This is a genomic window from Streptomyces sp. NPDC057137 (assembly GCF_042670825.1).
Taxonomy (GTDB): Bacteria; Actinomycetota; Actinomycetes; order Streptomycetales; family Streptomycetaceae; genus Streptomyces.
In genome coordinates this window covers 514,756-567,336 of record NZ_JBHUUW010000001.1, presented here as the reverse complement: position 1 = coordinate 567,336, position 52,581 = coordinate 514,756, and the positions used below count along the sequence as shown (strand labels likewise).

Below are 52,581 nucleotides of genomic sequence, written 5' to 3'. Positions count from 1 at the left end.
GCACCGGTCGTTCCCCGGAGGCCGCGCGGCTGGCCGACACCGAGGTGCCGTACCGGTCGATGGCCTCCTTCGCGGCCGTGGTGACCACGGGGTCCTGGGCCAGCCCCAGGTAGTCGTAGCCGGAGAAGTTGGTCAGCCGGACCCCGTCGACGACCGTGGTGGCTCCGTCGAGTTCGTCGTGCACGGCGAAGTAGGGGCTCGGCAGGCCGAGCGAGGCCAACCGGTCCGCGATCCCCGCCGCTTCGTCGCTCTCGACGGGCGGCGGCGGGGCGGGGCGCGGTACAGACAGGGGTACGGGCAGGGGTACGGACAGAGGTACGGAGCGAGGGGTGGCAGCCGTGATCCAGTCCGCGATCTCCCGCACCGTGGTGCCGTCGCGCAGGGATTCGTTGCTGAGGGGTGGCAGGCCGGGCCAGATCTCGGACAGTCGCTCGGCGAGTTCTTCGACGAGGAGGGAGTCGAATCCGAGGTCACCGACGAGCGTCTGGTCCGGTCCGAGGACATCCGGCGGGAAGTCCGACACATGGGCGATGGCCGCCAGCAGACGTGTTGTCACGGAACCGTCCGGCGCCGTGATGTGCTCGGTCTCGCCGAGCGCCCAGTGCGTGGTGGTCTCGACCGGACTGGGCGGCAGATTCACCAGGCGTCCGGCGGCCGGGGCCGGCGGCCGTCGCGCGCCGAGCAGGCGCGCGGCCTCCGGGGGTGGTGATCCGCCGAGTTCACGCGCCCCGGAGCCATGGCACCGGACCCACACGCCCGGCGGCACGGCGGCGCGGTCGCGCAGCGCCGTCGCCAACTCGGTGAGCAGCCTGGCCAGTTGGGTACGAGTCGTGGCGGCCACCACGGCTCGGGCCCGCAGCGGGGTCCGGGAGGCCAGGGTGTACGCGACATCGGTGAGGGCCGGCGGGGTCGGCCCGTCCAGCACACCGCCGAGCCGTTCGGCGTACTGGGCGAGCAGGGTGTCCGAGCCCGCCGTCAGGAGAAACAGCGATTCGTCCCCCTGCCGGGACACCGCCGTCGGCTCCGGTGCCGGCACCGAGGCTCGTTCCGGTACCCGCTCCGGTGCCTGCTCCAGCACCACATGCACGTTCGTCCCACCGAATCCGAAGGCGCTGACACCCGCCCTGCGCGGTGCGCCCCGCTCGGACCGCCATGCGTACGGTTCACGCGCGACCGCGAACGCGCCCCCGTCCGGGAGCATCGCGGGATCGGCCTGCTCACAGCCCACCTGCGGCGGGATGACACCGTGGTGGACGGCGAGGGCCGCCTTCAGCAGACCGGCGATGCCCGCGGCGGAGAGAGTGTGCCCGATGTTCGCCTTGACCGAGGAGACATGGCACTGCGCCCCGGCGGGGGATTCCGACCGCAGGTCACGCAGAGCGGCCATCTCCACCGCGTCACCGGTGGGCGTGGCCGTGCCATGGCACTCGACGAGGTCGACGCTGCCCGGCGGGACGCCCGCGTCGTCGTAGGCCCGTTCCAGACAGGCGGCCTGCCCTTCCTGACGGGGCGTCATGGGACCGGTGGAGCGCCCGTCGTTGGTACAGGCGCTGCCACGGATGACCGCGTACACCCGGTCGCCGTCGCGCCGGGCGTCGGCGAGCCGTTTGAGGACCACCATTCCGGCGCCCTCGCCGAGTACGAACCCGTCGGCGCGCCGGTCGAAGGGACGGCAGACGCCGACGCGCGAGACGACGCCGATACGGGAGAACCCGATGAGGTTGTCCGGCACCAGGTTGAGGTAGACCCCACCGGCCAGGGCCACTTCGCACTGCCCGGAGCGCAGATGGGTGACCGCCTCGTGCACGGCGGCGAGGGAGGCGGAGCACGCGGCGTCCACCACGAAGCTGGGGCCGCCCAGGTCGAAGACCGAACTGACCGACGAGGCCGCCATGTTCAGCAGGATGCCGGGCACCGTGTACGCGTTCATCGGCGCGACCGCGTCGGCGGCGGCCGCCAGGCGTTCCGCGTCCGCCGCGTCCACCGCCCCGTACTGCCCCTGGGCGAGCTGGCGGGCCCGGACGCGGGTGGTCAGCATGTCCTTGTACTCGGACACCGAGGCACCGACGTAGACCCCCGTACGGTCCCGGGGGAACGGGCCGCGCTCCAGGCCCGCGTCCTGGAGGGCGACGCGGGTCAGCTCGATCAGCAGCCGGTGCTGGGGATCGGCGACCTCGACGCGTCGTGGTGGGAGTCCGTAGTGCAGGGCGGCGAAGGAGCGTACGTCGTCGAGGTGGGCCACCCGGTCGGTGTAGGCGCCGTCGGGGTCGCGGGGATCTCCCGGGCGGTGGAACGGCTCGTGGTGCCAACGCCCGCCGACGGGGCCGCTGACCACCACGCCGTCGTGGATCAGCCGCCAGTAGTCATGGATGTCGGAGGCGCCGGGGAAACGGCAGGCCATACCGGTGATCGCGACGGAGTCCATGGCTCAGCCCTCCGTGGGAACGGTGGCACCGGCCTGAGCGGGCACCACGGCGCCGGTCTGAGCGGGCAGCACGGCGCGGGCCGACGCGGGGCCGACCGGCACGGGCCCGACCGGCACGGAGAACAGGTCACCGCGGGTGAGGCCCAGCGCTGCCAGCAGGGGCAGCACCACTTCGGTGAAGAACACGCGTGCGTCCACTCCCGCCGTACGCATGACAGTGATCCGTTCGTCGTAGTCGGGCAGCAGATCCTCGGCCGGCATACGGAAGGTGCGTACGACGTGGGCGAGATCGGCGAGCGTGCCCGCGCGGTCGTCGTCCAGGTGCACGGCGAGCATGCGCTGGTAGAAGCGGGAGTGGGCCATCTCGTCCCGTGCGACGAACCGGTACACCTCGGCCAGCACGGGATCGCCCGTCCGGCGGGCGAGTTCGCGCTGTTTCCGGTAGATCACGAAGGTCGTCAGCTCCTGCACCGCGAGGTAGCAGGTCATCCGCCGGGGATCGTCGTGCGGTGCCCGCCAGCGGCGGGCGAGGACCTGCTCGGCGTAGTCGTGCAGCTGCTCCTCGGTGCGCTGCCCGGTGCGGCGCAGATACTCGCGTAGTACGAGGGAGTGTTTGGCCTCCTCGTAGCCCCAGTTCGCCGCGAACCACGCCTGGCCGTAGTCGCCGGCCAGCAGAGACAGATGCTCGCGCAGATAGTCGGGGAGGAACATCTCGACACCGCAGAACGTCTCGGCGCAGAGCGCGAGCCGGTCGTCGCGGGGGACCTCGTCGAGCCGGTCCCAGGGCACGTCCTCGAAGAGGTTCCAGCGACGGGTGCGTTCCGCCCGTTCGAAGAACGTCATGTACTCGCGGTGGAACGCCTCACGCAGCGCACGGGAGGTCATCGGGCGCCCGCTTGCCGCTCCGGGGCCGCGGCCATCAGCACCTCGCACAGCTCACCGACCGTACGTACGCGTCCGAATGCCTCGTCCGGCAGCCGCTGGCCGATGGCGTGTTCGGCCACCGCGATCATCTCGATCAGCTGTACGGAGTCGAGCCCGAGGGCTTGCAGCTCCGTCTCCGTCGTCAGGCGCCCCAACTCGCGATGACTGACTTGCGCACCGGCGCTCTGCAACAACGCAAGTGCCTCGGCAAGGTTCATGCCACTCTCCTGATCACGTCACATGGTCGGTCGATACGCGGACTTGGCCGCACTTTGTCGATCGCTCAGTCGATCGCTCAGTCGATCGCTCAGTCGATCACTCAGTCGATACGCCGCAACGACCACTGAGCCAGGGAGTGGTACCGCTGCTCGAAGGCCCGCATACAGAAGGTGAGATAGCGGTCGTAGTCGGCGAACAACTCGTCGCCCCAGGTGGCGCGGATCAGCTTCTCGTTCCGCCGGAGGCGTTCGCGCCAGTGGCCGAGGGTGCGCGTGTAGTCCGTACGCCGGGTGCGGAGACGGACGATCTCCCAGTACGGGCCGACCGCGTGCACGATGTCCTCCATGCGTGGGGCGGCGCCGCCGGGGAAGATGCGGTCGGTGAGCCAGCCCATCTCACGGATGTCCGCCGACTCGCGCGGAACGCGGTCGTACAGGACGTGTTGGAGGCCGAAGGAAGCGCCCGGGACCGTCCACTCCCAGGCCCTTCGGAAGAAGCCCCGGAGGATGCCCAACGCCTCGCCGGTGCGCACCTGTTCCGGTCGGCACGCATGCTCGATCATGCAGATCGACGTCAGCGCGTCGAATCTCTCCACCGGCTCGTAGTCGCGGTAGTCCACACAGTGGACGGTCACACCGGGCAGGTTCAGCCGCTCGATCTCGGCGTGCTGGGCGCGGGACAGGGTGATGCCGTGCGCGTCCTTCACCTGACGTTCGGTCGCCAGATACGCCAGGTTGCCGCCCCAGCCGCACCCGATGTCCAGCACCCTGGTGTCCGGCCGGATCCCGGCGTACTCATGGATCAGGGCCAGCTTGGCGCGCTGCGCCTCATCCAGGTCGTCGGTGTCGTCGAACACCGCGCAGGTGTAGTGCAACGCGTCGCCGAGCCACAGTCGGAAGAAGTCAGGGCTCACTCCGTAGCTGATCTCGATCTCAGCCGCTGTGGACATCATGTGCCTCCGTGCGAGGGTGCGGGACGGTCGGTGGTGCGGGGAGGTGCGCGGCGAGCTGTGCGGAGAGATATCTGCGGCGTGTCTCCTGGCGCCGTGGTTTCCCCGATGTGGTCCTCGGGATCGTCCCGGGTCCGACCGTGACGACATCGCGGACGTCCAGCGCCAGGTGTTCCGCCACGACGCGCCGGACCGACCCGTCCAGGGCGGGTGCCGCGTCGGCGCGACACTCCACGACCACGACGACCTCTTCGGTGTGCGACGAGGGTGCGAAGAGTGACGACGGGGACGCGGGCCGGGTGAAGGCCACCACGCCTCCGGCGCGGACCCCGGGCAACGCCTCCACCAGCCATTCGAGCCGAGTCGGGTCGGTGTTGCGGCCGTTGACGACGAGTACGTCCTTCAGGCGCCCGGTGACGCGCAGTTCACCGTCGGCGAGATAACCGCGGTCCCCGGTGCGCAGCCAGCCGTCCTCCCGGAAGGTCTCGGCGTCGGCGTCGTCACCGATGTACCCGGCGGCGACCGAGGGACCGCGAACCCAGATCTCCCCGATCGAGCGATCGGGGCGGATCGCACCCCGGCCGTCGACCACGGTGACCTCGTGCCCGGGGAACGGCCGTCCGCAGTTCACCACCTCCAGCGGTTCCTCTCCGCCGCCGGCCGGAACCGCCCGGTCCGTGTCCCGCAGGGCGGCGGGCGAGACGGCATCGGCCCGTGCGCCGCGTCCCCGCGCGCCGAAGGTCACCGCGAGTGTCGACTCGGCCAGCCCGAAGCACGGGAGCAGCGCGGCCGGATCGAGTCCGGCGCCGGCGTACGCCTCGGTGAACCCGTGGAGCGTACGGGTGTTGACGGGCTCTCCTCCGCAGCCGAGTACGCGTACCGATGACAGATCGAGTCCGGCGACGTCCTCGGCCCGTACCCGTCGAGCGGCGAGTCCGAAGGCGAAGTTCGGGGCGAAGGTGATGGTGCCCCTCACCTGGGACATCGTGCGCATCCACACCCCGGGGTCACGGACGAACGTCCGGGCGGGCAGCAGGGTCACGGGCAGTCCCGCCACCAGCGGGGCGAGTACGAATCCGACCAGGCCCATGTCGTGGTGGAGCGGCAGCCAGCTCACCGCGTGATCACGGTCGGGGTCGACGGCCAGACCGTGCCGCATGATGGCGTGCGCGTTGGCGGTCACCGCACCGGCGGTCGCGGCCACCGCGCGGGGACGACCGGTGCTGCCGCTGCTGAACTGGAGGTAGACGGTCCGGTCGGCGCGGAAAGGGACGGGTTCCTGCGGGCCGACCGCGTCGACGGTGTCCAGGAATTCGTACGAGTACGAGTACGAGTACGCGTACGCATGCGAATTCGGGTACGCGGAAAGATGCGTACGCGCGGACGAATTCGGCTCCTTGGATGAAAGAGGGTGCGTACGAATGCCGGACAGCAGTGGGAGGGTTGTTTCCGGCGCGACGAGGGCGTGCGGCTCGGCGATCCTCAGGGCTTCACCGAGCGCCTCACACCAGACGTCCCGGCGCCCGAGCGGAGGCGGCGGAGGGACCGGCACCGGCACCAGACCGGCCCATACGGCGCCGAGGAACGCGCGCACGAAAGGACCGGGATCGGCGGCGACCAGGGCGACCCGGTCCCCGGTACGCAACCCCGTGGCGAGGAGTCGACCGGCTGACTCTCTTACAGAGGTGAGCAGTTGGGCGCGGGACAGAGTGACCGTCTCCCCGTCCGCGCCGACATAGGCATGAGCGGGGCGCGGGTCCCCCTCGTACATCTGGAGCGTCGATGTGATCCATCGGTCACGCACCGGGCATGCACACCTTTCGGCCCTTCACGGAATTGAGGTGCCCGATAATAGCCAGGTGATTCCATTCCAAGAAATGGGACCGCTTTTACCGATAATCTTTTCAATCTCAAGCCCTGGCGACGGCCCATGGCCGAAGCGCCGAAGGACACCCCGCCCCAGCCACCCCGCCACCGGCTCCCGGGTGGCCCGGAACGAGTGCAGACCCGCATCCGGCCCGCCCGCCGGGGTGGGCCCCCCACCAGCAGGGGAAATCCCTGCGCCCCGCAGTTGTCGTACTCGCAGCCTCGGGCGGCATGGGCCGCGCCATCGCGGCCAGCCGGAAGGCATTCGCCGTCGCCACCGGCCTCGGCCCGGTCGACGCGCTCGTCCGCCTGCGTCCTCATCGGCTCCATCCAGGCAGGATTCGGCGAACCCAGCATGGCTCCGCCCAGGTCGAATACATCAACGGTGAGACCATCCCCTGCTCCGCTGACCGAGGCCGAGCGAACCAGGCTGCCGGCGCCGCTCAGGTCCTCACCGGCCCTCCCCGCAGGGGCACCCATCACCGGTTGCTCGGCGACGTACAGCGCGTCAACGCTTCCGTAGCGGTCATCACCGGCGCCGCGCAGACAATGGTCCTGCTTCTCGCGGCCTGGTGGGCCTGGACCTCCACGGCCTGGTTCACCAACTTCTTCGACCCCGAGCGGCCGCCCGTACGCCTGGTGCTCATCGCCCTCACGCCGGCCGACCACCGCCCGGCCCCGGAGTTCGGTTCACCGGGCCCCGGACCACTTCCGGGCAGAACATCTCGGTCGAGTCGGCAGTGGGTAGGCATCGCGGCGTTCAGCGCCGTCGACAAGGCCGGACGGATCCTGCTGCGGCGGCGCCTCCGCACCGGCCAGTAGGTGCTGCCGATGGGCAGGACGGACCTCGGCGAGGCCCCCGGCCATTGCTGGTCGCGGGCGCCGCGCCGCGCGCTCTGCGCGCCCTGGCCGGCACCGCCCCCGACCTCACCCAGCTCGTCGGCGAACTACTCCTGAAAAGACCCGACTTCGCCGGGTTGTGGGAGCGCTACGAGGTCACCGGCCGCAAGTACACCACCAAGACCTTCCAGCACCCCCAGGTCGGCACGGTCACATTCGCCTTCCAGGCCATGGCCCTCGAAGGCACCCCCGGCTCAAAACGCATGATCAGCTCAGAAAATATGCCTGCCTTGCCGCCGGCGCACCCGCAGCCTTTCGTTCGAATGGCGCCTACCGGCGTGTGCCTGGACTGCGCTGAGAGGAGGCGGCGCAGCCGGCCGGGGTAAGCACGGACTGCTCCACCGTGGTCATCGGGCGTGAGCGAGTTCCAGGAACTCGTGCAGATCGTGAGCGGCTTCCAGCGCGCACACGCTGCTCACCGCAACGAGTACGCCTGCGGTCAGGAGGAGGTGGGCCGGGCTGCGCGGGGCGGGTTTGAGCAAGGCGGCGACCCGCCGGGGGACGACACCTTGCCCTGGGCGCCGGCCGAGGACACCCAGTGCGGCGCCAGGCAGGTTTCGGGCGCGGGTGCGCTTCGTGGCCACGGCGGCTCTGGCCACGGTTTCGGCGACGGCGCGCCGGTCGCCGGTGGTGTGGGCGGCTTCCTCGTCGGCCCAGCGCTCGACGGTGAACTCGACCGCCGTGGCCAACGGCCGTAGCAGCGGGTTGGCGGCGGCCGTCAACTGCGCGAGCGTGACGAACGCGTAGTGGTGGTGGTCCAGGTGCGCTTTCTCGTGGGCCAGGATGATGTCGTGGCCGACGGAGTCGAGGGCGTCGAGCATGCCGTTCGAGATGACGATGCGGCCAGGAAGGCCGGGCACCGTGTAGGCGTCGGCGTGCCGGTCGTCGGTGACGACGACGGCGTCCGGCCCAGGGAGACAGGCCGCGTCCAGTGCCGCTGACCACAGTGCTCCGGCACGGCGTGCGGTGAAGCGGATGGTGGTCGTCGCCGCGAGAAGGAGCAGAATCGCTCCCGCGGCGGCCGCCGGCCAGGCTGCTGGATCCTCGCGGGCGATCACCTCCGGCGAGTACCCCTCAAGTCCGGAGATCAGCGGGATGCGCACCAGTCCTGCCAGGGCGAGCAGACCCAGAACAACGGTGCTGGACGCGGCGAGGACCAGTCCGGCGACGGTCAGCAGCCAGGTCGCCAGCCGCGGTTCCAGGCGGCGGGCCAGCGGGCCCGCACTCACACCGGCCAGTACGGGAAGCAGCAACGGCAGGTAGACGGCCAGACGCATCGGTACGCGTCCCCGCTACTCGTCGCTGCCCAGCAGGCGGCGCAGCAACTCTTCGTCCGTGTCGGACAGTTCATCGACGAAACGGGTCAGGACCGAGGCGCGGTCGCTGCCGCCTTCCATGACCTGGTGCATGTGCTTGGCGGTCAGTCCCGACTCGTCGGTGACGGGCGTGTAGGCGTAGCCGCGGCCCTGTGGTGTGCGGTGCAGGACACCACGGCTGTGCAGGCGGGCGAGCGTGGTGGAGACGGTGGTGTGCGCGAGCGGCGTGGTCAGGCGTTCGGCCACGTCGCCAGGTGTCAGAGCACCACCCGCGGAGTGCAGCAGAGCGAGGATCTCGGCCTCCAGCGCACCGTTGGCCCGGCGTCCGCCGCCCGCTCCCGGTGCCTGTTCCTGAGCGCCCAACGCCCGCCTCCTGCCTTCGTGGTCTACAGTCTCCAGTAGCTTCTATTCGCGAATAGAAGCTACCGTTCCCGTCCGGTCTCCGCCGCCATGTGTCTGCCTGCGGCGGCCTCTGCTCACAGGATGCCTGATGTACTCCTCGCCTGACCACAGCCCTCGAAGTGCGGGCTCGCCGTGGTGGTCGGCGGCGATCGTCTGGATGGGCAGCGCCGTTCTGCTCGGAGCCCTGGTCGCCGCCGTTTCGGCGCACCCGGGGCCGTTCGCCTTGGACGCCGACCTGCACCGGTGGGTTCTGGGCCACCGTCCGGAGTGGGCGCGGCAGGTGGCCGTCGCCGTCACCACGACCGGCAGCGGAGTCCCCGCCTACGCTCTCGCGGCGCTGGCCGGAGCCCTCGCCCGACGCACTTCGGCCTGGCGCGGTGCCCTCGCGGGGCTGATCGCTCTTGCCTCGGCGCAACTGGTGCGCATCACCTTGGCCAGGGCGCTGGCACGGCCCCGCCCGTCGGCCGAGGACTGGGCCACGGAGGCCAGTGGCTGGGCGATGCCGTCCGGGCACACGACGACGTCCATGGTGGTCGCCGTCCTGCTCACCCTGGCCGTGCATCGCCGGGTCCGTGGCCGGGGGCGTCCGCTCCTGCTCGGGCTCCCGGTGCTCTGGGCCGTCGCCGTGGGCCTGAGCCGCGTCTACCTCGGCGTGCACTGGCCGACCGATGTCGCGGCGGGCTGGCTGCTCGCCGCGTTCTGGGCGGCATCGGCCGCACTCCTCGTTCTCCTGTGGCGTCGCCGACCAGCTACTCGCGCCGTTTACGTGTCCTCTGAGGAAAGGCAGCGCCCGTGAGCGCCATCAGTGTCGGACAGGCCGTGATCCTCGGCGTGGTGGAGGGAGTGACGGAGTTCCTGCCCGTCTCCTCCACCGGCCACCTCAAGATCACCGAAGGGCTGATGGACATCCCCGTGGACGACCCGTCCGTCGTCGCGTTCACCGCCGTGATCCAGGTCGGCGCCATCGCCGCCGTCCTCCTCTACTTCTTCAAGGACATCGCCCGCATCACGGGCGCCTGGGGACGCGGGCTGCGCCAGCGCGACCAGCGTCGTAACCACGACTACAAGTTCGCCTGGTGGGTCATCTACGCCACCATCCCCGTCGTCATCGTCGGGCTGGCCGCCAAGCCCCTGATCGACGGCCCGCTGGGCTCGCTGTGGGTCGTGGCCGGTTCGCTCATCGTCGGCAGCGGCCTGATGTGGGCCGCCGACCGGATGGGCCGACACACACGCGGCGAGGACGACACCACCCTCAAGGACGCCATGCTCGTGGGCTCCTCCCAGATCCTGGCCCTCCTCTTCCCCGGCTTCTCACGGTCCGGCGCCACCATGTCCACCGGGCTCATCCTCGACCTGGACCGCGTCGCCGCTACCCGGCTGTCCTTCTTCCTCGGCATTCCCGCCCTGACCGGCGCGGGTGTGTACGAGCTCAAGGACGCCGTCGGAGCCGGAGCGGCCACCGCTCCGCTGATCGTGGGCACCCTGGTCTCGTTCGTGGTCGCGTACGCCTCCATCGCCTGGCTGTTGAAGTTCATCGCCCGGCACAGCTTCAACGTCTTCGTCGTCTACCGAATCGCCATCGGGGTACTCCTGTTCGCACTCCTGGCGACCGGCACCCTCAGCGCCTGACCCGATACCCGGAGCCCGACCATGACCCTGGCCCTCGGCCCGCAGTGGCTCGACCCCGACCACCTGATCTCCACGTTCGGCCTGATCGGCATCCTCGTCATCGTCTTCGCGGAGTCCGGCCTTCTCATCGGCTTCTTCCTGCCCGGTGACTCCCTGCTGTTCACCACCGGACTCCTCGTCGCCGGGCACAAGTACCTCAGCCAACCCCTCTGGCTGGTCTGCCTGCTCATCGTTCTGGCCGCCGTCCTGGGGGACCAGACCGGCTACCTCATCGGCCGCAAAGCGGGGCCCGCCCTCTTCCGGCGCCCTGATTCCCGTCTGTTCAAACAGGAGAACGTCGAGAAGGCCAACGCCTTCTTCGAGAAGTACGGCCCTCGCTCGATCGTCCTGGCCCGCTTCGTTCCCATCGTGCGCACCTTCACACCGGTCATCGCCGGAGTCAGCGCCATGCACTACCGCACGTTCGTCACCTTCAACGTCATCGGCGGAACGCTCTGGGGAATCGGCGTCACCGTGCTGGGCTACTTCCTCGGCCAGATCGACTTCGTCAAGGCGAACATCGAACTCATCCTGATCGCAATCGTCGTGGTGTCGCTGCTGCCGATCGTCTTCGAGTACGTCCGTGCCCGGCGCCGGAGCCGCCGACCGTAGGATCCCGTCCATACCGCGCGCCGACCCGCTCGTACTTCTGGGTGGTCAAAGTGCTGTGCACGACGGTCGGCGAGACCGCCGCCGATCCACTGAACGTGGGCCTGGGACTGGGACTGGGCCGGGTCACCACCCCGTACCTCATGGCCGATCTGCCGGCCGTCGCTCTCGCTTCGGCGACGTAACGGGTTACGACGGCACGCGACTGCCGGCTTCGGCACTCCGGTTCGCTCCACCCGCTGCCGACGGACGCGGACCTGCAACGGTGGGAGTACGACCCGGACACGGCGGACGACCTGCTGGGGCAGACCGCCATCACCGGCGGAGAGAGGTCGGGAAGGGCGAGAAGACCCGCTCGTTCACGGTGACGGCGGCCAATGACGGGCAGCGGCCCGTCGTGGTCGACCGACGATCCCGACGGGCGGTCCGGCCGGCATCGAGTGCGGCCGGCCCGGGACCATCCGATGCTCGCTTTCACTGGCCGAATGTGTGGCAAAAGGCCCGGTCAGCAAAGGTGTTGGCATCGTGCCGAAGCCACGGTGTTACGTCCACAGCCGGCACCAGGCGGCCGTCCGCAGACCTCGGCAGCGGCATCCCGACGAGGGCGCGACGCAGCCGGGTCGACCAACGTCCGCGCCGGGCCGTCCGTGCGCAACTGTGCGTCGCACAACTCGAACAACGCGTCGCCCCGCGCGGTCGGACACGCGTACAACTCCGGCCGGAAGCGCGACACTTCCGCGAACGCATCCCGTAGAACGCCCCGATGCACCCGACTCACGAGACCTTGTTCAGTTCGCATTCCGGGGACAAGGCCAAGTGAGACTGTCCATGTTTGGCACGGACTCCTGTCCCCAGCCGCGTGGCGCCTTGCCCGGCCGAACGAGTGAGGCCGGGGGGTTCAGTTACTCGTCGAAGGCGCTGGGGCGTCCGCCGGCCCTGCCGCATCCACGGGTTCCAGCACGAAGACGGGGATCACACGGTCAGTTTTCTCCTGGTACTCGGCGTACGGCGGAAACGCGGCGACCGCCCGCTCCCACCACTCGGCCTTCTCGGCCCCGGTGATCTGACGGGCCGTCATGTCATGGCGTACGGCCCCGTCCTGGAGTAAAACGTGCGGGTCGGACTTGACGTTGAAGTACCAGACCGGGTGACGCGGGAAGCCACCGTTCGAGGCCACGGCTGCGTACCGCCCCGCGTGCTCCACACGCATCAGCGGGATCTTGCGGATCTTGCCGCTTTTCGCGCCGCGCGTCGTGACAATGACGACGGGCAGGCCCGTGTCCCAGAGCGTCGCCCCCTGCGTGCCGCCCGAACTCTCGTACTGTTCGACCTGTTCGCGCACCCACTGCACCGGACTCGGCTCGTACTCGCCCTCAAGAGACATCGTGGCCCCCTCGTCGTCGCTCACGGATGATGTTGCGCAGTCCAGCACAAGCCTGGCGCGGAGGCGAGACCGCGGTCCCGCTGTCAGATGGCTGGACTACTGTGCCGGAGCATGAAGCCGGACAGCTGGTTGGCGGACACCCGCACCTCGTACGACACGGTCGCAGTCAGCTACGCGGACCAACTGCGCGAGGCCCTGGGCGGGTTGCCGTACCTCCGGGCGGCGCTGGGCCTGTTCGCCGACGCCGTCGCTGAGGCTGGTGGCGGGCCGGTGGCGGACGTGGGATGCGGGCCGGGACACATCACCGCCCACCTGCACAGCCTGGGCGTCGACGCCTTCGGCATCGACGTCTCCCCGGGGATGGTCGGCGTGGCTCGAAGCGATCACCCTGAACTCCGTTTCGAGGTGGGCTCGATGACGGATCTCGACCTCGCTGACGAGTCGATCGCCGGTGCGCTCGCCTTCTGGTCGTTGATTCATGTCCCCGACGACGAGGTCCCCACGGTCCTCGACGGCCTCAGGCGGGCACTGCGCCCCGACGCACCACTGCTGATCGGCTTTCACGTGGGCAACGAATCGCGGCTGAAGACGCAGGGCTACGGCGGCCACCCGATGAGGGTCCATGTCCACCGGCGCCGACCCGCCCAGGTGAGCGCCTGGCTGCGCGGGTCCGGGTTCACGGTCGAGGCCGAGATGCTGCTTGACCCCGAGGACAGCGTCCCCGGAGCGATCCTCTTCGCGCGCCGTCGCTCGTAGAGGTCAGGTCAGGGCGCTGCGGAATCGCCTCGTCCCGTACGAGGGCCCGCAGAACGTTGAGGCGGCGCCTGGCGAGGGCGAGGACGGCCTGCTTGTGTCCCTTGCCCTCGCCGCGTTCGCGGTCGTAGAGCTTCTTGGAGATGGGGCAGCAGCGCGCTGCGATCTGGGCGGAGAGATGGAAGACCCGCAGGAGCCGCCGGCGGTCTTCCCGTCGCCTCGGTAGGCGGCAGACGCGTGGTCGATCGTGCGGCCGGGTCCTTGCGCAGCGATGCTCTTCGCCTATCCCAACCAGCGGTTCAGACGAAGGCCGCCTTCACGGAATCCGCCGATCTGGTAATCCAGTCCCGCCTGAAACGTCAAGCGGGGGACGACTGCCCGCATCGCGTCGTACAGCGCGGGCGCCACCTAGTAGACGGCCGTCGCGAGCAACTCGTCCTCACCACGCGGGAAAAGATCCCTGACACTCAGCACTTCGTCCCGCGTGAGGTCCGTGACATGGACGGCGCGATCGTCGCTGTCCCAGCCAGTAAGTTCCCACGCGAAACGCTCGATACCAGCACCGACCATGCCACTACCGTACGGCTGATCAATAGGGCTGGTTGAACGACGAGCCAAGGATGCGAGGGAGGAACCCGGTCTTCCCGCGACGCCGGGTCGGCGGCGTGCTGTTTCCGCCCCGCCCCCAGCGGGCGACGACGGCCTTTCTCGCCGACATTTCACCCGAGGGTCTGCCTACTTGATCAGGGCATTCGCGATAATGATCACCAGGCCGATCAGCATGTCCAGGGCCCCCGCACGGCACGAGGACGGCCATCCGTGCCCAGCGGTGCGGGCGGCCCAGGCGCCCCAGCCGAACAGGGCGACCGTGTTGAACAGCAGGGCTGCGTCGGCAGCCGTGGCTTCTGCCCACCACCCCGCTTCCGCGGCAAGCAGTATCGCCACCGAGGGCAGCACGGCGGCGACCAATGGCCACTCGGCGAGCACCAACCGAAGTCTGCTCATGGTGGCTGCCCCGTCGACGGTCGCACGCTGGGCGATGACGTGCGCGTACCCATGGGCGGCGCCCGACGCCAGCGCGGTGAGCAGTACCCACAGCGCGTCCGGACCGGGATCGGCCTTCTCGCCCGGTGCGTCCAGCGCGGCCACCAGGGCGCTGGCCAGTACCAGGCCGTAGATGCCGCTGAACAGCGACCGCTCCAGCTGCCGGTGGCGCGAGGCCACCCTTGGTGCGACGCCCCTTCGGCGGACATGGTCGGCGCGCTCGGGCATCGCATCGCCTCGGTGGGGGAGGAGGGTTGGGTCCGCACATACTCACCCGCGTGACGTCGGAGAACACGACGCCACGCGCAAGATGGGCCGCGTCCACCCCCTCAGTGAGGCCGGCCGCACCGTCGCCTCGGGAGCGTCGGCAAGAGCCTGTTCGAAGACCGTGCGGGAGAAGTCCACTGCGGCCTGGCGCAGACGCAGTGCGGCCGTTGACGACCAGCGGGTCCGCCGGCATTCCGGGCGACGCGCGGCGAACGAGAGGGGCGCATGGCCGCTGAACAGGTCCCGCAACTGGTCGGTGTCCAGGCGGCCGTGGTCGAGCGCGCCGTACAGCGAGCCGTAGCCACGACGACCGGCACCAGCACATTCGTCCCACGGCCTCCCTCGTGAACTGTCCGAAGCTGTAGCTGAGTTCAGGATCACGGGCACGAGTGCCTTCACGGCGACACGCCGGGCTGCCGCTACCTCAACGAGCTCGACCCGCACTTCAGGTCCCGCTGACGCCTCTGGTCGTGCCGGCTTGACAGGTTCGGGGACGACGCAGAACACTAACGGCGTTAGATGTTCTAACGTCGCTAGGGGTTTGTGGTGGGGAAGCGGGAAGAGGTCCGTCGGCGGACGTTCGCCGAGATCCTGGAGACAGCCGGCCGGATGGCCGAGACCGAGGGCTGGCGGGCGGTGACCATCCGGCGGATCGCCGCCGAGATCGGTTACAGCGCGCCGGTGATCTACCAGCACTTCTCAAGCAAGGAGGCCGTACTGCACACGCTGCTGGAGCGGGCCAACAGTGAGTTGGCGGAGCGGATGCGGGCCGCGGTTGCCGGCGAACCGGCGTCACGGGGACCGCACTTGGCGGCGGCCGCGTACCTGGAGTTCGCCCGGTCACGGCCCAGCCTGTACCAACTCATGTCGGGCGCACCCGGCACGGACGTCGACGCCTCCACCCGCCGCGCCGCCGCCTCCGACGTGATCGCCTTCACCGGGCAGCTGATCGGCGCGTGGGCGGCCGAGACCGCGGCCGAGCCCGCCAGTGTCGAGGACGCCTGCGACCTGCTGTGGGGCACGCTGCACGGCCTCGCGAGTATCGGGTCGATCGAGGACGTCGGCTTCGACCGCGCCCTGCGCCTGGCCGACCAGGCGGTGACGGCGCTGCTCGGCTACTGGTCAGCCTCGACCGTGAACCCCGAAGGCCGCCCGCAGACCATCAAGGGAGAGAAATGATCTATCACCACAACCGCTTCACCTTCAAGACGACTCCACCCAGCGCGAGCAGTTCGGCAAGCCGATCGCCTCGCACCAACTGGTGCAGGAGATGCTCGCCGACATCAAGGCCGAGCTGGACGCGGCCCGGCTGCTGGTGTGGCGGGTCGCCGACCTGATCGAGCGCGGGCTGCCGTTCGCCACCGAGTCGTCGGTCGCCAAGCTCTACGCCTCCGAGGCCGCCGTCAAGGCCTCCAACACCGCGCTGCAGCTCTTCGGTGGCTACGGCTTCATCGACGAATACCCGGTCGGCAAGTACGTCCGCGACGCCCGGGTGATGACCCTGTACGAAGGCACCAGCCAGATCCAGAAGCTGCTCATCGGCCGCGCGCTGACCGGCATCAACGCCTTCTGACCAGCGCCCAGCAGCCCTGACCCGGCAGTCACCAGTGAAGGAGCCCGAAGAGGCGCCCCGTCCACTTCGCCGGACTTGAGGCCGTCAGCACGGCGGCGCGGGCCATCGCCTCCGGCGAGGCGGACATCGTGCTGGCGGGCGGCTCCGAGCCGATGAGCCGCGCCCCCTTCGTCCTGCCGCGCGCCGAGACCGCACTGCCGCACAACATCGAGATCTTCGACACCAAGCTCGGCCGGCGGATGACCAATCCGAGGATGCGCGAACTGCACGGCGTGCTGTCCATGGGCGAGACCGCCGAGGAGGTCGCCGCCCGATACGGCGTCAGCCGCGAGCAGCAGGACGCCTTCGCCCTGAGCAGCCGTCAGAAGGCTGCGGCAGCACGCGAGGACGGCCTGTTCGACGCGGAGATCGCGCCGGTGACCCTGGCCGAGCTCGGACTGGAGCCGCTGGGACGCTGTGCGGCGGGCGCCAGCGCGGTGTGGACCCCGATGAGCTGGGCTTCGACCCGGCGCCGGTCAACCCGGAGGGCGGGGCGATCGCGCCGGTCAACCCGCAGGGCGGCTCGGGTGCGCGGGGCCTGGCCACGATGTGCGTGGGCGTCGGGCAGGGCACGCACCGCCGTGCTCGTTGACCGACGTCACCCGCGGTGGCGTCGGCGGATCAAGCGCACCATCCCGGAACCGGGGAGCCGCGTGCCAACCGTCAGCGGCGGTGGGAGCGAGGGCGGCGGGCCCGCAGGCTTCGATGCTGCAACCTTCAACCTGCAAGCGCGAGAACGAAGTTGAGCGGACGATCTAGAGCATGCTGAGCGCCTGCATCGCATCGCGTTCGACGCGCGACAGCTCATGGAGGATGGAGCCGGCCCGTATGAGGTCGTTCGAGTCACCGGTTTCGCCCGCTGTCGCGACGAGCGCGGCCACCTGTGTCCAGAGCGTGGCGGCCTCGGCGTACAGGCTGTGGCCGGTGCGCAGGTGGCTGCTGTCGATCAGCTGGGCACTCTCCGCGAGGAAGTCCCGGTAGAGATTGCGGAACAGGGCGCCGCCGGTGCCGGCCCTCTCCATGAGCACGGCGGCCCGTGGCAGGTCCTCCTGCGGATTGTCGCTGCGCTGAAGCCACTTCGGCACTTGCTTGGCGGTCTTCTCGATGCCCCGGTGGCCCAGATTCGCGATGGGCGGGTTGAGGAAGGCGTCGGCGCAGGTCTTGATCGCGGGGATGATCCGGTCCTGCGGTGACGTCGGGCCGTTGGGCACCGTGATGGTGAAGGAGCGGTGCTTCGCGGTCATCGGGCCGCGCTCGGCCCTTGCCCTGGCCAGGCCGGCGAGGCTGGTCGAGACGGCTCCGCCCTGCGGAGCGGTGTCCACCAGGTAGGCGTCCTGTTCGTCGTAGCCGTACATCGCCACGACGTGCCCGCCGAAGTGCACCTTGGTGCTGAAGTAGTCCAGGTGGTAGCTGTCGAGCTGAAGGCCGACCGGCCGACCGGCGTCGATGGGCGCCGCCACGTTCTGCCATGCCTTGCGCGGGGAGGTGGTCTCCCCGACCAGCAGCTCAAGCCCGAGCGCGGCGGCCAGGTTCCTGGTCAGCTCGAAAGGCCTGACCCGGCCTCCCAGGAAGGGGAAGCCCATGGCTTTGCTGTCCCAGTAGATGAAGGACAGCCCGGAGCCAAGCCCGAACAACATGGGCTCGGACAGGTCCAGTCCCTCATGCCGCAGCAGCACGCCCAGCGCCGTCGTCTCACAGTGCTGCATACCGCGGACATCGAGGTCTCTCACCATGGCCATGCCGCTGATTCTTCCTCCTTCCGCCTTGACCGAACTCGCCTCAGTCGTTCAGATCACGAACAGAACCGGGTCGGCCTCGGCCGCCTCGGGCTGGGGATTGGGCAGGTCGAACAGAGGCTGTTCGCCGGGCATCGGCATATCCACGATGCCGAGGGATCCGGGGCAGGACACCAACGAGCCGTCCGAGTCGCGGCGCGCGCCCGGGGCGTCGTGCCGCCAGACGCGGCCTCGCCGAATCTGGCCGGCGACCGGCCCGGCAGCGATCGCACGATCGCAGACGGCGCAGTTCACGCGGGGAAGTTTCACACGGACCAGTGTGACGCAGCCCGACGGACGACGGTGCGCCGGACCGCACCGCTCCCGGCTTCACCGCAAGGCCTGCCCGGTGCGACAACACCACGATCAGCGCCCGCCGATCCACCACGCTCATCCGCAGCCGGCCGCGTACCTCCACCGACTCAGCAAGACGCCTCGGCGGATAGTCCGGGTGATGCTCCGCGTCCGTACGAACTCCAGAACCGCGGATCACCCGTCGTAAGGCGGGCACTACTCGGCACTACCAGGCATGCCGGGAGACGACGAAGCCCTCGACCCGAAGTGGAGGGCCTCCGCGCGGGACTACGCCCGGAAGAGGTCCGTACACACCAGACATATCAGCGAGCCTGCCCACACCTCTCGCGCCGCCTCCGCATCCTCGGCCAGCCGGTGCCCCGCCACACCCCACAGACCGGCGCCCAACAGAAGCAGCAGACCGAACATGGCACCCGACCCGACCACCACAAGACCCACAACCCCCAACGCAGCCGCGCCGGCCACCTTCGCATCGACCGCGTCCGGCTGCGCGTACGACTTCTTCAGCGGCGAATCCGACGGCAACGACTTCCAGTAGTGCGGCAGATTCTGCACATTCGACGATCCGCACTTCGCGCTCGGACAGTTCACGGCAACCCCAGTCCCTCGATGAGAAGCAGCACACTGCCGCTACCGCCGAAGTCCCGCACCGTTACCCGTCGGTCTGTGAGCGGGACCACAAACCAGCGGCAACGACAGCCACCACAGCACCAGGTGGGACACGCCTGTAGTGCGGTAATCACTCGCAGGGAAACAAAGGCCAAAGGTCCGGCAAGGCCCGGCCGGGAGTCAGAAGCCAGCACATCACGCGCCGCGTACACGACGGCTCGCGCATGATGCGTGGCTGATACACGGCCGAGGTACGGTCACAAGGCCCGGTCGGCCGTACGGCCCCGGGCGCCGGCACGGCAGCGTTGAATGAGCACGCGCGACAGGTGGAAAGAAATGTCCGTCTCCATTCTTCTCGTCGAGGACGACGAGGTCATCCGGAAATCCGTCGCGATGGCACTGGAGCGATACGGCTACCACGTGGCCGTGGCGGGAGACGGTCTGACGGGCCTGGAACTCTTCCGGGAGCGGCGGCACGACCTGCTGCTGCTCGACGTGATGCTGCCGGGGCTGGACGGTATCGGGCTGTGCCGCCGGATCCGGGAGTCCAGCACGGACCCGATCCTCATGATGTCGGCGCGGGGCGACGCGCTGGACGTCGTGTCGGGGCTGGAGGCCGGCGCCGACGACTACGTCGTCAAGCCGGTGGACACCTCCGTCCTGGTGGCGAGGATCCGCTCGTTGCTGCGCCGCGCGACATTCACGCCGGCCACGGCCGGGGGCGAGGCGCCGCCACCCGAACCGAACGGGCCAGGGGAGCCGAACGGCCCGGCCGTCGCCGAGCGCCGCCTGCTCGTCTTCGGCGACCTGAGCATCGACACCGGCGGCCTGGAGGTGTTCCGGGCCGGTGAACCGGTCGCGCTGGCGCCCACCGAGCTACGCCTGCTGCTGGAGTTCGCGGCCCACCCCGGGATCGTGCTGGAGCGGCAGACACTGTTGCGCAACGTCTGGGACTACGGCTGGGACGGGGACAGCCGCGTGGTCGATCTCTGCGTACAGCGGCTGCGCAGAAAGATCGGGGCCGAGCGGATCGAGACGGTCCGCGGCTTCGGCTACAAGCTGCGGCGCTGACATGGGCGGCTCCCCTCCGACCCTCCTCAACTGGCGCTCCTTGCGCTGGAAGATCGCCCTGCTGGTGGCCGTCGCGTGCTGCTCCATCGCGTTCATCGTCGGCCTGCTGGTGCACGGCAGCACGTACGAGCGGTCCATGAACGACGGCGCGGCCAGGGCGTACACCGCCCTGGACAACGCTCTCGCGTCGAGCCCCGACAGCCCTGACAGCACCGAGAGTGGCAACGACATCGTCGCCGATGTCGTGTACAGCCCCGAGGAGATGCCGGCCGAGCTGGTGCGGAAGGCCCGGGAACACGGGCAGGCCGACCTGTACGACGAGAGCAGGACGTACAGCCCGCGAATGTGGGCCGCGGAGCGGCAGGCCGACGGCGGTGTCGCGGCGGTCGTGATCGACATGACTCCCGACCAGCTCAGCCGCCGCGCCCTGGACCGGAACATGTGGAAGTACTCGCTGGCGGCGCTGGCCGTCATCGTCCCTCTCTCCGCCGTCGCCGCCGAACTCCCCAACCGGCGGCTGCGCCGGGTGGCGCGGACCGCACGGCGCATCGCCTCCGGTGACCTCGCCGCCAGGACCGAGGTGGGCGGCCGTGCGGGCGACGAGATCACCGAGATCTCGGCCACCGTCGACGCCATGGCCGACAGCCTCCAGGACCGGTTGTCGAGCGAACAGCGCTTCACCGCCGACGTCGCCCACGAACTGCGCACCCCGTTGATGGGTCTGGTCACCTCCAGCGGGCTCCTCCCGGGGGGCGAGGCGACCGAGCTGGTCAGGGACCGGGTGCGGGTGCTGCGGACGCTGGTCGAGGACCTGCTGGAGATCTCACGCCTGGACGCGGACGCGGAACGGGCCGACGTCCGGCCGGTGCCGCTGGGCGAAGTCGTCGCCGAATCCCTGGCCAGGACGGGGCTCGTGGCGCGTCTGACGGTCTCGGGCAAGCCGGTGGCCGAGACGGACCCGCGCCGTCTGGACCGTATCGTCGCCAATCTCGTGACGAACGCGCACCGGCACGGGCGGGCGCAGGAGCAGGCGGCGGTCGAGGTCATGGTCGGCGACGGGGTTGTCGTCGTACGCGATCACGGCCCCGGCTTCCCCGAGTCGCTGCTGGCGAACGGACCGCGGCGCTTCCGCACGGGCGCGGCCGAACGCGGCCGGGGCCACGGCCTGGGCCTCACCATCGCGCTGGGCCAGGCGCGCGTCATCGGTGCCACGCTGACGTTCGCCAACGCGGCGGACGACGGGGGAGCGGTGGCGACGCTCCGACTGCCGACGCACCACGCCGGCACGCACCACGCCGGCACGGACCACGCCAGGACGGACCGCGCCAGGACGGGCTGATGTAAGACCGGCTGATGTGCGACCGGCTGATACAAGACGGATGGGCAGCGGAGCGGCTACGGACAGACGCTTCGGACAGTACGGAAACCAGCGCCTCCCAGGGTGGCTCACATGCGCGAACGACGCGCGTTCCGACGACACGTCGGAGCCCCTGGAGGTACCCGCCCATGCGCCCTGCCCCGCACCCTCGCGTCGCCCGCCCGTTCCGTCGGCGCCTGATCGTTTTCATGACGGCCGCGGTCACCATGGTCGTCGTCTGCCTGGTGGGCGGCACATGGGGATTCACCGATCACGGCGGAGCGGACGACCTGAGCCCCGGGGCGCGCTCCCTTCCGTGGCCGAAGGACGGCCAGGCGAGCGTGTGGGTCGAGGGCGTCGGGAGCCTCGGGACGAAGGGTGAGCAGAGGCCGGTGCCGATCGCGAGCGTCACGAAGGTCATGACGGCGTACGTGATCCTCAGGGAACACCCCCTCCCGACAACGGACCCCGGTCCGGTCATCACGGTCGACAGGACAGCGGCACAGGAGTCCGGCTCGATCGACGAGTCGACCGTCCGGGTCGACGAGGGGCAGCAGCTCACCCAACGGCGGCTGCTCGAACTGACGTTGATCCCCTCGGGCAACAACATCGCCCGCCTGCTGGCCCGTTGGGACGCCGGGAGTCAGGAAGCCTTCGTCACGAAGATGAACCGCGCCGCCGCGAAGCTGGGCATGCGCCACACCACGTACACCGGCGCCAGCGGCTACGAGTCCACGAGCCGGAGCACCGCCGTCGACCAGTTGAAACTGGCCCGCGAGGCCATGCGCGACGAGGTGCTTCGCGAGATCGTCGCCATGCCCGGCACGGTGGACCCCGCCACCGGCGCCACGCTCCCCAACACCAACACCCTGCTGGGCCAGGCCGGCGTCATCGGCCTCAAGACGGGCTCCAGCACGCCGGCCGGAGGCGCCCTGATGTGGGTGGCCACGGCGCGGACGCACTCCTCGGAACGGCTGATCCTGGGCGTCGTCCTCCACCAACGCGCGGACACCAGCCCGCAGGAGGGGCTTCAGGCGGCGCTCGACAGCAGCGGGAAGCTGATCGAGGCGGCGCGGAAGTCACTGGGGACGGCGGTGAGGGCGCAGGCCTCAATCCCGGACGCGTCATGAAACAACCTGCGCGAACCGAAGAGCCAGGACACTACGACCCGTCGAGGCGCACGGCTGTCCGTACGCCGGCGGCGTACCGGAGCGGCTGCTCCCAGGCCGCGAAGTGACCACCTGCGGGCTCCTCGGTCCAGGAGCGGACGTCGAAGAAGCGTTCCGCGAACTCACGGGGCGCGTTGACCAGGTCCTTCGCGAAGACCGTGAAGACCGCCGGGGCGTCGATCCGTTCCGCCGGCTTCGGCCCGCTCTCCACGTACGGGCTGAAGGAGGTGCCGATCGCGCCGCTGAACCAGTAGGCCGTGATCCAGGTCAGCAGCTCGTCGCGGGTGAAGACCGACTCCACCTCGCCACCGCAGTCCGTCCACGAGCGCAGCTTCTCCAGGATCCAGGCGGCCAGCCCCGCGGGCGAGTCGCCGAGGGCGACCGCCAGGGTGTGCGGCCTGGTCGACTGCTCGTGCATATAGCCGCCCTCGGCGGCCTGCCAGCGGTGGCCGTGCCGGACGTACGCGCGCTCGACCTCCGACAAGTCCGAGGGAGGGTCCAGCAGAAACCGGTTCTGGGACACATCCGTCAGATGCAGGGCGGCGACCCGGTCGGGGTGGGCGCCGGCCAGCGCCTCGGCGACATCGCAGCCCACGTCACCGGCCGAGACGACGTAGCGCTGGTGGCCGAGGTCGGCCATCGCTCCTGCGACGGCCTCGGCCATGGCCGCCGACGACATGCCGAAGCGGTCGACGGGGGCCGCGAACGGGAAGCCGGGCAACGCCGGAACGACCAGGTGCAGGTCCGACAGCAAGGGCAGAACCTTCTCGAACCGCAGGACCGAGTCGGGCCAGCCGTGCAGCAGCACCACCGGGACGGCGTCGGTGTCGGTGCCGGTGTCGGCATCCGCTTCGGCCGGGGGCAGGTCGATCATCCGCAGCGGCTTGCCGCCTTCGCCGGCCAGGACCCACGGCAGGGCGCGGATCCGGGCTTCGTGCTCCCGCCAGTCGTAGGAGTCGGCCCACTGGGCGATCAGGTCTGCGAGGTAGTCGCCCTGCACGCCGCGCGTCCAGCCGAACCCCTGAGGGAGGTCGACCCGCCGGTAGGCCCGCAGCCGGGTGCGCAAGTCGTCGAGCGCGGCTTGCGCGACGGGGGAGGGGGCGGCGTGCTCGGCGCGAGTCATCGGCGTGGTCTTTCCTTCGGGCGACGGGGCTGGTACCGCAACAGCGTTTGGCATGACGGTGTGTCGTGGCGGTCGTTTCCGCGGTCGTTTCCGCGGTCGATTCGGCGGTCGTTTCCGCGTGCGTTTCCATTGACACCGGTCACACGTTGATGGACCGGGAAGGGGCGGCGGCGCCGTCAGATCCGGTCAGGGCAGCATCGCGGCGAAGGCGTGGCGCAACTCGTCGACGTAACTCTCCGGCACCTCCACCGGTACTTCCACCAACTCGCGGCGGGTCGGAGGGTGGTTCTCCCAGTAGAAGCGCGCCGAGGAGCCGGCGGTGCCGGTCAACCAGTAGAGGGAGACCATGTCGCGCATCCGGTCGCGGGAGATCGCGTTCTCCGGATGCCCGTCGCAGTCGGTCCAGTCTCTCCCCCCCCGCCGCCACGAAGCGTTCGTAGCCCAGTCGCCGAACCCGGGCAGGGACGGGGCGACGACATGGAAGGCCGGCATGCTCTCCCGAGGCGGGTTTGCCAACTGTTCCGCCACCCGCCCCGGCGCCAGTCCGCATCGGCCGTCCCCGGCGAGGTGCTCACCGACTCACGCTCGGGCAGCCGCGCGCGGGGTCGTTGACGGGTCGTTGACGTCATCGTCCCTGTGAGGGGTCGCATGCCGTCAGCCGCCGAGGGTCACTTGCTTTCCAGTCGTCCCAGCGGGTGGGCGGTGGTGAGGACGGACTGGGCCGTTGTCCAGTCGGTGTGGTCCAGGCCGGTGACGTGGCGCAGGTAGGCGAGGGTGACCTGCTGGACGAGAGCGACACGGTCGGGGTCCTCGTCGGTGGTCTCTGCCACCGCGTAGCCGGAGATGCCGCCGAGGAAGTGTTCGCCACCGTGGACGGTGAGCAGGCTCTTGTTGCCACGGCTGAGGGTGTAGGGGTCGCTTGTCCAGGCCGGCCCCCGCGTGGAGAGCGGGAGGTCGTCCTTGTCGCCGGCCACAACCAGTCCGGGGGCCGTGATGGGGGAGAAGTCCTGATCACGCAGCCACGGAAGGTTCTCGTAGGCGAAGGGGGTCAGTTCGTCGCCGCCCTTGCCGGCGGTGGCCAGCTGAATGCTGGCCATGACCCGGGAGTCGGACAGGTCCTCGGCGATACCGGTCTGCGGGTCCGTGACGCGCAGACCCACGAGGATGCCTGCGGTCTGGCCGCCGAAGGAGTGCCCCGCCGCGACGATACGGCTGTGATCGACCCGGCCGGACAGGCCGGGCACGGCCGCCTCCAAGGCGTCGAGCCCGTCCAGGACGCGCTTCATGTCCCGTACGCGGTAGCGCCACATCTCGGGCCTGCGGGGGTCGTCCGCGGCGATGTCGAACCGCTTGGAGTCGAGGTGTGTCGGCTGGATCACCACGAAGCCGTGTGTGGCCCAGTGGTCGGCCAGCGGTGCGTAGCCGTCCAGGTTCGAGCCGAATCCGTGCGCGAACAGCACGATCGGCAGATTGGTGCCGGTGACCGGGGCAGAGATGCGTACACGCAGGTCTTCGCCGCCGCGCTTCGGGGAGGCCAGCACGAGCGGCTTCACCGCTACGGCCGGGGTGGACACGGGGCCGGTGAGGCCGGTCGTCTGATAGGTGGTCATGCAGTGCTTCTTCCGGGGTTGGGCGTCGCTCTGGGCAGTGGGCAGCGTGGCGAAGGCCGCGAAGTGGTCGGGGTGGCCTCACTCATCGCACGCTCCTTCTCGTTCAACCGTTGTGGGTCAGGTACGTGCCGGGGGAGAAGAGTCCGGCGAAGGGCACATCGGTTACCGTAAAACTTGACGTTGACGTCAAAGGCAAGCCTTGTGGCGTAGATCACTTGGAGTCTCGAATGCGCATTGGTGAGCTCGCCCGCCGGACAGGCGTCACCACGCGGGCCCTGCGGTACTACGAGGAGCAGAACCTGCTTGCTGCCGAGCGCAGCGACAGCGGCCAGCGCCACTACCCGGAAGCCGCGGTCGATCGGATCCGCGTGATCCGGGAGCTGTACACCGCCGGCCTGTCCAGCAAGACCATCGCCGAGCTGACCCCCTGCGTCGTCGATGGCAGAGCCACACCCGAGCTTCTCGACCGCCTGGCTGTGGAGCGTGATCACATCGACCGGCGCATCGCGGACCTCACGCAAACCAGGGACCGGCTCGACTCGGTCTTCGCCGGCGCCTCCGCCAACATGCGCACCGGCACTTCCTGCCGGCGGGAGACCGACGCGTAGGGCAGGCGCAGCCTGGTCGCCCGATGCGTCACTTGTTACTCCTGGCGCTGCCTGAGTGCCGCGGCCACGAAAGAGGCGACCAGCGGACGGCGGTCCTGCTCGGTCCAGGCGAGTACCAGGTGGCTGGGCGGTGCGTCGGCCACCGGGACGCGGACCAGGCCGGGCGGGACCGGTTCGACCAACGAGCGGGGCAGCATTCCGATCATCCGGCCCACCGTGATCATCTGGAACATCTGGACCACGTCGGCGATCTCGGGATCGGTGCCATCCCTGCTGGGTGTCCCTTTCCAGCGCGGCAGCATCTCACCGTCCAGATCGGACATGCGCACCGAGGTGTGTCCGGCCAGCCGGTGTCCGGCCGGGACGACCGCCACGCGGCCCTCGGTGTGCAGCGTCTCGTGGGCCAGGCCGTCGAGGTCGTCGAACGGCGCGTAGAGCAGGCCGACGTCCGCCCGGCCGTCGCGCAGGAAGTCGGACCGGTCGGCCGGGCCGCTGAACAGGATGTCCACCTGGCGGGCGTCGGGCCGGCGTGCGTATTCGGCCAGGAGCTCGGAGAGCAGGCCGGCGTCGCCGCCGGGTTTGAGTACGAGCCGCAAGGGGGCCTGGCCGTCGTCGGCATGCTGGGCGTGCCGGACGGCGGCGCTGACCGCGTTGAGCGCGTGCCGGCCGTGTTCCTGCAACGCCTTCCCCGCCGGGGTGAGCGCGACGTGCCGGCTGGAGCGGATGAAGAGCGGGACACCGAGCCGGTTCTCGATCCGTCGGATGGCCTTCGACAGCGCCGGCTGGGCGATCGAGAGCCGGACGGCGGCCCGACCGAAGTGCAGCTCGTCGGCGAGTGCGATGAAGTACTCGAGCTCGCGGGTTTCCAGTTCGGCCATGCCTCCAGGTTATCGCCGGATGGCAAACCGGTCTTGGACGCGGGCGCCGCGCGGAGCCAGGATTGACCGCATGATCAACCACACGATGATTGTCTCCTTCGACCAGCCGCTGCCCGACGCCGAGCTGGATCAGTACCTCATGGATATCGAACGGGTCATGATCGACTCCGGTTTCGTGCTGTCGGTCGAGTCCCGGCGCCACATTCCCGTCCCCGGCGAGGAGGCCGTTCCTGCCCTGATCGCGACCGCGATCGTGCAGTTGGCCGTCGCCGACACCGACGCCCTGGCGAAGACGTTCACCGCACCAGGCCTGCACGAGGTCATCGGCCGCTGGCAGTCCCGGCACCCGTACAAGGTCGCCTGGGCGAACCACACGGCGCTCGCATGAGCGGCGTTTCCCGAAAGGCGGGCCTGGTCACCGGGGCCGGCAGCGGGATCGGCCGCGCGGCGGCGCTCCAGTTCGCCCGGAGCGGCGCCGCGGTGGCCGTGCTCGACATCGACGCGGGCACGGCGGCCGAGACCGCCGAAATGATCAGGAAGGACGGCGGGGAAGCGCTCGCCGTCACCGTCGACATCGCCGACGAACGGTCCGTGCAGACGGCCGTCGAGCGTACGGTCGCGGCGTTCGGGGGTCTCGACTTCGCGGTGAACAACGCCGGCATGCCCTCGCACCACCGCAGGCTCGACCAGATGAGCCCGGACGAGTTCGAGCGCGTGGTCCGCGTCAATCTGACCGGGACCTTCCTGTGCCTGAAGTACGAGCTGCCCGCGCTGCGGGTGCGTGGAGGCGGCGCGATCGTCAACATCGCCTCCAACGGCGGCCTGTACGCGATTCCGGGCGCCCCCGCCTACGTGGCCGCCAAGCACGGCGTCGTCGGCCTCACCAAGGCCGCCGCGGTCGACTACGCGCCGGACGGCATCCGGGTCAACGCCGTGTGCCCCGGCCCGACCCGTACACCCATGTTCGACGAGGTGGCGGCAGGCACCGACATGATCGCGCGGCAGTCGGCGGTCACGCCGCTGGGTCGGCTCGCCACGCCGGAGGAGGCCGCCGCGGCGGCGGTCTGGCTCTGCTCGGACGCCGCGTCCTACGTCACCGGAATCGCGATGTCGGTCGACGGCGGGCGCCGGGCGTGAGGGTCGCCCGGCCCAGCGCCTCGTTCGCCCGGTGGGCCGGATGCCTGGGCGCGGGGCGGCGGCGTACGTCACGATCTTCGAACCCCTCCCGCGGGCGGTGTTTCGTCGCCGCTGGCCGTAGTGCTGTGGCGCGGTCGAGAGTCGACGTATCGGCCTCGAAGGACATTACGAACAAGGAGAGGCACCACAACGTGGACATTCAGATCGGGCTGGGACTCCCTCAGTCCGGCGCGGCCGCAAGCTGGCGAGAGTCGCCGAGTATGCCCGCAGCGCGGAGGAGATGGGATACGACTCGCTGTGGGTCGGGGACCGCCTGCTGACGCCCGTCGAACCGAGCGACGAGCACGTGGGCGAACCGAAGCCCTATCCGCCGAAGGTGACCTACTCGGCCGATCCCCTCGCGCTCCTGACCGCGGCCGCGGCGGCCACCAGCACGATCCGGCTCGGCTCGTCGACCATGACGGCGCCGTGGCACAGCCCCGTGGTGCTCGCACGGTCGCTCACCACCCTCGACGCCCTCAGCGAGGGCCCGCCTCGACGTGGGGTTCGGGACATCGTGGATGCGTGACGAGTACACGGCGGACGGTATCGACCGGCACTCGCGGGGGCGTCGCCTCGACGAGACACTCGACCTCTCGCACGCCTGGTGGACGCAGAATCCTGTCGAGTTCCACGGTGAGTTCGTGGAGTTGACGAGGCCCATCGTGGACGTGAGGCCGGCCCAGCACGGCGGACCGCCCGTCTACCTCGGCGGTTGGTCGAAGCGGCAGATGGAAAGGGTCGGCCGTCGGGCCGACGGCTATGTCGGGGTGGCAGGCTTCCCCGAGGACTTCCAGCGCGACCTGTGTGTGGGGGTGGGGGGAGCTGACCGCGCGCAGCGATGTCCTCAGGTCCGCCTGGAGCGAGCACGTCCTCTATGAGAAGGCGATGGACCACAAACTGTTGCGACGTCCGAGGGTCGGGTCGCTCGCACTCGACCAACACGTCCTGGAACTGCCGGGGAGCGAAGGCCACAGGATCTGGGCCTTCCACCCGTCGGACGAAGCGACCTCGAACGCCCTGCTCCGCCTGGCACCCGTGGCGCTGCCGTTCGGCCGTCCGAGCCCGGCAGCCGTACCCACGGCCTCCTGACACGACCAAGATCAACGCGGCACAGTCCTGACCCGGCGATACGCCGTCAGCCCGCCGGCGGAGGGCGTGGCAGGTGAGCCCGCAGGGGCGGAAAAGCAGGTGCCGGGCTCGGGGGCGTACGGCCAGGATCTCCGCATGTCGACCGACGTGAGTGGGATGATCGAATGCCGTCCGGGAGCCCGCCTGTGGGGTCCCGACGATGAGGACTCCATGTGGCAGGCCGCCATCGACCTGTTCCTGCTCAACAGGGCAACGCCTACGACGGCCTCGCCGCTCTCTTCGGAATCCGCAACTCCTTCGGCTTCCGCCCCCTGGCTGAGGGCCGCGGCTTCCCGGACGACGCGTCGGATGGGCTGCGCGGCGATTTCGCCGCGTACGGCGATCCTGGAGACGTCCACGGGACCACCTGGCTGACCTGGGCCGAGCTGGCCGCCGCCGACTGGGCGGAGACAGACGCCTCCGCCACACGAAGCCGCGCCTCAGCCGCAGGAGCCGACAGCGGCTGGGGCCGGGTCTGGAGCGTCATGGGCATCCTCAGCGAAGTCCACGGAGCGGAGAACGTACGCCTCGTCGTCTGGTTCCACTGACTCAACGCCACTACTGAGCGCCCTACGTGGCCTGACGGGCCACGTAGGGCGCGACGAAGAAGGCCGCATCGGAGGAGTGCACCTCTGACCGCGACCGCGAGGACGCCGATCTGTCCGCGTTCAACGTGACCGTGCCGGCCGGCTACACGTCCCTGACGGCCGCTGTCCGCGCGTTGGGCTACCGGTTCGGCGCCGGGTCGGACTTCGCTGACGTCATCTCCTCCGTGTTCCCCGGCGGGGGCTACAACCGCACCGACACGGACGGTTTCACGCACTTCTTCTGCACGGGAAACGCGGAGGACGCTTTCGACTGAAACCCGCTCGACGACCGGGTCAAGATCGACTGCGGCATGGGCCAGGGCGCGTCCAGCGGTCCGATCTTCACGACCGAGGCTCAGATCATCAGCACGAACGCGCACTACGAGGTTACGAGGTCGAGGACGCCACCCGACCCGCGAAGGGGTCCCACCGTCCCGGCGGCTGCGGGGCCTCTTCATCGGTGTCCGGGTCAGTCCCGCTTGACCATGCCCGGGTCGATGTCTTCGGCGTCCGGCGCGTTGATGAAGTACTGCGACAGATACCGGTCGCGGAGCTCTTCCGTGGTCAGCGTCTCCCAGCCGTCCTGCTTCTCCTTGCCCGCCTTCTCCAACTCGGCCGTCCACGCGGCGACGAGCCCCTCACGGGTCCGCGGCAGGTCCGCCTTCGTTGCGGACTCCGGCTGGACCGTCACCTTCGGATCGTCGTCCACCACGACCGTCACCGCGAACATCGCCGCGGCTCCGACGAGGAAAGCCACCACGCCTAACGCCCATGCCTTATTGCCCGTCACCATGGTCTCTCTCCCTCGCGTGCCGCGCCGGCCCTACCGTTCCACGGCCTGGTGGAGTTGAGACGTTCGGCCGGCGAATGTGGTTCACGCGCACTCATGCCCACAGGGGAGCGCAGGCCGGCCGAGCGGACGTCCCACTCGGTGACCGGCTGTTGACCGGCAGCTCTCCGAAACCGGCAGGTGCGCCAAGGGCGGGTCATGAGAGGGTGCGGTTCGGCCCAGCAGAGGGGGGAACAATGGGGCTGACCTACGGCTACGACATCTACCTGCGTCCCCGGAACGTCGCCAGGGCGCTGGCCAGTCTGGCCGAGCTGGCGCCACCGACCCGTGGCGTGCAGCCGCTTGAACTCACACTGCCCGGCGGTCAGCCCGGCGCGCCCCGTTCAGCGGTCCGGCCTTTGTGACAACCAGTGGTGGCTGAGTGCTTCATCTGGCCAGTCGAGCCGTCGGCGGGCAACCCGGCCCGATCGGGAACAACCGGCGGACAGCTGTTTCGGCCGTAGCGGGGAACACGACCCGAACTCGGGCTGTGTGATGATCGGAATCATGCACCCCCCGGAGTACCGCAAGAAGGAAAGCGACAGCGTCACACAGCGTGAGCCGCTGCGCCTGGTCTTCCGGGATATGGCGGTCACCCGGTCCAGGCGGGTGCGGACGTGACGGGCATCGCCGAACGGCGCCTGTCGGAGTGGGCGGGACCGCGCTGCGGGGGCGTGGTTCGGGGCTCGCTGTTCCGCGACGGCGGCTGCGACAACAGCGTCCTGCACCGCCTCGCGTACGCGGACGTCGCATGAACAGCCCCGACGCCTTTCTGGAGACTCTCGCGACAAGCGGCCTGCCGCCCCTGCGCGGCCGGCGGCAGGGCGGCGACGACTTCCGCGCCGACGTCGTGACCCGCGATCTGGGGCCTCTGAGGCTCGCCGAGCTGGTAACCCCGGAGGGCGAGTGCTTCCGGGACGCGCCGTCCGCCCGCGCCGCCCACAGCGAGCTGTGGCAGATCGAGCTGGTGACGCGGGGACGGGTGCGTGCCGAGCAGGGCGGCAGCACCGCTGAGCTCGGGCCCGCCGACCTGGTCCTCATCGACCCGGTGCGGCCGGTCCGGTTCGCCAGCACCGCGACCACGCACGTGACCATGCTGGTACCGCGGCGCTCGCTGCGCCTCGGACCGGATGACGTCGCCCGGCTTGCCGGAGTGCGTATTCGCGGTGACCGCGGCCCCGCGGCCCTGGTGTCCTCGCTCGTACGGGACATGGCGCGATCCCTGGACGGGTTCCGCGCCGACGAGGCGGACAGGTCGGCGGCCGCGGTGATCGAGCTGATCGCGGTGGCGCTCTCGGCGCAGCTGGGCGATTCGCGACCGGTCGCCGACGAGGCCTTGCGCAGCCGGATCGTCGGCTTCATCGAGGCGAGGCTGTCCGATCGGGATCTCGCCCCGGCGAAGGTGGCCGCTGCGCACCACATGTCCGTGCGCCAACTGCACAAGCTCTTCGAGAGCCAGCCTCTGACCGTGGCGGCCCTGATTCGCCGGCGGCGCCTGGAGCGGTGCCGCGCTGACCTGGCCGGAACCGACCGTACCGTCGCAGCCGTCGCCGCCAAGTGGGGGTTCGCCGATCCGGCGCACTTCAGCCGGCTGTTCAAGGCCACCTACGGATACAACGCGGTGGCGCTCACGTCCAACAACCGAGCACAGATGGTCAATGCGTCCGCCGCCCGGCCCGCCGAGGATGGTGACTGAAAGCGTAGAAAGCAGAAAGGCGATTACATGGAACAGTCGGTCGAAGCGATGAGAGCCATCCCGGCCCGGATGAACGAGGGTTGGAACCGCGGTGACGCCAAGGCGTTCGTCGCGGATTTCGCGGAAGACGCCGAACTTGTGGACTTCGAGGGAACGATCCACAAGGGACGCGAGGCCGTAATCGCATTCAATCAGCCGATCTTCGACACAGTATTGAAGGGTTCCCGGCTGGTACGGGGCGAGGTGCCGTTCGCCCGGATCGTCCGCCCGGGCTGGGGCGTGGTGCACCACCGCGTCGGCATGGTGATGCCGGGCGAGCAGGAGCCGCTGTCGAGCCGCTACTTCCTGCAGCTGCTCGCGGTCGTGTGGCAGAACGACCGCTGGGAGGTCGCGACGCTGCAGAACGCGCGCCTGATCTCGTTGGAGACCGCGATGACCCTGGACGCACAGGCCGCTGCCCAGTAAGGGGCACGATGCCCGGGTGGACGTGCACGAGATCGTCGACCGGGTCGTCCAGGGGACTCCCGGCGTCAGCCGGCCAATCGCGGTCGGCGGCGCCGGGCGCCAAACCTGCCGCAAGCTGGGGACCGCCGGCTTCGGCAGGTTTCTCGTGCTTATCGGAACGGCCCCGCTCCTCGAAATGGTTCAGCGTCAGTCGACCCGATCGATGTCGATCATCTCGGCCGGCCGCAGCCAGGCCCCGTGCCCGACCGGCGAGGTAGAACACTCTCTGGCCAACTGAAGCGCCCCGTCAGACTGTTGTCGGGGGAGTCGACAGCCGATTCGGGCAGGGCCTCGGGCAGATGCTGACGCTCTCGCGGCGGGCAACTCAGCCGCGTACGAGCCCGATCTCGCACGCTCGCAAACCAACCGCGGCATCCGGCCGGCGCAGGTGGGTGATCTTCCAGGGCGCTCAGCGTGATGGAGGAGGCGGGGCAGTAACCAGCCCAGCTACGGACGGGGCGCGGGCAACGGCCGTTCCGAAGCTGGAGCACCGCCGGCCCGGTCGATGGCGCGCAGCTCGTCGAGGCTGTCGGCGAGGGTGCGGCCTGCGAGTGTGCCGAGGACAGCTGCCTCGGTTTCGTCGGTCAGCCTGCCGAAGTACTCGGCGGAGTGGTTGGTGACCAGGCACTCCCGGGGCCCCTCCGGCCGGGGGGCCCACAGTGGCTTGTCGCCGATGGATGAGCGGTAGATCTCTCCCAGTGTGATCCGGTCCGCGGACCGGCCGAGGCGGACACCCCCGCTGCGGCCCTTGATGGACGCGACGAGAGCGTCCTGCACCAGCGGGACCATCAGCTTGCGCACCAGGCTCGGGTTCGTGTTCAGACTCCTGGCGAGCTGGGTCGAGCTGAGGACGGGACTGCCCTCTTCCTCGGCATGGCCCAGCAGGAGCATGACCTTCAGCGCGCTGGAGAACCTGACGTCGAGCATCCTCGTCCCCCTCTCTTCCGCTTCTTCCGCCGCTTGGTCCGGGTGGCTCCCGACGCGTCCATATTAGCAACTCCTACAGTTGCATTTCTGTCGAGGGATATGTACTTTTCACACATGCAGATTGTGATCGCCCAAGGTGCCCGCCGGCTGAGCACAAGGAGTCGGTCGCCCGTCTGCCGCACAAGCCCGGACACGGGCAGGCACTCCACAGAGAACCGGAGAAAGTCATGAGCACCGAGAACGAGCTCAGAGAGATTGTTTCCCGATACACCCGGGCTGCGGACCGGCGTGACGGCGACGCGCTGGCAAAGCTCTACGAGGCCGACGCGGTCGTCGAGGTCCACTATCACCGCGGGCCCGATGGGACGGAGCTGCTGGGAACTCTCTCCGGAGGGGCGCAGATCGCAGCATCCATGTCCACGGCCATGGCGCCGCACCCACCCCTGGGCTGGAGCCACCACACCACCTACGACCACCTGGTCTCCGTAGATGGCGACGAGGCGAGCATCGACACCCAGTTCATCACCTTCGACGTCGTCGGAACCAGGAAGCCCGAGGGCGGGTGGCCCGCCGGCACCTTCGGCGCCCAGGGCACCATCAAGCCCATCGAGTCCGGGTACTACCGCTTCACCTTCCGCCGAACCGACGGCGTCTGGCGCATCCGTCACCAGGACGTCGTACACGACATCCCCTACGTCTTCTGATCACCCTGCCGCCCGCCCCCGGCGCCCACACGGCGGGCTGCGCGGGGGAGCTGCCGAACCGGACCTGAGCCGATCCACGACCGTTCGGCACTCACCGGCCGGCCGCCGTCCCGCAGCCGGGCCTGGACAGCCGGGGCACCGGCCGGAGAGGAAGAATCGGGGCCGTGCTCCAGGTCCGTATCAGCTGGTCGGGTGTGAAGGCGCCTTCCGCGTCAGCGGCCGTCCCAATGCGCCGATGCCGCAGCCGGACGCACTTGCCCGGCCGGCTCTCTGAGCAGGAGGTCGGCGCTTGACGGATTCTGAGCCATCGGCACGTTGTGCACGACAGCCAGTCGCAACAAGGCCTCGACGTCGCTGCTGTGTGCTTGGGCGGTGAGGGGATCGGTGAAGAAGATGACCATGGCGATCTTTCCCTCGACGATCATCGCGCCGATCTGCTGGTCGCCTCCCTGCGGACCGCTCTCCACACAGGTGACTTCCAACGAGAGTTCTGCGGCCAGCAGTGCGCCGGTGCCGCGAGTCGCCACCAGACGATATCGCCTAAGGGTCTGTTGGTGCCGTTCGATCCATTCGACGAGTTCAGCCTTCTTCGCATCGTGAGCGATCAAGGCGATCGCTTTGGCTGGTTTGGCGTGTCCCTCTGAACCTTGCCGACTGTTTCCGTGAAAGGGCATGTTCCGCTGCGCTCCAGTGATTCGAGAAAAACCCGAACAAGTTATGCATGAATGCCGTTTTCCTCCAGAGATGTTTTTGCGGCGGTCTAATGACCCGCCCACAGGCAGCACTTGTACGGGGCGGCGGGCCGCCAATTGCGGAACCGATGGTCTCTATTCACCGGACCGCCGGGCCAGTCCTCGACTGTTCCATCAACTGCCGACAGTCAACTGTCAACCGGATGCGGAATTTACGTGCCGATGTGACCGGGGTCGCGGTCATCTGTCCGCTCCCGCCTGGGTTTTGCCGCACAGTTTTTTGCAGCGCGTGTCAGTGGGCACATCTCAAGCAGGCCCTCCATAGGCCCGGCGGGCAAGGACTTCAGACTGCCGCTGTGTTGAACGCGTTGAATGCCCACCCATTGGTGAAGGCGTCTGCGGGAGGGAATCGAGGGCGGAGTGATGTCCCATCGGGCGGTTGATCATCGCCGCGGACACCGGCCTCGCCCCGCCCGTGCCCGCGCACGCGTCGGAATGTTTCGACCTGCCCGGCACCAGCGACCCCCTGGGGCGGCTGGCTGCCCTTTCCTTGCCGCCGCCTTCACCCTGACCGCCACTGTGTCGGCCCCGTACTCGCCCCCCCCGCGAACCGACCTGCCACCCGCCCCATCAGGTTCTTGAGCATCAGCTGCCACCGGGCAGGGTCTCTCCCAGCGCCCGCAGGCAGGATCGTGACCCCATCGGTGGAGCGTCAGGGCAGGCTCTCTGGATCTTGTCGCACCTGGTCGAGAAGAAGGTCGATGGCCGCCCTGCCGGCCCTGTTGGTGCGGACCGCCACGAGCTCCCAGCGGAAGTCCGCCGGCGCGGACCATGCCGACACAGGATCGGTGGAGCCCTTCGTATGGTTGGCCCACCCAGTGGCGTGTGGCTTTCAAGCTTCTGCCGTCTGTGTTCGTAGTGCCGGCCACATGGCCGAAGCGGCGTTGGAGACTGCCGGGAGCCGGCACACCAGCGTCCCGGGCGAGAAGACGGCCGCTCGGATGGTTCACACTCTGGCGAGCCAGGTAGTAGCGCTCAACCAGCGAATCGCCGAGATGAACAGGCTCATCGCCGCCCGCTTCCGTAAGCGCGAACACGCCGAGATCCTCGCAACACCGGACCGCCTCGCCGGCTTCGGCAGCGTCGCACCCGCATCGGTACCTCGCGACCCCGGCAAGATCAGCGACAATTTGCGCCGTCCTCAGCATTACAACCGGCGCTTCCAACGTGTCCTCTGCAACCCTGTGCGCTGATCAGCATTCGCTGTTGTGAGGCGTCCCGCCGCTTGTGCGACCGGAAGTGGGCGAGAGGGCAAGCGTCACACGCAGACAGTCCTAGGCCGGCTTGGGCTCGTAGCCTCTCGCCATGACCCATACGACTGAGCACGAAGACGCCTTCAAGAACCGGGTGACGAACGCGGCACGCACGCTCTCTGGATGCGCCGGTTATTTCATCGACCGAATCTCCTTCGATGCCTTAGCTCAGGAGGACAACCTACAGATCGCCCTTCGCGAAGGACCCTGGATGCCCGATGTCGTCATCGAACTCGCCAACCTCCACCTGGTCTCGGTTGCCAAAGGCCCCAGCCGTCCGGCTCGTTCATCGACGAGATCTCCCTGATCCATCTGCCGAGGATGCCGCATCCCTGGCCGGACGACGCCATCGGGCGCGTGCATCGATTCGACGGGCTGTCCGAGCTTGCGTGGCTCAGGATCGTCGGCCCAGCCGAGGTGGAGGCCATTGCGTCGATCGTGACCGTCTACACGGCGATGAGCGACGACGAAGCCTCGTCGCGGCTGGTGGTGTCTCTGCCGAGCCGGGGTGGCACAGCTCAGAGCTCACTCACCCACCACGATTGATGAGACACCCGATCTCCCCCCCCAGATCCGGTCCCCGAACTCAAGGTGGTCCGCCCACGACCAGAGTCTCACCCCGACCCGACACCTCGCAGGTCGGAGCGTGTCCAGAGGACGTGCTTCGAAACGACGGGACGCTACTCGTAGATGCGCGCAACCGAGAGTTGCAGGGCGATGGTTCTCCACGTAACCGGGTCGAGTCGCGTGTGGCGTGGTGAGTCGGTGCCTACCCAGGCGGCCCACGCGGCGAGCCAGTCGTGGAGGGTGTTGTGCGCCCAACTGCCTCCGTCGCCGGCCCATTCGCCGCGTTCGGTACTCGCCCGCATTTCACGTTGGTCTCGGGCGAAGTCGGTGGCGAGCGTCGCGGCGTACATACGCAGGTCCCCGGCGGTGTCGACCTCTTCGTGCTTGGTGTCGGAGTCGGCGAGCACCCAGTTGAGGACCGGCTGGGTTGTGCGGACCGTGTCGAGTTGGTGGGCCAGTCCACGCCAACCAGGTCGGTCGGGGGCTTCCTCGTACAGCAGGTCGGTGCCGTCGGTGCGGTTCCCCAACAGGCGGACCCAGCCCCACAGGAAGCCGTGGACGCTCGGGTGGGTCCAGTGCTGGGCCGTGGGTGCCTCGGAGTCCTGGACGTCGCAGGCGCGCTCGCAGTCGACGGCCAAGAAGCGGAGATAGGTGGCGAAGTCCGCTCGGGAGTCGACCTGTTGCCAGGAGTCGATGCTTCGGGATGTGGGCACATCGAGAGGTTATGGGTCCCGTCGGCCCGCGAGCGGTCGGTCCATGGCCGGATTCAACGCGTTCAACGCTCCCGCGTCCATCTGCCCGGACCCGCCCGCTCTTTGAGGGGGACAGTGGCTCCCACACAGGCACATAGGCACATAGGCACATAACCACCCGCGCACTTGGATGCGCGAGAGCAGAGACAGGAGCAGGGTTCATGGACGTCATAAGGAATGCGACAGTCGATCCGAGCAGGGCAGACAGCGTCGGGCTCGCGAGTGCGCTGGACCGGCGCAGGCTGGTCGCGCTGGAGGAGCTGTGGGACGCCGGGAGCGCCGTTCTGCTGGGACGGTTGGGCATCCGGCCGGACTGGCGATGTCTCGAACTCGGCGCCGGTACCGGATCGATAGCCCGCTGGCTGGCCCGTCGATGTCCGCGTGGCCAGGTGACCGCCACCGATGTGGACCTGCGGTTTCTGAGCGACCCGGGTCATCCTGATCTGAAGGTGATGTTCCACGATGCGGTGGAGGGCCCCGATTTTCCCGAGGGTTCGTTTGATCTGCTGCACAGCCGTGCCGTCCTGACCCATCTGCCGGACCGCCGGGAGGTGATCGCCCGTGCCGTCCGCTGGCTGGCTCCGGGTGGCTGGCTGGTGCTGGAGGAACTGGCCGCGTTTCCCGCCGAGTCCTCGCCCAGTCCGCTGTTCCGCCGCGTCCTGGCCGCCTATACCCAGGCCATGTCCTACTGGCTCGGCACCGATCTGCGGTGGTCGCGGGACCTGCCCGGGGTGCTCGGCGAGGCAGGACTGACCGATCTGGGCCTGGACGTACGGGTCATGGTGGTCGGTGACGGCGGCGCGGGCGAGGAATTCTGGCGGATCTGCCTGCAACAGGCCGGTCCCGCGATGGTGGCCGAGGGGCTGCTCACCGCGGAAGACCTGGTCGCCGCCACCGCCCAACTGGACGAGGCCGATTTCCTCGACGCGCCGCTGGCGCTGGTATCGGCATGGGGACGCAAGCCGTAACGGGGCGGCTCAGCCGCCTCCACGAAGCCTGCTGCCGCCTCGACGGCGCGGACCGCGAAGCATTGCAGCGCGAGCTGTACGCGGCCTGCCGGCCGCGCACCCCGGCCCCGCAAGGCACTGTCCACCACCTCGCGTTGGGACTCGCCCTGGTCCACCTGCGCCGCACAGGCGCCGACCGCTACACCGCCGAGGCCCACCTGCGGCGGGAAGCGGCCGAAGGCAGGGGCGTACCGGCCGAGACCGCCGACCGGGTGCGCCGGACAGCCATCCCGCTGGGCGCCCCGGTCCACATCCTCGGCGAACGCCACAGCGGCACCGTCGTACACCTGACGATCCTTCGCGACCTGTACGAAAAGTACCCCGCCCCCTGGTTCGTGGTGCTGTCCGTACCCCTTGCCACCTGCCGGGCCCACGGAGCCGACGAGATCGAACCCGTGGACGGCCGGACCCCGCCCATCCACCGGCCACGCAACCTCACCCGCGCACAAGACCAGCACTGACCCTCAGGGCGAGCGCAGACGGTGGTCGCCACGCTGACCACCGGTGGGGTATCGCGGCTTCAGGTACGTCCGTAGGGGAATCCCTCCTGGAACGGCGTCGCGACTGGGCCGTAGCTCGAACATGTCGGCTCGCCGTCAGGGCATCGTCGCGCATCAAGTACGGTCGGCGGCTCACCCGCACCAGCAAGGGTGCCGGGGACTTCGTCACCGTCGCCGATGCGGAGGCCGAGAAGGCGATCCTCGACGTCGTCCGTGCTGCCTCGTCCGACGACGCTCTCCTTGGCGAAGAGAGTGGGCAGCACGGTGCCACGGAGGCCGCGCGCCAGTGGCCGACCCGTTCAGCGGCGCGATCTCTTTCACCGGCGGAAAGACCACCTGGGTGCGGCACGACGGTGGCCAATACCCATCTCGTACACGTGTCCGTACGTGGGCCCAGGCCGGTGGTCGACGAACGCGGCGCCCCCGTCGTTGGGCAGCGCGAACGGCACACACTGATGCAGATGACCGGCGAGGTCCCCTTCGTCCCACAGCTCGGCCTCGGTGTTGTCCTCGCCGACCTCCACGAGTATCTCGTGCATTGACGCGATCTCAGTCGCCGTCGCCGGTGGCCGAAGTGCAGCAGGATTCATCGACGTCATGGACGGACGATAGACGGCGGGTCTGACAAGAGAGCGTGTCGGCCGCAGTCGAAACGTTGTGTCCGGGACAACCAGAGATCCTGAGCTGCGCGGGGCTGGCAGTACCTGTCGTCTCAGGCCGGAAAGCAGCGGCGTCACCCCTTGTCGCGTTCAACGGCCCTGCTCAACTCGCCAGTTGAGGCGCACAGCCTCAATCACCCTTTCCGGACCTGAAGAATCCGGTTGAACGTACAGCCAACCGGCGGGCCGCCGGCGTGAGCCGGAGCACGCATCGTGGCGCGATCGCGCCCCGCTTCGCCACGCATGGCCACGGGCGGGCGTTCAACGCGTGCAACGCCCCGGCGTCCCCTGCCCCTACCCCATTCGGCCGGGTGGGCGCTTCCTGGAGGTATGCCCGTTGGCACATGCCACCCACACATGAAGGGTGGGACGAGGGGTGGGATCCGGACATCGATCGCCCGACCGCCCGACTGCCAGGGCTTCTCCCACATCACCGAGAGCCCACACACCAGGAGTACGACGTGCGTGACACCGGCTTGTTCAGCCCCGCCCATCCCGACCGCCGCCCTTTCCCCGGCCCTGAAGCGGCACGTGAACGGGAGCTCCATCTCGGGCGGATCAAGGAATGGAACGACACCGGGTCCGACTACCCCCGGGAGGCGTTGGTCCATGAGCTGTTCGCGGAGCAGGCTCGTCGCAGTCCGCAGGCCGTTGCCCTGTCACCGGAGGCCGGCGCGGACATCACGTACGCCGCTCTGCTGGCTCGGGTGGAGAGCCTGGCCGGATTACTGGAGGAACGAGGTGTCCGCGCCGGGGAGACGGTGGCCGTGGCGCTGGAGCGGTCCGTCGAGGGGTACGTCGCGATCCTGGGCATCCTGAGGGCCGGTGCCGTATATCTTCCCGTGGACCTCAACTTTCCGGGCAGCCGTATCGAAGCCATCCTCGCGGATGCGGGCTGCCGTTATGCGGTTACGACGGCCCGCCACCGTCACCTGCTCCCGTCGGCGGTGACGGGGCTCGACGTCGCCGACGTGCCCGCGGGCGGTACGCCGCCGCGCGTCGGACGGCTCACCTCCCTGAGTCCGGCGTACGTGATGTACACATCCGGGTCGACCGGTGCGCCCAAGGGCGTGGTCATTCCCCACCGTGGGATCGTCCGCCTCGTACGCAACACCGACCTCGTCGGCTACCGGGCGGACGACATCGTGTGCGGCACGGTGAACCTGACGTTCGACCTGTCGGTCCTGGAACTGTTCGGCGCCCTGCTCAACGGGGCGCGACTGGTCGTGCCGACCCAGGAGACCCTGCTGTCGCCCGTGGCGCTCGAAGCCCTGCTGCGCAAGGACAAGGTGACGGTCATGTGGCTCGGCGCGGCACTGTTCCACCAGATGGTCGCTGAGCGACCCGGGATGTTCCGCACGCTGCGGTGCCTGGTGGCCGGTGGCGACGCGCTGCATCCCGCGGCGGTCCGCAAGGTCCTGGAGCGAGGCCGCCCCGGACAACTGGTGGACGGCTACGGGCCGACGGAGAACTCGGTGCTTTGCACCGCGCATGTCATCGAAGCGCTGCCTGCCGAGGCCGAGTCGGTGCCGATCGGACGCCCGATCTCGAACTGCACCGCCTATGTGGTCCGCGAGGACGGGGCGCCGGCCGATGTCGGAGAGGAAGGTGAGCTGTGGGTCGGCGGCGACGGTGTCGCCCTCGGCTATCTGAACCGGCCGGAGTTGACCGCCGACCGCTTCGTCCGCGACTCCTTTTCCGCCGACGCCGACGCCGACGCCGACGCCGACGCCGACGGCCACGGCCACGGCCCGGGCCAGGGCCGGCTCTACCGCACCGGCGACATGGCGCGATGGCGCCCGGACGGGGTCATCGAATTCCTCGGCCGACGTGACCATCAGGTCAAACTGGGTGGATTCCGGGTGGAATTGCGCGAGATCGAGCTCGCGCTGGCCGCCCACCCCGGCGTGAAGGACGCAGTCGTCGCGGTGCGGGAGACGGAAGAGGAAGGCAAACGGCTGTACGGCTGGGTCGTCGCCGACACCGACAACGGCGTCGACAGCCGGCCCCTGCCCATGCGACTGCGCAGCTATCTGCGGGACCGGCTTCCGGTCTTCATGGTTCCGCAGGGAATCGAGGTCGTGCACGCGATGCCGGTGAACTCCAGCGGAAAGGTCGACCGGGCGGCCCTGCTCTCCGGCGGCATTCGACCGTTGGCGCTCCTGACCGCCGAGCAGCGCCCGCGTGGACGGACCGAGGAGGCCGTGGCCGCGGTGTGGGAGCACGTGCTGGGGATACCCGCGCTGCGGCGCACGGACGACTTCTTCGGTCTGGGAGGGCAGTCCCTGCAGGCCGCCCAGGTCGCCGCCGCGCTCAGCGGCCGACTCGGCCTCGACCCATCCTGCGGCCGGTATCTGATTCGTACCCTTCTCGGCAACGCCACCGTGACCTCGTTCGCCCAGGAGGTCGACGCCCTGGTGGCGGCGCCACGTACCCGGATCGCCGAGGAGAAGGTGGACTTCGCACACGAGGCACAGCTGCCGCGGACGCTGCGCTTCGACGCGCCTGCTGCCCCCGACCTGCTCAATCCGCGCCGGGTCCTGCTCACCGGGGCCACCGGATTCCAGGGTGTGTTCCTGCTGGACCGGCTGGTGGCCTCCGGCGTGCCGGAGGTCTGGTGCCTGATCCGGGCGGAGGACGCCGATCAGGCATCCCGGCGGCTGGCCGGCCGGATGCGCCGCTACGGCCTCGACTACGACAAGGTGCGCGACCACGTCGTGCCCGTGCCCGGGGACGCGTCGCGACCGCGCCTCGGGCTGGACGAGGATGCCTTCGACCACCTCGCGCGGTCCGTCGACTCGATCGTCCACTGCGGATCACTGATCAACTTCGCCTATCCGTACGCGATGCTGCGGCGCACGAACGTCGACGGCGTCCTCACGCTCCTGGACCTCGCCACCACCCACCGCCTCAAGCCCTTCCACCACGTCTCGACCATGATCGCCCTGGCCGGCTTCGGTACCGCGGACGACCGGTACCTCATGGAGGACCGTCCGCTCGCCCACGCCGACCGCATCTCACTGGGCTATGCCGAAAGCAAGTGGGTGGCGGAGAAGTTGGTGAGCCAGGCCGCCGCACACGGGCTGCCGGTATCGATCTACCGGCCGTACGAGATCACCGGCACCCGCGACCGCGGAACCTGGAACACCGACACCCTGATGTGCGCCTGGTTCCGCACCATCGCGGAGACCGGGCTGGCCCCGGACGTCGAACTGCCCCTGGATTTCGTGCCCGTCGACTACACGGCGGAAGCCATCGTCCACATCCTGCGCCACGAGCAGCCCGACGGGCGCGTGTACAACCTCACCAACCCCCACGACGCACGGCTGAGCCTGCTGGTCGACAGGCTCCGTCACATGGGCTACCCCGTCCGGAAGATCGCCTACGACGAGTGGGTGGCCACTGTCACCGCCCTGACCCGCGAGAACCCGCATCACCCGATGACAGCGTTCATGCCCATGTTCAACGAAGGCGCCCCCGAGACGTCGATCACCGTCAAGGAGATGTACTTCGCCGAGACCTTCCCCGAGTTCAGCCGGACGAACACCCGACGGGCCACCAGGAAAGCCGGCCTGGAGCTGCCGCCCGTCGACGCCAAGATGATCGACCTGTACCTGCGGTACTTCATCGAGTCCGGCTTTCTCACGCCTCCGGCGCACGACGGCCAATCGCGAGCCGACACGGCAGAAGTCACGACAGAAGTCACGACAGAAGTCACGGCAGGAGTCAGCGCACGAGTCACGGCGGGAGCCACGGCGGGAGTTCGCAGCGATCCGGTCGCCGAGAGCCCGTCCGAGAGGATCCGCAAACTGGTCAAGCAGCTCCAGCCGGACGTGACCGCACACGTACGGGGCAACGCGCTGTACGCCGTGGCCATGGACGACAACCTCGACACCGGGCACCTGCGGCGCCTGATCGCCGGCGAACTCCACGCGCAACCCGCCGAGATCGCCGCCTACACCCGCCTCGCGGAACGGCTCCCGGAGGGCACCGCCCAGCAGCTGTTCCACGCCACCGCCGCGGCGATCACCTCCGCCCGCCCAGCCCTCCTGGCAGCCGCCCGCTCACTGGGCATGGCAGACATGGCCGAGGAGGGACCCGACCGGCCCCAGCCCCCCGAAGGCGCGAAAACCTTCGCGGACCTCATCACCTGGCTGGGCCTGCACGCCCAACCGGGAGCGGCGGCAGCAGCCCTGCGCGCCGACCTCATGCAGTGGTGCGCCCTGTGCGCCGAACTCGCCTGCGCACTGCGCCGCCTCAGCAGCGGCGACAGCAAGGCGGTCCCCGCCCCGGTACTCCAGTACATCGAGGCGTACGAACAGGCCCCGCCCGAGGTGATGACGGCATGCGCCGACGTGATCGCCGATGCCCTCGCCGGCGGTGAGGATCCCTCGGCCATCGCTCGGGTGACCCACAGAGTCGCCCCCGCGCTCGACGCGTACTGGCGGTCCGTCGCCACGCCCTGAGCCCTTACCGGGCCGGCATCACGGGACTCGCTCCGAACGCGTTCCCCGCGCACACCGCACACCGCGCGCGACCCCCCTCTGTCCGCCGTGGCGCATCTTCGCTCTGGTGGAGGCATCGGCGGTCTGTCATGTTTCAAGCAAACCCGGGCGCATCGGCAGGGGGAACGGCGCCAGGCGGAGAACCACGCGCACGCGTCGCCCCCTCGACCGAAACGGACTTCAGAGGAAACGGAGGGGGGACGGTGGCCCGTCGTCAGCCGAACATGCGTCTGGCCGCACTGCTGGCGGAGTCCGGGTGGAGCGCGAACAAACTGGCCCGCGCGGTCAACACCCTGGGCGCGGCACAGTCGCTGGCGTTACGCTACGACCGCTCATCGGTGGCCCACTGGCTCACCGGCTCCCGCCCCCGCGCCCCCGTCCCCGATCTCGTCGCCGGAGCGTTCAGCCGCCGTACCGGTCGTCTGGTCACCGCGGAGGAGACCGGCCTCACCCAGCTGTCGCACATGCCTGGCTTCCCTTCCCACGCCCCTTCCGGGGAGGCCGCCGCCCTGCACCAGATGGTCACCCTCACACGGGCCGACACCGACCCGGCACGCAGGGCCTTTCTCGTCCGGTCCGTCTACCACCTGGCCGCTGTCACCCTGCCCGAGTGGCAGGACACACCGTTCACATCGCCGGCAACAGTGGCCCGGCGGCGTGCCTCTCCGGCGGACGCGGAGATGTTACGAGGCATGACCCACGTCTTCGCCGACCTGGCGGAGCGCCACGGTGGGGCGCACGCCCGCTCGGCACTGGCCGTCTACCTCGCGGACGACGCCAGCCGCTTGCTCGTCGCCGGCGCCTCCGGGGCCCTGCGCCGGAACCTGTTCACCGCATGCGCCCAACTCACCCATCTGCTGGGGATGATGACCGCCGACGCCGGCCATCACGGTCTGGCCCAGAGCTATTACCGTGCCGCTCTGGCTCTGGCCCGGGATGCCGGAGACCGCGTCGCGTACGCGGTCACTCTGCGCGCGATGAGCGCCCAGGCGCTGTCCCTGGGACATCCTCCGTACGCCCTCGACCTCGCGGACGCGGCCGTGTCGACCGCCGGGTCCACGGCTGACGACACGACCATGGCGTTCCTGCTCAGCCAGCTCGCCGTGGCCCGCGCCAACAGTGGTCTGCGCCGCGACGCTCGCGTCGCCCTCGCATCGGCCGAAACGCATCACGGGCGGGCCGCCGGTGTGCCCGGCCCGTTCACCGGCTACCCGCTGGCCGGGCTCGACTACCAGCGGGCCCAGGTCCTGCTGGCGCTCGGCCAGCAGGCCGAGGCGCTGTCTGCCTTGCGCGACTCCGCCCGCCATCGCGCCCCGGGCCGGTGCAGGACCTCGGCCCTCACGGAGGCCAGCCTGGCCGAAGTCCTGCTGACGGTCGGCTACTTGGAGGAGGCGTGCACCCACTGGCACCAGTTCCTCGACCGCTGCCCCCAGCTGCACTCGGCCCGGTCCGACCAGGCCCTGACCCGGCTCCGCCACGCACTGGGCCCGCACCGACGGCAGAGACACGCGGCCGCTGTGTGGGACCGGGCCCACGCGCTCTCTGTCGCACTTGGCTGATCACTCCTCTTTCGGAGGGGCGTCCACCTTCGGAGGCGCGTCCACCTCGGGGAAGGCACTGTCCTCGCCGGACCGGATGTCACCGCCTTCCGTCACTTCGACGACGGGGCAGGGCTGTTGGGCGCCGGCCGGCAACGGCACGCTGAACGCGAAGGGATCATCCATGCGTCCTGGATACGTGTCTTCCGCGCCCGCTCCGGGAGGCGACCGGTGTCCTGGAGGCCATCCACCCGAAGAATCGTTCCTCATGCACCCACCTGCCGGATCTGAGCCTGGGCACCGGGTGAGGGACGGCGCGTGCAGCGTCTGCACACCGCTGACCTGCGTGGTCCGGATTGGGTGAGACGTGAGACGTGTGGACTCGGTTCGTCGAGACGGCATGGCAGGTCTCGGGGTTGAGACGGGTTGGCGGCGCCCTGTTCCGGTGTGACGGATCTTCGCTTCCTGCTGAACGGCGCGGCCGTTACTGACGATCACGCAGGTCCAGCCGTCGGCCTGCGCTCTGCCCAGAGCCTCGCGTGAGGAGTTCCTCAGGACGACGCGGTCGGCGGCGCCGGTGTCGAGAAGTATGCGGATGGCGACGGCCGGCACCGTGTCCCCGTAACGGTCGGTCAGGGCGGCGGCGACTTCGTGTCGCGCGGTATAGCCGCCGGCGTCGACGGCCATCGCCCACGTGAGGTCGGAGGCGGGCAGGCCGTGCTCGGCGAGGAAGTCGGCGACGGCGGTACGGAAGGCCGCGTCGCGGTCGACCAGGGTGTTGTCGAGGTCCAGCAGCAGCAACGGCACGAACGGGAGTAGATCACGGACAACTGGCTTCGGGGTGGTGAGTTTCCCGTCGTGCATCAATGGCCCGCGACGTGTCAGTGGGCCTACGGCTTCAACTCTAAGGTGGCGCCGAACGTGGAGCCCAGGAGCCCACACTGTTGACTCAGCCCACGGGGCGGGTACTGCGGCCGCGCTGCCGACAAATGTCGCTCAGCGGGCTGTGGGCATCCGGCGGTGGCCATGGGACAGTTGATCATGAATGTGACCAACCCATGGCTGGCCGGCCCGGCGCCGAAGGAGCGGCTCGATCCAGAGCGGCTGGAAGAGCGGATACTCAACCTGCTGTCGTCGCAGAACATGTGCGTGCTGGCGACGGCAGGGGCGGAAGGGCCACTGGCGACGCCGGTTCGCTACTTCCATCTCGACTTCGCGGTGATGTTCACGGCGGCCCCGGGTTCGCCGAAGATGAGGAACCTCGCCGCCGACCCCCGGGCCTCGGTGGGGATCTTGTCCGGCGCGGGTGGTCGTGCGGGAGGCAGCGCCATGGGTGCCGGTGCGGTTCACGTGGAGGACCGCGGCCAAGAGGCTGGGAAGGTGGTGGTCGGGTGGCCGGTCGATGTCCAGGGCTCGGCCGCGGTGCCCGGTACCGCCACTCCCGCACGGCCAGGCACGTTGACACCAACAGCCCGCCCCAGTCGGTGCGAAGCGCACACGCGGGTGGCCCCGCGCGCGGGCGGGGCCACTCACTGATTGTGCTCAGGTGGCGTACAGGCGTACGTACTTGCCGGCCTTGGCGTCCTCGGTCTTACAGATGTAGGCCTTCCACTTCTTCGCCTTGAGGCCGGCCTGCCCCATCTTGTCGCATTTCACGTGGGCGTCCTTGATGGATTTGGCGCTGCTGTAGGGCCCCCAGGATGCGACGGGGCCGGCGCTCGCCGCTGCGGCCGTGTTCTTGTTGTCACTTGCCGCAGCGGGGGCGGCGGTGGCGGCGGTGGCGGCGGTGGCGGCCCCAACCATGCCGATCACGGCTAAGGCGACGACGGCGTTGACGATCTTTCGCTGCTTCATGATTTCCCCGTTGAGTCGGTGATCGGTTCTGAGGGCGAGACGCCGCGCCATGCCGGAGCGGTTCCTTCGCTGACGCCGAACGCGCGGAAGCCCCCAATGGCGCGGGAGATTCGTCATGTGCCCTGAACTGCCCCGGAGCAGAACGGTGTTGCGGTGAATGACCGTGCGACACATGTGGGCGGGAGCCGGTCACGCGGAACTGACGCGGCTCACCAGGTCGGCACGCGCGCTGTCGAGGATCTCGTCGGCGAGGGCGGGGTCCGCGTCGGCGACGGCGCGGGACAGCAACAGGGCGCCGGCCATCTCGCTGAAAAGGGCGATGGCCCGCGCTCGTCGCTCGCCCTCGTCGAGTCCGGGTGCTTCGACGATCTGCGTGAAGCGGTCGAGGTTGGCCGCCAGGCCCTTCGCGTAGTGCGCGCGGGCGGCCGGGTCCAGGCGGCGGGCGTCGCCCGCGAAGCCCGTGTTGGGGCAGCCGTGTTCGATGTCGGCGCGGTGTTCGGGTGACAGGTACCAGTTGATCTGTTCCGTGAGCGGATCGCTGCCGTGGGTCTGGGACGCCGTGATGGCTTCGTCGAGGTTGCCGTACCCGTCCGCCATGGCCTTGGTGACGACCGTGTCGACGAGTGCGTCCTTCGAGGCGAAGTGGTTGTAGAAGCCTCCGCGCGTCAGACCGGCCGCGCCCATCAGTTCCACGAGACCCACGGCATCGACGCCGCGCTCACGGAACAGGCTGTCCGCGGCGGCGATGATCGCCTCTCGGTTCTCTGCTGCTTGCTGCTTCGAGACGCCCACTGTGTCCTCCAAAGCCCCGCTCTTGGGACGACTGTAGCCAGCCGGAACGAAGATCTCAATGTCGGTCGTCATTGACATCGTCGCGCAGCGGACGTAAAAACAATGTCGATCGACATCGTGATGGGGCAACGGGTCCCATCGGTGACCTCGTGGAGTCCGGCATGACCACACCCGAGCAGAACAAGGCGCTGGTGCTGAACGCGTTCGACACGCTGTTCAACCACCGTGACTACGCCGCCGCCGAAAGACTCTGGTCCGAGCACTACATCCAGCACAGCGCGCACATCGCACCGGGGCGCACAGGGCTGTTCGACCTGATCCGCTCACTGCCCGACACGCTGCGCCACGAGCACCAACTCGTACTCGCCGAAGGCGACCACGTCATGGTCTACGGCCGCTTCAGCGGCACCGGCAGCCCCGCCGCCTCGGTGGCGGCCGACGTGGTACGCATCGAGAACGGCAGACTCGCCGAGCACTGGGACGTCCTGCAGGACGAGGCGACCCGCGCCGAGTCCGTCAGCGGCCTGCCGATGTTCGGCGACCGGTTCCCGCCCGGCAGCTGACCGGTTGCGCCGAACGAACCCGACCGGACGGCCGGCAACAGCGCTTTCGCAGACGCCAAGTCCCGCCGACCTCGAACTCCCCGGCGCGCGCCCGGGAAGCGGGGTGGCCTTTCTCCCTCCAAGGAGCCTCACGATGGACGTGTCCTGCCAGTTCGCCACATCGCTGCACTCTCCCGAACACATCGCCGCCGCCGAGCAGTTGGGCTACCACCGCGCCTGGCTGCACGACACCCCCGCCCAGAGCCCCGACGTCTGGGCGATGCTGGCGCTGGCCGCCGAACGTACCCACCGCATCCATCTCGCCCCCGGTGTCCTCGTGCCGACGCTGCGCCATCCCATGGTCAACGCCTCCGGTGCCGCCGCACTCGCAGCCCTCGCCCCGGGCCGGGTGGCGCTCGCCTTCGGTACCGGGTTCAACGGCACGCGCGCCCTCGGCGAACCGCCGGCCACCTGGGGCTACCTCAGCACGTACGTCCGCGCGGTACGGGGCCTGTTGCGTGGTGACACCGTGGAATGGAACGGCGCCTCCGTCCGCATGATGCATCCCGGCGCGAACGCACCCCAACGCCCCATCGACATCCCGGTGCTGGTGTCCGCGCTCGGCCCCAAAGGGCTGGCCGTCGCGCACCAGATCGCTGACGGCCTCTTCACCGTGAACGGCGAAACCGCCCGCGCCCACGAATTCGCCTGGTCCGCCCTGGGTGTCCACGGCACCGTCCTGAGCGAGGACGAACCGCTCGACTCCTCCCGGGTCCGCGCCGCCGCCGGCCCCGGCAACGCGCTGGCCTACCACGCCGCCTACGAGTTCGGCGGCGATCCCGCCTCCCTGCCCGGCGGACAAGCCTGGCTCGACGCCGTAACCTCGCGTCCCCTCGGCGAACGCCATCTCGCCGTACACGATCAGCACCTCACCGGCCTCAACGCGGCCGACAACGCCGCCTGGACGGCGGGAAGTTGGCAGGCGATCACCTCCACCACCGTCACCGGAACCCCCGACCGCATCCGTGACCAGCTCACCGCCTACGCCCGAGACGGCATCACCGAGATCGTCTACCAGCCCACCGGCCCCGACATCCGCGGCGAACTCGAACGCTTCATCGCCATCGCCATCGCCATCGCCATCGCCACCGATGTACCGCTGACGTCCTCGTGATCGAGCGGGGCAGGAACCCCGACCCAGCCCCCGGCGCGCGGGATCACCACGTACAACTGTCGGACAGCAGCCAGGTCTCGACGGTCGCCGCCAGCTCGTCGAGTCCGGTGAAGACGTGGCCGTGCATGCCGACGGCTCGCGCCGCGCGTACGTTCTCCTCGCGGTCGTCGATGAAGAGGAAGTCGGCGGGGGCGGCCCGCATGGCGGCGACGCAGTGGTGGAACGCCGCCGGGTCCGGCTTCGCCGCGTTGATTTTTCCGGAGAACGCCACGTGGTCCAGGTCGCTCAGCCAGGGCTGCGCGGCGCGGAAGGCGTCGGCGTGGTCGGAGGGAATGTTGGACAGCAGGGCGACCTCGACGAGGTTGTGCAGGGACCGCACGTAGGCGACCATGCGGCCGTCGACGCGTGACCAGCTGTCGATGTCGGCGAGCCGCAGCTCCTCGACCGTGCCGGCGTCGGCGGTGCGGGAGAGCCATCGCAGTACGGCCGCCCAGTACTCGGACGCGGACCCCTGCCCGGCGTCGTAGGGCGGGCGGCAGGCCCAGTAGGCCTCGGTGAAGGCGTCCGTGGGCACGTCGCACCGGGCGGCCATCTCCGCCAGGGCGCCGGGGCGTTGGTGGCATGCGATGACGCCGAAGAGGTCGAACAGCACGATGCGTCGGTCGGTGCTCATGGCGGGTCTTCCTCCGGGGCAAGGCTTGGGTTCAGTGGCGGGAGGCCAGGGCGCGGGCGAGTGAGTCGAGGGCGGCCAGCGCGTCGGGGCCGGTGGGAGTGAGGACGACGCTGGTGGCGCCTGCCGCGTGGCGGGCCTGGATTGCCGCGCGCGCCTGGTCGGGGGTGCCGGCGATGCTCAGCTCGCGGATCCAGGCGGCGGGCATGGTCCGGACGAACTCCTGGGCGTCGGCGCAGGCGGCGTGGTGCGCGCGCAGCTCGGCGGCGAAGGGAAGGGGGTCGATGTGCGCGGCCCAGTCCGGTTCGCCGACGGCGCCGAGGCCCTCACGGACACGGTTGAGGGCGGCGTCCTCGTCGTCATCGACGGCTGCGGCGTCGTAGGTGACGATTTCGAGGCCGCCGGAGTTCGACGCGTTGCCCATGTGCCGCAGCGAGGAGGCGATGTAGGCGGGGCCGGCGGGCTCGGCCAGGAGGAGTCCGTCGGCCACTTCGCCCGCGGCCGCCTGGGATTTGGGGCCGCGGACGCCGAGGATGACCGGCGGGACGATGTCGGGGGTCTCGGTGAGGACGACGCCTTCGCAGCGCACGTACCGGCCGTTCGCCGGGCCGGGCTCGCCGGACATGAGCAGGCGCAGCGCGGTCGTGTACTCCTTGAGCAGGGTCAGGGGGCTGGCGGGCCAGGCCCCCGCCTGGCGCATCCAGTGGGGCATGCCGTGGCCGATGCCGGCGATCAGCCGGCCGGGGTAGAGCTGGGCGAGGGTGGCCAGTTCCATCGCGGCGAAGCACACGTTGCGGGCGCCGGCGGGCATGATGCCGATGCCGACGGTGAGGTGGGTGGTGCTGGCGAGGACGGGGCCTGCCTGGGCGAGTCCGCCGCGGAAGCCGAGGTCCTCCACCACCCAGATCTGGTCGAATCCCAGCTCCTCGGCCCGCCGGGCGTAGGGCAGCACGTCCTGGACGGGCAGGTCGCGGGGCAGCATGACACCGACACGGCCGCGGGCGGGGCTGGCAGGGGTGGTGTCTGTCTCGGGCATCGGGGCTCTTTCCGTTGGCGGTGGATTCCCCGGCGTCGGCATGGTCCGTGGGCCGGGGGTGGGCGGGAGCCTGTGCGGCACGGTGTCAGGGCGCGTGCCGCACAGGCGGTCGGTGACTGCTCCGCGCCACCTCGCGGGCGCCGCCGGATCCGGTGCGCAGGACTCCGGCAGCGGTGGCGGTGATCGCACACAGCAGGGTGAGGAGCAGGAAGGCGTGGTTCAGCGGTACGAGATGGGTCAGCCAGCCGATGACGGCCGGGCCGGAGAGCATGCCGAGGTAGCCGAGCCCGGCGACGCGGGAGATGTTGACCCCGGCGGCGGAGGGGTCGAGGCGCCAGGTCGCGCTGTACAGCTGGGGTACGCAGCCGGACAGTCCCAGTCCGAACAGCGCCCAGCCCGCGAACGCGGCCCAGATCCACGGTGTGACGGACACGATCGTGATCCCGACGGCGGCCGTGATCGCGCCGTAGCGCAGGACCGCCATGGGCCCGAACCGGCCGGACACGCGGTCGGCGAGCAGCCGTCCGGTGGTCATGGCCGCCGCGTAGGTGCCGTACGCGAAGGCGGCGGTGC

63 protein-coding genes and 6 pseudogenes (2 of these 69 cut by a window edge) are annotated in these 52,581 nt (G+C 69.6%); 39 read left to right on the top strand and 30 right to left on the bottom strand.

The annotated features are described in order from the left end of the window. The 5 genes from ACFT9I_RS02540 to ACFT9I_RS02520 form a co-directional block, all read right to left on the bottom strand. On the bottom strand, positions 1–2,425 hold the 5' portion of the coding sequence (locus tag ACFT9I_RS02540; RefSeq protein ID WP_382559563.1) for an aminotransferase class I/II-fold pyridoxal phosphate-dependent enzyme. It extends 941 nt beyond the left edge of the window; 2,425 of the gene's 3,366 nt are visible here — the first part of the coding sequence; the start codon lies at positions 2,423–2,425; its stop codon lies beyond the left edge, outside the window. Positions 2,426–2,428: 3 nt separating this feature from the next. Then, the gene (locus tag ACFT9I_RS02535) at positions 2,429–3,310 is read right to left on the bottom strand and encodes an acyl-ACP desaturase (RefSeq protein WP_382559561.1); all 882 of its coding nucleotides are present in this window, start codon (positions 3,308–3,310) and stop codon (positions 2,429–2,431) included. Beyond that, positions 3,307–3,567 (bottom strand): acyl carrier protein, encoded by a 261-nt coding sequence (locus ACFT9I_RS02530; RefSeq protein ID WP_382559559.1) that lies wholly within the window; start codon positions 3,565–3,567, stop codon positions 3,307–3,309. Before ACFT9I_RS02530 ends, ACFT9I_RS02535 begins: the two co-directional genes overlap by 4 nt. 101 nt (positions 3,568–3,668) lie before the next feature. Beyond that, complete coding sequence (locus tag ACFT9I_RS02525; protein ID WP_382559557.1) at positions 3,669–4,517, bottom strand: SAM-dependent methyltransferase; 849 nt, start codon at positions 4,515–4,517, stop codon at positions 3,669–3,671. Further along, positions 4,501–6,321: an AMP-binding protein gene (locus ACFT9I_RS02520; RefSeq protein ID WP_382559555.1), complete on the bottom strand. Its 1,821-nt coding sequence runs from the start codon at positions 6,319–6,321 to the stop codon at positions 4,501–4,503. Before ACFT9I_RS02520 ends, ACFT9I_RS02525 begins: the two co-directional genes overlap by 17 nt. A gap of 548 nt (positions 6,322–6,869) precedes the next feature. Here ACFT9I_RS02520 and ACFT9I_RS02515 point away from each other — a divergent pair. Together ACFT9I_RS02515 and ACFT9I_RS02510 are read left to right on the top strand one after the other, a co-directional pair. Continuing rightward, positions 6,870–7,205 (top strand): low temperature requirement protein A, encoded by a 336-nt coding sequence (locus ACFT9I_RS02515; protein WP_382559553.1) that lies wholly within the window; start codon positions 6,870–6,872, stop codon positions 7,203–7,205. Positions 7,206–7,279: 74 nt separating this feature from the next. After that, positions 7,280–7,483: pseudogene (locus tag ACFT9I_RS02510) on the top strand (transcriptional regulator); the annotation flags it as partial. 147 nt (positions 7,484–7,630) lie between these two features. On the opposite strand, the gene ACFT9I_RS02505 reads toward ACFT9I_RS02510, so the two are convergent. After that, complete coding sequence (locus tag ACFT9I_RS02505) at positions 7,631–8,560, bottom strand: M56 family metallopeptidase (protein ID WP_382559551.1); 930 nt, start codon at positions 8,558–8,560, stop codon at positions 7,631–7,633. 15 nt (positions 8,561–8,575) lie between these two features. Then, complete coding sequence (locus ACFT9I_RS02500; protein WP_382559549.1) at positions 8,576–8,962, bottom strand: BlaI/MecI/CopY family transcriptional regulator; 387 nt, start codon at positions 8,960–8,962, stop codon at positions 8,576–8,578. 127 nt (positions 8,963–9,089) lie between these two features. On the opposite strand from ACFT9I_RS02500, the gene ACFT9I_RS02495 reads away from it, so the two are divergent. Genes ACFT9I_RS02495 through ACFT9I_RS02480 form a run of 4 tightly spaced genes read left to right on the top strand, consistent with a single transcriptional unit; the run spans position 9,090 to position 11,463 of the window. After that, positions 9,090–9,797: a phosphatase PAP2 family protein gene (locus tag ACFT9I_RS02495; RefSeq protein WP_382559548.1), complete on the top strand. Its 708-nt coding sequence runs from the start codon at positions 9,090–9,092 to the stop codon at positions 9,795–9,797. Further along, complete coding sequence (locus ACFT9I_RS02490) at positions 9,794–10,630, top strand: undecaprenyl-diphosphate phosphatase (RefSeq protein ID WP_382559546.1); 837 nt, start codon at positions 9,794–9,796, stop codon at positions 10,628–10,630. The genes ACFT9I_RS02495 and ACFT9I_RS02490 overlap by 4 nt, the downstream gene beginning before the upstream one ends. Positions 10,631–10,651: 21 nt before the next feature. Continuing rightward, the gene (locus ACFT9I_RS02485) at positions 10,652–11,281 is read left to right on the top strand and encodes a DedA family protein (RefSeq protein ID WP_382559544.1); all 630 of its coding nucleotides are present in this window, start codon (positions 10,652–10,654) and stop codon (positions 11,279–11,281) included. 41 nt (positions 11,282–11,322) lie between these two features. Then, positions 11,323–11,463: a hypothetical protein gene (locus ACFT9I_RS02480; protein WP_382559542.1), complete on the top strand. Its 141-nt coding sequence runs from the start codon at positions 11,323–11,325 to the stop codon at positions 11,461–11,463. A gap of 292 nt (positions 11,464–11,755) precedes the next feature. On the opposite strand, the pseudogene ACFT9I_RS02475 reads toward ACFT9I_RS02480, so the two are convergent. Next, a pseudogene (locus ACFT9I_RS02475) lies at positions 11,756–12,077 on the bottom strand (transposase); the annotation flags it as partial. A gap of 99 nt (positions 12,078–12,176) precedes the next feature. Further along, on the bottom strand, positions 12,177–12,662 hold the full coding sequence (locus tag ACFT9I_RS02470) for a nitroreductase family deazaflavin-dependent oxidoreductase (protein WP_382559629.1): 486 nt from the start codon (positions 12,660–12,662) through the stop codon (positions 12,177–12,179). Between the two features lie 111 nt (positions 12,663–12,773). Here ACFT9I_RS02470 and ACFT9I_RS02465 point away from each other — a divergent pair, with 111 nt between their 5' ends. After that, the gene (locus tag ACFT9I_RS02465) at positions 12,774–13,418 is read left to right on the top strand and encodes a class I SAM-dependent DNA methyltransferase (protein WP_382559540.1); all 645 of its coding nucleotides are present in this window, start codon (positions 12,774–12,776) and stop codon (positions 13,416–13,418) included. A 405-nt stretch (positions 13,419–13,823) separates the two neighbouring features. On the opposite strand, the gene ACFT9I_RS02460 is transcribed toward ACFT9I_RS02465, so the two are convergent. Then, entirely contained in the window at positions 13,824–13,985 is a 162-nt protein-coding gene (locus ACFT9I_RS02460) for a hypothetical protein (RefSeq protein ID WP_382559538.1), read from the bottom strand. 165 nt (positions 13,986–14,150) lie between these two features. Beyond that, positions 14,151–14,687: a hypothetical protein gene (locus ACFT9I_RS02455; RefSeq protein WP_382559536.1), complete on the bottom strand. Its 537-nt coding sequence runs from the start codon at positions 14,685–14,687 to the stop codon at positions 14,151–14,153. A gap of 264 nt (positions 14,688–14,951) precedes the next feature. On the opposite strand from ACFT9I_RS02455, the gene ACFT9I_RS02450 reads away from it, so the two are divergent. From ACFT9I_RS02450 to ACFT9I_RS02435, 4 genes and pseudogenes are all read left to right on the top strand, one after another. Further along, positions 14,952–15,074, top strand: coding sequence for a hypothetical protein (locus tag ACFT9I_RS02450; protein WP_382559534.1), 123 nt, complete (start codon positions 14,952–14,954; stop codon positions 15,072–15,074). Between the two features lie 198 nt (positions 15,075–15,272). Continuing rightward, positions 15,273–15,905 carry a TetR/AcrR family transcriptional regulator gene (locus tag ACFT9I_RS02445; protein WP_382559533.1) on the top strand — a complete coding sequence of 211 codons (633 nt, stop codon included), beginning with the start codon at positions 15,273–15,275 and terminating at the stop codon, positions 15,903–15,905. A 40-nt stretch (positions 15,906–15,945) separates the two neighbouring features. Continuing rightward, positions 15,946–16,299: pseudogene (locus tag ACFT9I_RS02440) on the top strand (acyl-CoA dehydrogenase family protein); the annotation flags it as partial. Between the two features lie 68 nt (positions 16,300–16,367). After that, positions 16,368–16,930 (top strand): annotated as a pseudogene (locus ACFT9I_RS02435) (3-oxoadipyl-CoA thiolase); the annotation flags it as partial. A 163-nt stretch (positions 16,931–17,093) separates the two neighbouring features. Here the strand turns inward: ACFT9I_RS02435 and ACFT9I_RS02430 are convergent. From ACFT9I_RS02430 to ACFT9I_RS02420, 3 genes are all read right to left on the bottom strand, one after another. Further along, positions 17,094–18,077 carry a BtrH N-terminal domain-containing protein gene (locus tag ACFT9I_RS02430; protein ID WP_382559531.1) on the bottom strand — a complete coding sequence of 328 codons (984 nt, stop codon included), beginning with the start codon at positions 18,075–18,077 and terminating at the stop codon, positions 17,094–17,096. Between the two features lie 48 nt (positions 18,078–18,125). Continuing rightward, positions 18,126–18,383: a hypothetical protein gene (locus tag ACFT9I_RS02425; RefSeq protein ID WP_382559529.1), complete on the bottom strand. Its 258-nt coding sequence runs from the start codon at positions 18,381–18,383 to the stop codon at positions 18,126–18,128. 312 nt (positions 18,384–18,695) lie between these two features. Next, positions 18,696–18,983: a hypothetical protein gene (locus ACFT9I_RS02420; RefSeq protein ID WP_382559527.1), complete on the bottom strand. Its 288-nt coding sequence runs from the start codon at positions 18,981–18,983 to the stop codon at positions 18,696–18,698. 390 nt (positions 18,984–19,373) lie between these two features. Between ACFT9I_RS02420 and cseB the strand changes: the two genes are divergently transcribed. The 3 genes from cseB to ACFT9I_RS02405 all read left to right on the top strand — a co-directional run bounded on the left by cseB (position 19,374) and on the right by ACFT9I_RS02405 (position 22,595). Beyond that, positions 19,374–20,108, top strand: coding sequence for a two-component system response regulator CseB (gene cseB, locus ACFT9I_RS02415; RefSeq protein WP_382559526.1), 735 nt, complete (start codon positions 19,374–19,376; stop codon positions 20,106–20,108). Between the two features lies 1 nt (position 20,109). Further along, positions 20,110–21,447 carry an ATP-binding protein gene (locus ACFT9I_RS02410; RefSeq protein ID WP_382559524.1) on the top strand — a complete coding sequence of 446 codons (1,338 nt, stop codon included), beginning with the start codon at positions 20,110–20,112 and terminating at the stop codon, positions 21,445–21,447. Positions 21,448–21,674: 227 nt separating this feature from the next. Next, positions 21,675–22,595, top strand: coding sequence for a D-alanyl-D-alanine carboxypeptidase family protein (locus ACFT9I_RS02405; protein ID WP_382559522.1), 921 nt, complete (start codon positions 21,675–21,677; stop codon positions 22,593–22,595). 31 nt (positions 22,596–22,626) lie between these two features. On the opposite strand, the gene ACFT9I_RS02400 is transcribed toward ACFT9I_RS02405, so the two are convergent. The 3 genes from ACFT9I_RS02400 to ACFT9I_RS02390 all read right to left on the bottom strand — a co-directional run bounded on the left by ACFT9I_RS02400 (position 22,627) and on the right by ACFT9I_RS02390 (position 25,367). After that, the gene (locus tag ACFT9I_RS02400; protein WP_382559520.1) at positions 22,627–23,757 is read right to left on the bottom strand and encodes an epoxide hydrolase family protein; all 1,131 of its coding nucleotides are present in this window, start codon (positions 23,755–23,757) and stop codon (positions 22,627–22,629) included. Positions 23,758–23,943: 186 nt separating this feature from the next. Continuing rightward, positions 23,944–24,249: a hypothetical protein gene (locus ACFT9I_RS02395; RefSeq protein WP_382559518.1), complete on the bottom strand. Its 306-nt coding sequence runs from the start codon at positions 24,247–24,249 to the stop codon at positions 23,944–23,946. A 176-nt stretch (positions 24,250–24,425) separates the two neighbouring features. Continuing rightward, complete coding sequence (locus ACFT9I_RS02390; protein ID WP_382559516.1) at positions 24,426–25,367, bottom strand: alpha/beta hydrolase family protein; 942 nt, start codon at positions 25,365–25,367, stop codon at positions 24,426–24,428. A 227-nt stretch (positions 25,368–25,594) separates the two neighbouring features. On the opposite strand from ACFT9I_RS02390, the gene ACFT9I_RS02385 reads away from it, so the two are divergent. After that, a complete protein-coding gene (locus ACFT9I_RS02385) occupies positions 25,595–25,975 on the top strand; it encodes a MerR family transcriptional regulator (RefSeq protein WP_382559514.1) in 381 nt (126 codons plus the stop codon). A gap of 35 nt (positions 25,976–26,010) precedes the next feature. On the opposite strand, the gene ACFT9I_RS02380 is transcribed toward ACFT9I_RS02385, so the two are convergent. Further along, positions 26,011–26,853, bottom strand: coding sequence for a LysR family transcriptional regulator (locus ACFT9I_RS02380; protein WP_382559513.1), 843 nt, complete (start codon positions 26,851–26,853; stop codon positions 26,011–26,013). A 70-nt stretch (positions 26,854–26,923) separates the two neighbouring features. On the opposite strand from ACFT9I_RS02380, the gene ACFT9I_RS02375 reads away from it, so the two are divergent. From ACFT9I_RS02375 to ACFT9I_RS02345, 7 genes are all read left to right on the top strand, one after another. Beyond that, complete coding sequence (locus tag ACFT9I_RS02375) at positions 26,924–27,241, top strand: hypothetical protein (RefSeq protein WP_382559511.1); 318 nt, start codon at positions 26,924–26,926, stop codon at positions 27,239–27,241. Next, positions 27,238–27,990: an SDR family NAD(P)-dependent oxidoreductase gene (locus ACFT9I_RS02370; RefSeq protein ID WP_382559509.1), complete on the top strand. Its 753-nt coding sequence runs from the start codon at positions 27,238–27,240 to the stop codon at positions 27,988–27,990. Before ACFT9I_RS02375 ends, ACFT9I_RS02370 begins: the two co-directional genes overlap by 4 nt. 148 nt (positions 27,991–28,138) lie before the next feature. After that, the gene (locus tag ACFT9I_RS02365; protein WP_382559626.1) at positions 28,139–28,558 is read left to right on the top strand and encodes an LLM class flavin-dependent oxidoreductase; all 420 of its coding nucleotides are present in this window, start codon (positions 28,139–28,141) and stop codon (positions 28,556–28,558) included. Continuing rightward, positions 28,551–28,910, top strand: a complete 360-nt coding sequence (locus ACFT9I_RS02360) for an LLM class flavin-dependent oxidoreductase (RefSeq protein WP_382559507.1) — start codon at positions 28,551–28,553, stop codon at positions 28,908–28,910. The genes ACFT9I_RS02365 and ACFT9I_RS02360 overlap by 8 nt, the downstream gene beginning before the upstream one ends. After that, a complete protein-coding gene (locus ACFT9I_RS02355) occupies positions 28,792–29,121 on the top strand; it encodes a hypothetical protein (protein ID WP_382559506.1) in 330 nt (109 codons plus the stop codon). The genes ACFT9I_RS02360 and ACFT9I_RS02355 overlap by 119 nt, the downstream gene beginning before the upstream one ends. A 212-nt stretch (positions 29,122–29,333) precedes the next feature. Next, entirely contained in the window at positions 29,334–29,708 is a 375-nt protein-coding gene (locus ACFT9I_RS02350; RefSeq protein ID WP_382559504.1) for a hypothetical protein, read from the top strand. Positions 29,709–29,833: 125 nt separating this feature from the next. Continuing rightward, positions 29,834–30,022: a hypothetical protein gene (locus ACFT9I_RS02345; RefSeq protein WP_382559502.1), complete on the top strand. Its 189-nt coding sequence runs from the start codon at positions 29,834–29,836 to the stop codon at positions 30,020–30,022. Positions 30,023–30,216: 194 nt separating this feature from the next. On the opposite strand, the gene ACFT9I_RS02340 is transcribed toward ACFT9I_RS02345, so the two are convergent. Next, entirely contained in the window at positions 30,217–30,540 is a 324-nt protein-coding gene (locus ACFT9I_RS02340) for a hypothetical protein (protein WP_382559500.1), read from the bottom strand. Between the two features lie 233 nt (positions 30,541–30,773). Between ACFT9I_RS02340 and ACFT9I_RS02335 the strand changes: the two genes are divergently transcribed. From ACFT9I_RS02335 to ACFT9I_RS02315, 5 genes are all read left to right on the top strand, one after another. Then, positions 30,774–30,941: a hypothetical protein gene (locus ACFT9I_RS02335; protein ID WP_382559498.1), complete on the top strand. Its 168-nt coding sequence runs from the start codon at positions 30,774–30,776 to the stop codon at positions 30,939–30,941. A 252-nt stretch (positions 30,942–31,193) separates the two neighbouring features. Next, positions 31,194–31,331 (top strand): hypothetical protein, encoded by a 138-nt coding sequence (locus tag ACFT9I_RS02330; RefSeq protein ID WP_382559497.1) that lies wholly within the window; start codon positions 31,194–31,196, stop codon positions 31,329–31,331. Beyond that, positions 31,328–32,272, top strand: coding sequence for a helix-turn-helix domain-containing protein (locus ACFT9I_RS02325; protein WP_382559495.1), 945 nt, complete (start codon positions 31,328–31,330; stop codon positions 32,270–32,272). Before ACFT9I_RS02330 ends, ACFT9I_RS02325 begins: the two co-directional genes overlap by 4 nt. Positions 32,273–32,299: 27 nt before the next feature. Further along, positions 32,300–32,737: an SgcJ/EcaC family oxidoreductase gene (locus ACFT9I_RS02320; RefSeq protein ID WP_382559493.1), complete on the top strand. Its 438-nt coding sequence runs from the start codon at positions 32,300–32,302 to the stop codon at positions 32,735–32,737. A 16-nt stretch (positions 32,738–32,753) separates the two neighbouring features. Beyond that, the gene (locus ACFT9I_RS02315; RefSeq protein WP_382559491.1) at positions 32,754–33,014 is read left to right on the top strand and encodes a hypothetical protein; all 261 of its coding nucleotides are present in this window, start codon (positions 32,754–32,756) and stop codon (positions 33,012–33,014) included. Between the two features lie 209 nt (positions 33,015–33,223). Here ACFT9I_RS02315 and ACFT9I_RS02310 read toward each other — a convergent pair whose 3' ends face one another. Then, positions 33,224–33,703 (bottom strand): RrF2 family transcriptional regulator, encoded by a 480-nt coding sequence (locus ACFT9I_RS02310; RefSeq protein ID WP_382559490.1) that lies wholly within the window; start codon positions 33,701–33,703, stop codon positions 33,224–33,226. Positions 33,704–33,930: 227 nt separating this feature from the next. On the opposite strand from ACFT9I_RS02310, the gene ACFT9I_RS02305 reads away from it, so the two are divergent. Then, the gene (locus ACFT9I_RS02305) at positions 33,931–34,407 is read left to right on the top strand and encodes a nuclear transport factor 2 family protein (protein ID WP_382559488.1); all 477 of its coding nucleotides are present in this window, start codon (positions 33,931–33,933) and stop codon (positions 34,405–34,407) included. 212 nt (positions 34,408–34,619) lie between these two features. Here ACFT9I_RS02305 and ACFT9I_RS02300 read toward each other — a convergent pair whose 3' ends face one another. After that, a complete protein-coding gene (locus ACFT9I_RS02300) occupies positions 34,620–35,081 on the bottom strand; it encodes a methylglyoxal synthase (protein ID WP_382559486.1) in 462 nt (153 codons plus the stop codon). Positions 35,082–36,028: 947 nt separating this feature from the next. Between ACFT9I_RS02300 and ACFT9I_RS02295 the strand changes: the two genes are divergently transcribed. From ACFT9I_RS02295 to ACFT9I_RS02285, 3 genes are all read left to right on the top strand, one after another. Further along, positions 36,029–36,352: a hypothetical protein gene (locus tag ACFT9I_RS02295; RefSeq protein ID WP_382559484.1), complete on the top strand. Its 324-nt coding sequence runs from the start codon at positions 36,029–36,031 to the stop codon at positions 36,350–36,352. Between the two features lie 112 nt (positions 36,353–36,464). After that, the gene (locus ACFT9I_RS02290) at positions 36,465–36,719 is read left to right on the top strand and encodes a hypothetical protein (RefSeq protein WP_382559482.1); all 255 of its coding nucleotides are present in this window, start codon (positions 36,465–36,467) and stop codon (positions 36,717–36,719) included. Between the two features lie 14 nt (positions 36,720–36,733). After that, entirely contained in the window at positions 36,734–36,958 is a 225-nt protein-coding gene (locus ACFT9I_RS02285; protein ID WP_382559481.1) for a hypothetical protein, read from the top strand. Between the two features lie 134 nt (positions 36,959–37,092). Here ACFT9I_RS02285 and ACFT9I_RS02280 read toward each other — a convergent pair whose 3' ends face one another. Then, entirely contained in the window at positions 37,093–37,692 is a 600-nt protein-coding gene (locus ACFT9I_RS02280; RefSeq protein WP_382559479.1) for a hypothetical protein, read from the bottom strand. A gap of 200 nt (positions 37,693–37,892) precedes the next feature. Here ACFT9I_RS02280 and ACFT9I_RS02275 point away from each other — a divergent pair, with 200 nt between their 5' ends. From ACFT9I_RS02275 to ACFT9I_RS02265, 3 genes and pseudogenes are all read left to right on the top strand, one after another. Continuing rightward, a complete protein-coding gene (locus ACFT9I_RS02275) occupies positions 37,893–38,699 on the top strand; it encodes a methyltransferase domain-containing protein (RefSeq protein WP_382559477.1) in 807 nt (268 codons plus the stop codon). Continuing rightward, positions 38,681–39,199: a hypothetical protein gene (locus ACFT9I_RS02270; protein ID WP_382559475.1), complete on the top strand. Its 519-nt coding sequence runs from the start codon at positions 38,681–38,683 to the stop codon at positions 39,197–39,199. Before ACFT9I_RS02275 ends, ACFT9I_RS02270 begins: the two co-directional genes overlap by 19 nt. Further along, positions 39,100–39,468: pseudogene (locus ACFT9I_RS02265) on the top strand (hypothetical protein); the annotation flags it as partial. The gene ACFT9I_RS02270 and the pseudogene ACFT9I_RS02265, both read left to right, overlap by 100 nt. Positions 39,469–39,555: 87 nt before the next feature. Here the strand turns inward: ACFT9I_RS02265 and ACFT9I_RS02260 are convergent. Beyond that, positions 39,556–39,777 carry a hypothetical protein gene (locus ACFT9I_RS02260; protein WP_382559473.1) on the bottom strand — a complete coding sequence of 74 codons (222 nt, stop codon included), beginning with the start codon at positions 39,775–39,777 and terminating at the stop codon, positions 39,556–39,558. A 581-nt stretch (positions 39,778–40,358) separates the two neighbouring features. Here ACFT9I_RS02260 and ACFT9I_RS02255 point away from each other — a divergent pair. Together ACFT9I_RS02255 and ACFT9I_RS02250 are read left to right on the top strand one after the other, a co-directional pair. After that, positions 40,359–44,363, top strand: coding sequence for an amino acid adenylation domain-containing protein (locus tag ACFT9I_RS02255; protein WP_382559471.1), 4,005 nt, complete (start codon positions 40,359–40,361; stop codon positions 44,361–44,363). A 242-nt stretch (positions 44,364–44,605) separates the two neighbouring features. Beyond that, entirely contained in the window at positions 44,606–45,961 is a 1,356-nt protein-coding gene (locus tag ACFT9I_RS02250) for a hypothetical protein (protein ID WP_382559470.1), read from the top strand. Here ACFT9I_RS02250 and ACFT9I_RS02245 read toward each other — a convergent pair whose 3' ends face one another. Both ACFT9I_RS02245 and ACFT9I_RS02240 read right to left on the bottom strand, forming a co-directional pair. After that, positions 45,962–46,126, bottom strand: a complete 165-nt coding sequence (locus ACFT9I_RS02245) for a hypothetical protein (protein ID WP_382559632.1) — start codon at positions 46,124–46,126, stop codon at positions 45,962–45,964. Positions 46,127–46,441: 315 nt separating this feature from the next. After that, a pseudogene (locus ACFT9I_RS02240) lies at positions 46,442–46,804 on the bottom strand (HAD family hydrolase); the annotation flags it as partial. A gap of 162 nt (positions 46,805–46,966) precedes the next feature. Here ACFT9I_RS02240 and ACFT9I_RS02235 point away from each other — a divergent pair. Continuing rightward, complete coding sequence (locus tag ACFT9I_RS02235) at positions 46,967–47,476, top strand: pyridoxamine 5'-phosphate oxidase family protein (protein ID WP_382559468.1); 510 nt, start codon at positions 46,967–46,969, stop codon at positions 47,474–47,476. Between the two features lie 6 nt (positions 47,477–47,482). Here ACFT9I_RS02235 and ACFT9I_RS02230 read toward each other — a convergent pair whose 3' ends face one another. Beyond that, a complete protein-coding gene (locus ACFT9I_RS02230) occupies positions 47,483–47,845 on the bottom strand; it encodes a hypothetical protein (RefSeq protein WP_382559466.1) in 363 nt (120 codons plus the stop codon). Positions 47,846–47,983: 138 nt separating this feature from the next. Further along, entirely contained in the window at positions 47,984–48,598 is a 615-nt protein-coding gene (locus tag ACFT9I_RS02225) for a TetR/AcrR family transcriptional regulator (RefSeq protein WP_382559464.1), read from the bottom strand. A gap of 149 nt (positions 48,599–48,747) precedes the next feature. Between ACFT9I_RS02225 and ACFT9I_RS02220 the strand changes: the two genes are divergently transcribed. Together ACFT9I_RS02220 and ACFT9I_RS02215 are read left to right on the top strand one after the other, a co-directional pair. Next, positions 48,748–49,149 carry a nuclear transport factor 2 family protein gene (locus ACFT9I_RS02220; RefSeq protein ID WP_382559462.1) on the top strand — a complete coding sequence of 134 codons (402 nt, stop codon included), beginning with the start codon at positions 48,748–48,750 and terminating at the stop codon, positions 49,147–49,149. Between the two features lie 133 nt (positions 49,150–49,282). Next, positions 49,283–50,302, top strand: coding sequence for an LLM class flavin-dependent oxidoreductase (locus tag ACFT9I_RS02215; RefSeq protein ID WP_382559460.1), 1,020 nt, complete (start codon positions 49,283–49,285; stop codon positions 50,300–50,302). 43 nt (positions 50,303–50,345) lie between these two features. Here the strand turns inward: ACFT9I_RS02215 and ACFT9I_RS02210 are convergent, their stop codons facing one another. From ACFT9I_RS02210 to ACFT9I_RS02200, 3 genes are all read right to left on the bottom strand, one after another. Next, positions 50,346–50,975 carry an HAD family hydrolase gene (locus ACFT9I_RS02210; protein WP_382559459.1) on the bottom strand — a complete coding sequence of 210 codons (630 nt, stop codon included), beginning with the start codon at positions 50,973–50,975 and terminating at the stop codon, positions 50,346–50,348. Between the two features lie 31 nt (positions 50,976–51,006). Next, positions 51,007–52,008, bottom strand: coding sequence for an LLM class flavin-dependent oxidoreductase (locus ACFT9I_RS02205; protein ID WP_382559457.1), 1,002 nt, complete (start codon positions 52,006–52,008; stop codon positions 51,007–51,009). Positions 52,009–52,093: 85 nt separating this feature from the next. Then, on the bottom strand, positions 52,094–52,581 hold the 3' portion of the coding sequence (locus ACFT9I_RS02200) for an MFS transporter (protein ID WP_382559455.1). 775 nt of this gene lie beyond the right edge of the window; the window shows 488 of its 1,263 coding nt (coding positions 776–1,263); the start codon falls outside the window, past its right edge; it ends in the stop codon at positions 52,094–52,096.

What these genes read in the sequence shown, in the direction of transcription:
- ACFT9I_RS02450 (WP_382559534.1), top strand. Translation starts at nt 14,952, where the DNA reads ATGGCCGCTGAACAGGTCCCGCAACTGGTCGGTGTCCAGGCGGCCGTG.
- ACFT9I_RS02305 (WP_382559488.1), top strand. Translation starts at nt 33,931, where the DNA reads ATGAGCACCGAGAACGAGCTCAGAGAGATTGTTTCCCGATACACCCGG.
- ACFT9I_RS02495 (WP_382559548.1), top strand. Translation starts at nt 9,090, where the DNA reads ATGTACTCCTCGCCTGACCACAGCCCTCGAAGTGCGGGCTCGCCGTGG.
- ACFT9I_RS02485 (WP_382559544.1), top strand. Translation starts at nt 10,652, where the DNA reads ATGACCCTGGCCCTCGGCCCGCAGTGGCTCGACCCCGACCACCTGATC.
- ACFT9I_RS02260 (WP_382559473.1), bottom strand. Translation starts at nt 39,777, where the DNA reads ATGCACGAGATACTCGTGGAGGTCGGCGAGGACAACACCGAGGCCGAG.
- ACFT9I_RS02335 (WP_382559498.1), top strand. Translation starts at nt 30,774, where the DNA reads ATGGGGCTGACCTACGGCTACGACATCTACCTGCGTCCCCGGAACGTC.
- ACFT9I_RS02285 (WP_382559481.1), top strand. Translation starts at nt 36,734, where the DNA reads ATGCCGCATCCCTGGCCGGACGACGCCATCGGGCGCGTGCATCGATTC.
- ACFT9I_RS02405 (WP_382559522.1), top strand. Translation starts at nt 21,675, where the DNA reads ATGACGGCCGCGGTCACCATGGTCGTCGTCTGCCTGGTGGGCGGCACA.
- ACFT9I_RS02320 (WP_382559493.1), top strand. Translation starts at nt 32,300, where the DNA reads ATGGAACAGTCGGTCGAAGCGATGAGAGCCATCCCGGCCCGGATGAAC.
- ACFT9I_RS02215 (WP_382559460.1), top strand. Translation starts at nt 49,283, where the DNA reads ATGGACGTGTCCTGCCAGTTCGCCACATCGCTGCACTCTCCCGAACAC.
- cseB (WP_382559526.1), top strand. Translation starts at nt 19,374, where the DNA reads ATGTCCGTCTCCATTCTTCTCGTCGAGGACGACGAGGTCATCCGGAAA.
- ACFT9I_RS02295 (WP_382559484.1), top strand. Translation starts at nt 36,029, where the DNA reads ATGGCCGAAGCGGCGTTGGAGACTGCCGGGAGCCGGCACACCAGCGTC.
- ACFT9I_RS02390 (WP_382559516.1), bottom strand. Translation starts at nt 25,367, where the DNA reads ATGACCACCTATCAGACGACCGGCCTCACCGGCCCCGTGTCCACCCCG.
- ACFT9I_RS02400 (WP_382559520.1), bottom strand. Translation starts at nt 23,757, where the DNA reads ATGACTCGCGCCGAGCACGCCGCCCCCTCCCCCGTCGCGCAAGCCGCG.
- ACFT9I_RS02245 (WP_382559632.1), bottom strand. Translation starts at nt 46,126, where the DNA reads ATGGATGATCCCTTCGCGTTCAGCGTGCCGTTGCCGGCCGGCGCCCAA.
- ACFT9I_RS02270 (WP_382559475.1), top strand. Translation starts at nt 38,681, where the DNA reads ATGGGGACGCAAGCCGTAACGGGGCGGCTCAGCCGCCTCCACGAAGCC.
- ACFT9I_RS02380 (WP_382559513.1), bottom strand. Translation starts at nt 26,853, where the DNA reads ATGGCCGAACTGGAAACCCGCGAGCTCGAGTACTTCATCGCACTCGCC.
- ACFT9I_RS02525 (WP_382559557.1), bottom strand. Translation starts at nt 4,517, where the DNA reads ATGTCCACAGCGGCTGAGATCGAGATCAGCTACGGAGTGAGCCCTGAC.
- ACFT9I_RS02455 (WP_382559536.1), bottom strand. Translation starts at nt 14,687, where the DNA reads ATGCCCGAGCGCGCCGACCATGTCCGCCGAAGGGGCGTCGCACCAAGG.
- ACFT9I_RS02210 (WP_382559459.1), bottom strand. Translation starts at nt 50,975, where the DNA reads ATGAGCACCGACCGACGCATCGTGCTGTTCGACCTCTTCGGCGTCATC.
- ACFT9I_RS02340 (WP_382559500.1), bottom strand. Translation starts at nt 30,540, where the DNA reads ATGGTGACGGGCAATAAGGCATGGGCGTTAGGCGTGGTGGCTTTCCTC.
- ACFT9I_RS02375 (WP_382559511.1), top strand. Translation starts at nt 26,924, where the DNA reads ATGATCAACCACACGATGATTGTCTCCTTCGACCAGCCGCTGCCCGAC.
- ACFT9I_RS02505 (WP_382559551.1), bottom strand. Translation starts at nt 8,560, where the DNA reads ATGCGTCTGGCCGTCTACCTGCCGTTGCTGCTTCCCGTACTGGCCGGT.
- ACFT9I_RS02410 (WP_382559524.1), top strand. Translation starts at nt 20,110, where the DNA reads ATGGGCGGCTCCCCTCCGACCCTCCTCAACTGGCGCTCCTTGCGCTGG.
- ACFT9I_RS02535 (WP_382559561.1), bottom strand. Translation starts at nt 3,310, where the DNA reads ATGACCTCCCGTGCGCTGCGTGAGGCGTTCCACCGCGAGTACATGACG.
- ACFT9I_RS02205 (WP_382559457.1), bottom strand. Translation starts at nt 52,008, where the DNA reads ATGCCCGAGACAGACACCACCCCTGCCAGCCCCGCCCGCGGCCGTGTC.
- ACFT9I_RS02360 (WP_382559507.1), top strand. Translation starts at nt 28,551, where the DNA reads ATGCGTGACGAGTACACGGCGGACGGTATCGACCGGCACTCGCGGGGG.
- ACFT9I_RS02235 (WP_382559468.1), top strand. Translation starts at nt 46,967, where the DNA reads ATGGGACAGTTGATCATGAATGTGACCAACCCATGGCTGGCCGGCCCG.
- ACFT9I_RS02355 (WP_382559506.1), top strand. Translation starts at nt 28,792, where the DNA reads ATGTCGGGGTGGCAGGCTTCCCCGAGGACTTCCAGCGCGACCTGTGTG.
- ACFT9I_RS02430 (WP_382559531.1), bottom strand. Translation starts at nt 18,077, where the DNA reads ATGGCCATGGTGAGAGACCTCGATGTCCGCGGTATGCAGCACTGTGAG.
- ACFT9I_RS02395 (WP_382559518.1), bottom strand. Translation starts at nt 24,249, where the DNA reads ATGCCGGCCTTCCATGTCGTCGCCCCGTCCCTGCCCGGGTTCGGCGAC.
- ACFT9I_RS02290 (WP_382559482.1), top strand. Translation starts at nt 36,465, where the DNA reads ATGACCCATACGACTGAGCACGAAGACGCCTTCAAGAACCGGGTGACG.
- ACFT9I_RS02275 (WP_382559477.1), top strand. Translation starts at nt 37,893, where the DNA reads ATGGACGTCATAAGGAATGCGACAGTCGATCCGAGCAGGGCAGACAGC.
- ACFT9I_RS02310 (WP_382559490.1), bottom strand. Translation starts at nt 33,703, where the DNA reads ATGCTCGACGTCAGGTTCTCCAGCGCGCTGAAGGTCATGCTCCTGCTG.
- ACFT9I_RS02220 (WP_382559462.1), top strand. Translation starts at nt 48,748, where the DNA reads ATGACCACACCCGAGCAGAACAAGGCGCTGGTGCTGAACGCGTTCGAC.
- ACFT9I_RS02370 (WP_382559509.1), top strand. Translation starts at nt 27,238, where the DNA reads ATGAGCGGCGTTTCCCGAAAGGCGGGCCTGGTCACCGGGGCCGGCAGC.
- ACFT9I_RS02465 (WP_382559540.1), top strand. Translation starts at nt 12,774, where the DNA reads ATGAAGCCGGACAGCTGGTTGGCGGACACCCGCACCTCGTACGACACG.
- ACFT9I_RS02460 (WP_382559538.1), bottom strand. Translation starts at nt 13,985, where the DNA reads ATGGTCGGTGCTGGTATCGAGCGTTTCGCGTGGGAACTTACTGGCTGG.
- ACFT9I_RS02230 (WP_382559466.1), bottom strand. Translation starts at nt 47,845, where the DNA reads ATGGCGCGGCGTCTCGCCCTCAGAACCGATCACCGACTCAACGGGGAA.
- ACFT9I_RS02325 (WP_382559495.1), top strand. Translation starts at nt 31,328, where the DNA reads ATGAACAGCCCCGACGCCTTTCTGGAGACTCTCGCGACAAGCGGCCTG.
- ACFT9I_RS02530 (WP_382559559.1), bottom strand. Translation starts at nt 3,567, where the DNA reads ATGAACCTTGCCGAGGCACTTGCGTTGTTGCAGAGCGCCGGTGCGCAA.
- ACFT9I_RS02470 (WP_382559629.1), bottom strand. Translation starts at nt 12,662, where the DNA reads ATGTCTCTTGAGGGCGAGTACGAGCCGAGTCCGGTGCAGTGGGTGCGC.
- ACFT9I_RS02300 (WP_382559486.1), bottom strand. Translation starts at nt 35,081, where the DNA reads ATGCCCTTTCACGGAAACAGTCGGCAAGGTTCAGAGGGACACGCCAAA.
- ACFT9I_RS02385 (WP_382559514.1), top strand. Translation starts at nt 25,595, where the DNA reads ATGCGCATTGGTGAGCTCGCCCGCCGGACAGGCGTCACCACGCGGGCC.